Source organism: Stenotrophomonas sp. 112478_Sma, from assembly GCF_056479905.1.
In genome coordinates this window covers 3,143,599-3,200,441 of the sequence record NZ_CM151072.1, presented here as the reverse complement: position 1 = coordinate 3,200,441, position 56,843 = coordinate 3,143,599, and the positions used below count along the sequence as shown (strand labels likewise).

The following is a 56,843-nucleotide window of genomic DNA, read 5'->3' as shown; positions in this document are numbered from 1 at the left end:
GCCGGCTGGATGTGGCTGAGCACGCAGGAGCAGGTCGCCATCGCCCGCCTCGGCAAGGCGCTGGCGGCCAACCAGAAGGCACTGGTGGCCGGCGAGCTGGTGATCGGTGGCAACAGTGAATCGATCAGCGAGCGCAAGCTGTTCGGCCGCACCTTCAGCGCCAGCGAACTGGCCAGCGGAGTGCGCTTCACTCCGCAGGGCCAGCCGCCGATGTTCGCCAGCATCGATGTGGCGGGCATCCCGCGCAGTGCGCCCGCGCCGGACAACAGTGTGATCGGTGTCGAGCGCAGCTACTTCGGTATCGACGGCAAGCCGTGGTCGCCGCGCCCGCTGAAGGAAGGCGAAGCGCTGATCGTGCGGGTCACCGTCAGTGCCGACACCACCATGCCGGATGCGCTGCTGACCGACCTGCTGCCGGCCGGCCTGGAGATCGAGAACTTCAACCTGGGCGATGCCAAGCAGTGGGCGGACGTGGTCGTCGATGGCATCACCATCAGCGACCGCGGTGACGCGGCCGATACCAAGCATGAGGAGTTCCGCGACGACCGCTACGTGGCAGCGCTCAAGCTCTCGCGCGGCGGAAAGGCCAATGTGTTCTACCTGGTGCGTGCGGTGACCCCGGGCACCTACTCGGTGCCGCCGCCGCTGGTGGAAGACATGTACCGGCCGCAGCTGCGTGGCGTCGGCCGCAGCAACCCGACCACGATCACGGTGGTGCAGCCGTGACCGCGCGGACGGGCCGCGACGGCGCGGCCCGTCCTGCTGGCAACCTGCAATGAAGAACGCGATGACGACCCGGCGGGCGGACCTGCGCCGCCGGCTGCGGCCGCTGTGGCCGTGGCTGCGCTGGGGAACAGCGGGTCTGCTGACGCTGCTGCTGGTACTGGACGTCGTTTTCCCGCCGCCACTGCCGAAGCAGCGCGACACCAGCACCCTGGTGGTGGCTGCCGACGGCACGCCACTGCGTGCGTTCGCCGATGCCGAGGGCGTGTGGCGCTATCCGGCCTCGATCGACAGCGTCTCGCCGTTGTACCTGCAGGCGTTGTTGACCTACGAGGACCGCTGGTTCTGGCGCCATCCGGGCATCAACCCGCTGGCGATCCTGCGTGCCAGCGGCCAGCTGCTGCGCGGCGGCCGCATCGTTTCCGGTGGCTCGACCCTGACCATGCAGGTGGCACGCATCCTCGACCCGCATTCGCGTACCCCGTGGGGCAAGCTCAAGCAGGTGCTGCGGGCCCTGCAGCTGGAAGTGCATCTTTCCAAGCGGGAGATCCTGGCCCTGTATCTGGAGCGTGCGCCCTACGGCGGCACCATCGAGGGCGTGGAGGCTGCCAGCTGGGCCTACCTGGGCAAGCCGGCCGCGCAGCTGTCACATGCCGAGGCCGCGTTGCTGGCGGTGCTGCCACAGGCACCCAGCCGCCTGCGCCCGGACCGCCATCCGGACGCGGCGCAGAAGGCACGTGACAAGGTGCTGGCACGCATGGCCGAACGGGGGGCGTGGACACCGGATGAGGTGGAGGATGCACGCATCGAGAACGTGGTGGCGCGGTCGCTGCGACCGCCACTGCATGCGGCATTGCTGGCGCAGCGGCTGCATGCGGCACACCCCGGCCAGGCGCGCATCCGGAGCAGCATCGACATCGGCCTGCAGCGCACACTGGAAGAGCGCGTGGCCAGCTATTTCTCGAGCCTGCCGGAGCGGACGTCGGCGGCATTGCTGGTGGTCGACAACCAGACCCTGCAGGCGCGCGCCTACGTGGGAACGCTGTCCTTCGGCGACCGCCAGCGCCTGGGCCACGTCGACATGGTTCAGGCCTGGCGCTCGCCGGGTTCGACCCTCAAGCCGTTCCTCTACGCGATGGCGCTGGATGACGGCCTGATCCACTCGGAGAGCCTGCTGGTGGACGCGCCGCAGAGCTTCGGCAGCTACCGTCCGGGCAACTTCGACATGGCGTTCAATGGCCCGATCGGCGCCTCCAGTGCGTTGCGTCTGTCGCTCAACGTACCCTCGGTGGACCTGCTGCAGCGGGTCGGCGCCGCGCGCTTTGCCGCGCGCCTGTCACACGCCGGCATCCAGCTGCGTTTTCCCGCGGGCAGCCCCCCCAATCTCTCGCTGATACTCGGTGGCACCGGCGCGAGGCTGGAAGATCTGGTCGGGGCATTCGCCGCACTGAACCGCAACGGTATCGCCGGCCGCGTGCGCTACACCGATGACGAGCCGATGATCGAGCGGCGGTTGGCGTCGCCGGGGGCGAGCTGGATCGTACGCGAGATGCTGGAGTCGAACCCGCGTCCGGGGTATGGCGTGGGCACCTTCGATGTGGGAGGGCGCCCCCGCGTTGCCTGGAAGACCGGGACCAGTTACGGCTACCGCGATGCCTGGGCCATCGGCAGCACGCGGCATTACACCGTGGGCGTATGGGTGGGGCGGCCCGACGGCACGCCCCTGCCGGGCCAGTACGGCGCGGTCACCGCGCTGCCGCTGATGTTCGAGGTGGTCGACAGTCTGCCGCGCCAGCGTGGCGATTCGGCGGCGGCACCTATGCCGGCCAGCGTCAGCCAGGGCGACATCTGCTGGCCGACCGGTGAACGCGCCGAAGGATTGCCGCCGGCCGTGTGCCAGCGGCGGATGCCGGCGTACCTGCTCGACGGCGCCGTACCGCTCACGTTCCCCGAGCGCGAAGCCCGGCGTTGGCAACCGGGCCGTCAGCGCTACCTGGCAGATGCACGCACCGGTCTACGCGTCTCGGCCAATTGTCGTCTGCCTCATGAGGAGGTGGCGCGCGAAATCGCCCGTTGGCCGGCGCTGCTGTCGCCGTGGCTGCCGAAGGCGACCCGGGAGCTGTCGCAGCTGCCGGCGCTGTCACCGGACTGCCGCGACGATGGCCGTGAGGCCAGCGTGGCGCTGCACGTGGACGGTCTGAATGACGGGGCCACGCTGGCGCGCGCGCCCAATGCCGAACACGGCGTGCGCCTGCAGCTGCGCGCGCTGGGCAGCGAGCAGGCAGTGGACTGGCTGCTGGATGGCCGCTGGATCGCACAGACCCGGGGATCTCAGCTGATGCAGCGCGAGTTCGCCGAGCCGGGCGCCCATACGCTGACCGCGCTGGCCGCCGATGGCGCGTGGACGCAGGTGCGTTTCAACGTCCTCCGGTAGGTGCCGGCCCACGGCCGGCACGCGGTATCCGATACGCGCAGCGCTATTCCCCGATCCACCCGTCCAGCAGGTCGGCGAACTCATCGGCGTGCTCTTCTTCCTGCGCCAGGATCTCCTCGAGGATGCGCTTGGTGGTCGTGTCGCGATCACCGATGAAGTCGATCATCTCGCGGTAGCTGTCGATGGCGATGCGTTCGGCGACCAGATTCTCGCGGACCATGTCACGCAGGTCGCTGCCCTCCTTGTACTCGGCATGCGAACGCGCGCTCAGCGTGTCCGGATTGAGGTCCGGCTCGCCGCCGAGCTGGACGATGCGTTCGGCCAGCTTGCCAGCATGCGCCTGTTCCTGCTGCGCATGCTCAAGGAACTCGGCCTTGACCGCATCGGCCAGCATCCCCTTGGCGGTGAAGTAATGCCGGTAGTAGCGCAGCACACAGACATACTCGGTGGCGAGGGCGTCGTTGAGCAGCTTGATCACGGCCTTGCGGTCGGCACTGTAGCTTTCGGTGATCGCGCCATCTTCAAGATTGCGCCGCGCGCGTTCGCGCAGGACCTTGCGGTCGCTGATGCCGGGAAGCGGGTGGGCAGACGTGTTGGCGTTGGCTGGCGTATTGGACATGGCTGGCCGTTTCCTCTTGCGGTGGAAGATCAGGTGGGCAGGTGCTCCAGCACGTACTCGGCCGAGGACACTTCGAACTGCCCGGGCTGCTCGATCCAGGCCGCGCGGACGACGCCGTCGTCCACGTACAGGGCAAACCGGCGCGAGCGGATGCCCATGCCCGAAGCACTGGCATCCAGTTCCAGGCCCAGCGCGCGGGTCAGTTCGGCATTGCCGTCGGACAGCATCAGCAGGCCCTCGGGTACGTGCTGGTCAGCGGCCCAGGCCTTCATCACGAACGGATCGTTGACCGCCATGCAGTAGACCTCGATGCCGCGCTGGCGGAACGCCTCGAACTTCTCGACGAAGCCGGGCAGGTGGCGGGCCGAGCAAGTGGGGGTGAAGGCGCCGGGCACGGCGAACAGCACCACTTTGCGGGCGTCGAACAGCGAGTGCGTATCGAGCGTCTCGATGCCCTCGCGGATGCGCTTGAGGGTCACTTCCGGAATGCGGTCGCCGACATGGATGGTCATGATGGACTCCTTGCTGGGGCAGGCTAGTGGGCGGGATGGGACAGGGGCGTCAAGACATTGGAAACCCCGCGTGCAGGCCCCATCTTCAGGGGGCACGCGCCAGGGTTCCAGCCACAGCGTGGCGCAGGCCGATGGCAGGCGCATTGCGCAGGATCAGTCGGCCTCACCGGGGCCGCACGAGGGGCGGCGTAGCATCGCCGGCGCGTAGAATGAACCCGGGGCGGCGCCACCGGCGCGGCCGAAGCGAATCGAGGTAGCTGGATGGAATTCAAGGATTACTACGCCACCCTGGGGGTGGAACCGAGTGCGGGTGATGCGGAGATCAAGACCGCATACCGCCGGCTGGCACGCAAGTACCACCCGGACGTCAGCAAGGAGGCCGGGGCCGAAGACAGGTTCAAGGCGGTCAATGAAGCCTATGAGGCGCTGCGCGATCCGGAAAAGCGCGCGGCCTATGACCAGCTGCGCGCGCAGGGCTACCGGCCGGGCGAGGAATTCAATGTGCCGCCGAACTACGGTGGTGGTGGCTTCAATTTCGAGGAAGTGTTCGGCGGTGGTGGCCCCAATGGCGGCTTCAGCGACTTCTTCGAGAGCCTGTTCGCCCGCCAGCGCGGTGGCCAGGGACCGGGCCCGGGATTCAGCAGCCAGGGGCATGCACCCAACCGCGATACCCGCGCCAAGCTGTCGGTGCCGCTGGAGGCTGCCTACAACGGCGACAGCCTGCGCATCACCGTCAACGGCAGGCAACTGGATGTGCGCGTGCCCAAGGGCATCCGTCCCGGCCAGGTGATCCGTCTGGCGGGGCAGGGCAACCACGGTGGCAACCTGCTGCTGGAGGTGGAGTACGCAGCACACCCGCAGTTCGAGGTCGATGGCCGCAACATCCTGTATTCGCTGCAGGTCACGCCCTGGCAGGCAGCGCTGGGCACCAGCATCAGCGTGCCCACGCTGGGCGGCGCGGTGGAGCTGAAGATTCCGGCCGATTCCGAAGCCGGTCGCAAGCTTCGCCTGCGCGGCCGCGGCCTGCCGGGCAATCCCGATGGCGATCAGATCGTCGAGCTGGAGATCATTGCCCCGGCCGCCACCGACGAAGCGCAGAAGAAGGCATACCGCAACCTGGCCAAGGCCTTCGGCGAATCAATCTGACGTCCTGTGCAGCGCCCTCGGTGAATCAACCCAGGGGTAGCGCCGGGCCATGCCCGGCGGCTCCTGACCCGCTGCGCTCGCCGGGCATGGCCCGGGGCTACCCGCGCATGCTGCGGCTTCAGCCCTGCCCGGCGAACACCCGCTCCAGCACCTCGGACAGCTCATCTTCCGAGAACGGTTTGGTGATGTAGGCCTTGGCGCCCTGGCGCATGCCCCACATACGGTCGGTGTCCTGGTCCTTGGTGGTCACCAGGATCACAGGGATGTGCCGGGTCGCCTCGTCGCGGGCGAGGGTGCGGGTCGCCTGGAAACCGTTGAGGTTGGGCATGACCACGTCCATCAGCACCAGATCGGGCAGCTCGGCACGGGCGGCTTCCACCCCGGCGGCGCCATCGGTGGCGGTCAGGATCTGGTGCCCGAGCTTCTCGACGATGCGCTGTATCCCCAACAGCTGCGACGGTGAGTCGTCGACGATCAGAATGCGTGCCATGTTGTTCCCCAGGTAATGCCCGCAGTGTAGTGCGGGCGGATTACCGGCGGGAGGGCGGCGCCTGCCGTCCGTCGCCTGCCTGCAACGTTCAGTCGATCCGTACCACCGTGCGTCCCAGCGAGCCGCCGGCCAGCATGCGCTCGAACACCTCCGGCAGCGCCTCCAGGCCGACTTCCGCCGTACAGATCTGCTGCAGATGCTGCGGCTTCCAGTCGTCGCCCAACCGCGCCCAGACGGTTTCGCGCAGGGCGCGTGGCGCGTTGGCCGAAGAAACGCCCAACAGCGATACGCCACGCAGGATGAAGGGCATCACCGTCATGTCCAGCTTCGGGCTGGCGGCGAGGCCCGCGCTGACCACGCTGCCGTAGGGCACGGTCTGCGCCAGCAGGCTGGCCAGCATGTCGCCGCCGGCATTGTCCAGGCCCCCGCCGAAGCGCCCGGTCTGCAACGGGCCGGTATCGGCCAACGCCTCGCGTGGCAGAACCTCGCTGGCGCCGATGTCGCGCAGGAAGCGGGCCTGCTCCGGCTTGCCGCTGATGGCGTGCACGGTATAGCCGGCGCGGCTGAAGATCGACAGCGCCAGGGCACCCACGCCACCGCTGGCGCCGGTCACCGCCAGCGGGCCCAGATCCGGGGTCTGCCGATTGTCCTGCAGGCGCAGCAGCGCCAACGCGGCGGTGAAACCGGCCGTGCCCAGCACCATCGCCTCGCGCGGGCTGAGCCCGGGCGGCTGCGCGATCACCGCACTCGACTCCAGCCGCACGTACTGGCTGTAGCCGCCGTCGCGGGTTTCGCTCAGGCCGCAGCCGGTGGCCAGCACGGCGTCGCCCTCGCGCCAGGCGGGGTCGGTGGAGGCCACGACCGTGCCGGCCACATCGATGCCGCCCACCAGCGGGAAGCGGCGCAGGATCCGGCCCTTGCCGGTGCCGGCCAGGGCGTCCTTGTAATTGACCGAGGACCACCGGGCGCGGATCAGCACCTGCCCGGGGTTGAGGTCGTCGACCCCCAGCCGGGTCAGTCCGCTGCGGTAGCCGGCGTCGTCGCTTTCGATGCGGAAGGCGGTGAACGGGGTGGTGGGGACCATCGGCGTGCCTGACTTCGAGGAAAACGCCACCTTACCCCGTTCGCCCCCTTTCGATCCTGCCGATCCGCCCCATCTTGTATGATCGGTGATGGTTCACGGCTGGCGCCGCGGGAAGGGCCCGCGCCGCAGCCCATATCTTGATGGAGCGTGCATGGCCTGGAATACACCCGGCGGCAACAAGGGCGGACAAGGCCCCGAGGACAATCGACGCGGGCCGTTCGGGTCGCGCGGCGGTGGCAATGGTGGTGGCTGGGGCGGGCTGCCCGGGCCGTTGAAGGATCTGTTCGATGGCGGCATCGTCCGCTGGGTGGTGGCAGCCCTGGTGCTGCTGGTGCTGTTCTCCAGCTTCCAGCTGATCGGCGAGCAGCAGCGTGGCGTGGTGCTGCGCTTCGGCCAGTTCTCGCGCATCCTGCAGCCCGGACCGAACTTCAAGCTGCCGTGGCCGATCGAGTCGGTCACCAAGGTCAACGCGACCGAGATCAAGACCTTCTCGATCCAGGTTCCGGTGCTGACCCGCGATGAGAACATCGTCAACGTGTCGTTGAACGTCCAGTACCGCATCGATGATCCGCAGCAGTACCTGTTCGGCACGGTCGATGCCAACCAGGTGCTGGAACAGTCGGCCCAGAGTGCCGTGCGCGAGGAAGTCGGCCGTGCCGATCTCAACGCCGTGCTGAACAACCGTGGCCCGCTGGCCGCGGCTGCCGAGGAGCGCCTGCAGGCGCTGCTGCGCGCGTTCAAGACCGGCCTGACCGTCACTGGCCTGACCCTGCAGGACGCCCGTCCGCCGGAGGAAGTGAAGCCGGCCTTCGACGAGGTCAACGGTGCGCAGCAGGTCAAGGAACGCCTTATCAACGAAGCCCAGGCCTACGCCGCCAAGGTCGTGCCGGAAGCACGAGGCCAGGCCTCGCGCGCCCGTACCACCGCCGAAGGCTACAAGCAGGCCGTCGTGTCCAAGGCCGAGGGTGATGCGCAGCGCTTCAGCCTGCTGCAGGCCCAGTACAAGGATGCGCCGGACGTGACCCGCAAGCGCCTGTGGCTGGAAACGGTGCAGCAGGTGCTGAGCGAGAACCGCAAGGTGATCGGTGGCGATGGCCGCCAGCTGATCTACGTGCCGATGACCGGCGATACCCGTCCTGCGACGTCGGCCGCCGGCGTGCCGAATCCGGACGTGGTGATGCCTTCGTTGCCGGGTACCACGGCAGCGGAACCTTCCCGTGACCCGGGCCGGCCCACGGGCCGCCCGACCGGGCGACCGAGCGGCCGTGAGGAGGGCAGCCGATGAAGAGTCCAATCTGGATCGCCGTGATCGTGGCGGTGGTGCTGGGCCTGCTGGGCTCGGTGTACGTGGTCCGCGAGGACCAGACCGCCATGGTCCTGAACCTGGGCAAGGTAGTGCGCTCGGACATCAAGCCGGGCCTGCACTTCAAGCTGCCGATCGTGGAAACGGTGAAGGTCTTCGACCGCCGCTTCCAGGTGCTTGATACCGCCCCTGCGCGTTACTTCACCGCCGAGCAGAAGGACGTCAGCGTCGACTTCTTCGCGATCGGCCGCATCTCCAACGTGGGTGACTACTTCCGCGCCACCGGCGGCGATCCGCGCATCGCCAATGCCCGCCTGGCACCGATCATCACCGACTCGCTGCGCAACCAGATCAACTCGCGCACCCTGCAGCAGCTGGTGTCCGGCGACCGCACCGAGCTGATCAACGAGCAACGCAAGAACATCAACGAGGCGGTGGCGGGGCTGGGCATGCAGATCATCGATCTGCGCATCAAGCAGGTCGATCTGCCGACCGACAGCCAGGTCATCAACGACGTGTATGAGCGCATGCGCGCCCAGCGCAAGCAGGAGGCCGCCAAGCTGCGCGCCGAAGGCGAGGAACAGTCGCTGACGATCCGCGCCCAGGCCGACCGCGACAGCACCGTGCTGATCGCCGAAGCCGAGCGTGATGCCCAGCGCCTGCGCGGTGAAGGTGATGCCGATGCCGCGCGCATCTATGGCAAGGCCGGTTCTGCCGATCCGGCGTTCTACGCCTTCTACCGCAGCCTGGAGGCCTACCGTGGCTCCATGACCGACGGCAACGGCGTGATCGTGCTCGACAAGAACGACCCGTTCCTGCAGTACCTCAAGAGCGATCGCTGAGGTCGCACGCACTACCCACGGGGCCCGGCCAGATGCCGGGCCCCGTGCCATTTCTGGAGTTCCCGATGAAAGACCTGTTCGCGGCCGTGTGCCTGGTCGCGGTGCTGGAAGGCCTGTTCCTGTTCGCGGCCCCGCTGGCCTGGAAGCGCATGGCCGAGCGCCTGCTGGACCTGCCTGGACCGGCCCTGCGCAGCTTTGGCGGCCTGATCCTGCTGGCCGGCCTGAGCCTGCTGTGGTGGGCACGGCATTAGCAGCGGGTCATATTCCTTTCCGCAGGAAAGGGATCTGACCCCGTTTCGGGCCCCTGACCGCTGGGTGAAGCCGTCCGTCGGAAAGGTGGCACCCGACCCCGGAAACCCGGATAATGCACAAAAGCCGGACGGGCCTCCCCCGTTCGGCTTTTTCCGTGTCTGGGCCATCCATCGCCGGCCGCTCCCCGTTTGGAGCCGCCATGACCGCGCTGGCCACCCCCGCCACGGTTTACCCGTCCGCGGCCCCGATGGCCGCAACAAATCGAGGAGCCCGTCATGGGTCAGTCTGTCGTAGTGTTGGGTGCCCAGTGGGGCGATGAAGGCAAGGGCAAGATCGTCGATCTGCTCACTGAGGAAATCGGCGCGGTCGTGCGCTTCCAGGGCGGCCACAATGCCGGCCACACGCTGGTCATCAACGGCAAGAAGACCGTCCTGCACCTGATCCCGTCCGGCATCCTGCGCGACGACGCACTGTGCCTGATCGGCAACGGCGTGGTGATCTCGCCGGCCGCGCTGCAGAAGGAAATCGCCGAGCTGGAAACCTCCGGCGTGGAAGTGCGTTCGCGCCTGAAGATCTCCCCGGCCGCGCCGCTGATCATGCCGTACCACATCGCCCTGGACCAGGCGCGCGAACGCGCTGCCGGCGGCAAGGCGATCGGCACCACCGGGCGTGGCATCGGCCCGGCCTACGAAGACAAGGTGGCACGTCGCGGCATCCGCATTGCCGACCTGCATTACCCCAAGCAGCTGGAAGAACTCCTGCGCACCGCGCTGGATTACCACAACTTCGTGCTGACCAAGTACCTCAACACCGACGCGATCGACTTCCAGAAGACCTACGACGAGGCACTTGCCTTCGGCGAGTACGTCGAGCCGATGAAGTCCGACGTCGCCGGCATCCTGCACGACCTGCGCAAGCAGGGTAAGCGCGTGCTGTTCGAAGGCGCGCAGGGCGCGCTGCTGGACATCGACCACGGCACCTATCCGTACGTCACCAGCTCCAACACCACCGTCGGCGGCGCACTGGCCGGTGCCGGCGTGGGTGCCGATGCGATCGACTACGTGCTGGGCATCGCCAAGGCCTATGCCACCCGCGTCGGCGGCGGTCCGTTCCCGACCGAACTGGACGATGAGATCGGCCAGGGCATCCGCGACCGCGGCGCCGAGTACGGCGCCTCGACCGGCCGCCCGCGTCGCTGCGGCTGGATGGACATCGTCGCGCTCAAGCGCGCCGTGGCCATCAACGGCATCAGCGGCCTGTGCATCACCAAGCTGGACGTGCTGGACGGCATGGAGAAGCTGAAGGTCTGCATCGCCTACGAATACCGCGGCAAGCGTACCGAGTACGCGCCGCTGGACGCGCAGGGCTGGGAAGAGTGCACCCCGGTGTACCTGGAGTTCCCGGGCTGGAGCGAGAACACCCACGGCATCACCCAGTGGGATGACCTGCCGCCGGCCGCGCGCGCCTACCTGCGTTCGCTGGAGGAGCTGGCGGGCTGCCCGATCAGCATCGTCTCGACCGGCCCCGATCGCGACCACACCATGGTCCTGCAGGATCCGTTCGCCTGAGGTAGCGCCGGGCCATGTCCGGCGTGGTGGTGACGCTGTTCAATTGAAAAAAGAGCGCCGCGACTCCCGGTGGGGTCGCGGCGCTTCAGTTTGGGCCGGTTTCATCTGTCGGCGGTGGCGCTGTCAAGTGCAGCCACGGAAGCCGACACCATGACCGCTCGCAAGACCCCGCCGTTCCATGTTGTTGAGCCCATCAACGACGACGCCAATCCCGCCGACGATCTCAGCACGTTCCAGGGCTGCCTCACCCGCATCCGTGATGGCGAGGGCTCCGATGGCATGTTGTGGCCGGAGGAGAACCTGTCCGACGGACGACGTCAGTCCTTGGCGCGGATCGACCGTGCGGCCGTGGGCATCCTCACCGCGGTGGAGATGCTGCATGCGGCCAACCGTTGCGCCACCATGGCGACGCCGCGCAGGCACCTGGACGAAGGTGGGGTGGAAGGGCTGTTCTTCGCCTGCCGCGAACTTGCCGAGCCGGTCTGCAGAGAAGTCAGGCCGGCCTGACCCCCTTCCGCATGTGCGATGCCTGGCCTCGCCATCTGGCGAGGTATCGGGTGGGTTCACGCGCTTCAGACTGACTTCCGCGCTGGCGCGCGTTCGGGCGTGCCGGGCTCCGGCATCACCCGCGCGCTGGAATCGGTTGAGTCCGCTGGAATTGCCGCCTCGTACTTCGGCTATGGGCGTGGCGACGCACGTCCGCGCGGGCGTTCCTGGCTGTGGCTGACCGTGCTGGAGGTCTGTGGCCGTTCTTCTTCTGGCAGCCCCTGGCACTGCTGTTACTGATTGCCGGTGGCGGGCTGGCGACCGCCAGCATCGCGCTGCGGCGGTGGCGACGCCGGTAGCGCCGGGCCATGCCCGGCGGGGTACTTGTCAGATACCCAATACGGGTAGGATCGTGCCCAAATCGGGCATCACTGCGACTGGCTCTGCCACGCGGCAGACGCGCTACCCTCCCGCCTGCAACAGCGGGTACGGATTGATCGATTCCCCCTTCCACCACTGCTTCTCCGGCCCCAGCACGTGCACTTCGAAATGCAGGTGCGGGGCCTCGGCGCTGGCGTTGCCGGTGCTGCCTACGTAGCCAATCACCTCGCCACGCTTGATCACCTGCTTTTCGGCCAGGCCATCGGCATAGCGTTGCAGGTGGGCGTAGTAGTAGCACCAGTGCCCGCTCGGCTCGAACTGGTAGATCGTCAGCCCCCCACGCTTGCTGTCGAACAGCTTTTCCACCGTCCCATCGGCCACTGCCAGCACCGGAGTTCCTGCGTCGGCCATGATGTCGATTGCATCATGCACGCGCCCTTCGCTGCGGGCATCGGTGAAGGTATCGCGCAGCTGCGAAGGCAGTACGCCCTGCACCGGCAGCAGCAGGCCGCTTGCCGCATCGGTGGCGCTGGACGGCGGCACCGCCGTGGGAGCCGCAGCGCCCACACGCGGCGTCGCAGCCGCAACCTCCGGCGCCGCAGCCACCGCAGGTGGTGCTGCAGGCCGGGCAACCGCTACTGGCTCACCCGCATCGCGGCGCAGCCACCAGCCCATTCCCACACCCACCAGCACGCCCAGCACGATCAACTGCGAAAGTCGCATCGGCTCACTCCTGCATCACCACGGGAACGGAGGTATCGACCGCATCGGCCACGCGCAGTGCATCCCAGTTGGTCATGCGCACGCAGCCATGCGATTCGGTCTTGCCGACATGCCCGGGTACCGGCGTTCCGTGCAGGCCATAGTGGGGTTTGGACAGATCGATCCAGACCCGGCCGACCGGATTGTTCGGACCGGGCGGCAGCGTGGCCTTCTTCTCGCCTTTGCGCGCATCCCAGAACAGCTTGGGGTTGTAGTGGAACGGCGGGTCGCGATGGACGCCGAGAATCTTCCATTCACCGATCGGCAGCGGATCGTGCTGGCTGCCGGACGAAACCGGCACCTGTGCGATCACCTTGCCCTGCGCATCCAGCAACTGAAGAGTGGAATCGGACTTGTCGACCACGATCTTCGCCGCCTTCGGCAATGCCGCGGGGGCGATGTTGGGCACCTGGATACGGCTGCCGGCCTTGGCCAGATCGACGCCGGGGTTGAGCAACTTCAGAAGGGCAGGGGACGCGTGGAAGCGTTCACCGAGCGCTTCCTCGACGCTGCTGTAACCCAGCGACTTCAGCTTTGCCTGTGCGGCGGGTTTCTTGGGAATGGACTGGAACGGACCGGCAACATCCTCGGCCGTCAGCGTGTAGTTGGCCAGCGGCGCGATCGTCTCGGCCTGGAGAGCCTCCCAGGTGCTGTCGTCCAGCTCTCCGCTCACCGTCAGGCCGTGTGCCGCCTGGAAGCCGGCCACGGCCCGATGCTGGTTGCTGCCGACTTCACCGTCGATCTCGCCCGGGGAGAAATTGGCGCGATCCAGCAACACTTGGGCGTGCAGCGGCGAGCGGGCTGCTGTATGGGGTCCGGCCTGCTCGGCAATGGGCTCCGGCAGCTGGGCCGGCGGCGGTACCTGCGCGAAGGCGGGCGACACCAGCAAGGACAGGGCGAGCAGGGCGGGGCGGTACACGGGCATGAAGATCTCCGGCAGATGGCAGCTCCACCCTGCCCGCAGAGGCTGCGCAGCCTCCGTGAAAGCAACCTGATGCCGGCATGAGCAGGGCAGCCCCGGCGTGGCTCAGGCCCTTGTCGCAGAAGTACGGGGCGGGGCCTCACCAAGGTGAACGGCTGCCGACGCCCGTGCTTGTTGCCGATCAAGATTGCCGGTGGCGCGGCCGATACGGGCGCATCCCCCCGTTTTGGATGTACCCATGGATTACTTGAGGAATGTCAGGGTTGCCTGGCGTCTTGGGCTGGGCTTTGGCCTGTTGCTGCTGCTGGTCGCGGCCGTGGTGGCCACCGGCGCCACCGCCAGTGTCGTGCAGAAGCGCGCGATGCAGCAGGTAGTCGACGTCAGTGTGGCCAAGGTACGCCTGCTGTCGCAGATGCTCGATGCCAACAACCAGATGATGGTAGTGCGCCGCGAAATGCTGATCCGCCAGGGCGAAGACCGCGGCAGCGACGAGAAGCGCATTGCCGACCTGGTCAAGCGCTACGAGGCGGATTGGTCCGCCTATCAGGCACTGCCGAGCGATGCCGAGGGCAAGGCCATCGCTGAAACCATCGCGGCCAAGCGCGCCCTTGCGCGCCCGCTCAACAAGCAGACCAGCGAACTGATGGAGCAGGGCGACTACCCCGCTGCCGTGGCACTGACCCTGGGGCCGGTGCAGTACGCGGCCAACGGCTGGAACAAGGCATTGTCCGAGGGAGTCGACTTCGAAGAGAAGGAAAGCCGCGAGGCCGCCGCCGAGGCGATCCGCCTGGGTGAACGCAGTCTGCTGCAGTTGCTGGTGCTGGGAGGCGTGGCCCTGCTGGTCGGCATTGCCGCCTCGGTGATGATCGGTCGCAGCCTGACCGGTCCGCTGGCACGCGCGGTGAACCTGGCCGAGCGCCTGTCCAAGGGCCAGCTGGACCAGGAATTCCGCCTCGGCGGCGGTGACGAGCTGACCCGGCTGGGCGAGGCGATGGCCAGCGTGCGGCAGAGCGTGCAGGCCGCCATCGGGGCGCAGATGCACATGGCCGAGCAGCACGAGGCGGGTGCGATCCGCTACCGCATGGACGCCAGCGCGTTTCCGGGCGATTTCGGGCGCATGGTGCAGGCCACCAACAGCCTGGTGGAATCACACGTGCAGGTGGAACTGCTGATGGCCGAGGTCATGCAGCGCTATGCCATCGGCGACCTCAGCCGCGACCTTCCGGACTATCCCGGCGAGAAGGGTACGCTGACCCGCACCCTGGCCGCAGTGAAACAGAGCCTGCTGGCAGTCAACACCCAGATTGACGACCTGGTCCGCGCGGCGCGCGCCGGAGATTTCAGCGTGCGTGGGGATGCCAGTGCGTTCCAGTATCAGTTCAGGGCGATGGTCGAGCAGCTCAACGGCATGATGGCCAGTTCGCAGGCCAGCATCGCCGACGTCTCCGATGTGCTGCGCGCGATCTCCGGGGGCGACCTCACTGCGCGCATGTACGGTCACTACGACGGCGTGTTCGCCCGCATGCGCGACGATGCCAACACCACCACGGCCCAGCTGACCGGCATCGTGCGCGGCATCCAGGACGCTGCCGACAGCATCAACACTGCCGCGCAGGAGCTCGCCGCCGGCAACAGCGACCTGTCGCGCCGTACCGAACAGCAGGCCGCCAACCTGGAAGAAGCGGCGGCATCGATGGAAGAACTGACCTCGACCGTCCGCCAGAATGCCGAGCTGGCCCGCCAGGCCGACAGCGAGGCACACGCTGCCGGCGCGGCGGTGCGGGCCACCGAACAGGCAATGGCACAGATGGCATCTGTGATGGGAGAGATCGATCAGTCCTCGGCGCGCATCTCGGAAATCTCCACGGTCATCGATGGCATCGCCTTCCAGACCAACATCCTGGCCTTGAACGCTGCGGTGGAAGCTGCCCGCGCGGGTGAGCAGGGCCGCGGCTTTGCCGTGGTCGCCAGTGAAGTGCGCACGCTGGCGCAGCGTGCGGGCATCGCCGCCAAGGAGATCAAGGAACTCATCGAAGAGGCGGCAGGCAAGGTGCAGAGCGGTCTGGCGGTCACGGTCGAGTCGGAAGCGGCCATTGCACGCTTGGCACAGGCCAGCGCACGCACCAACCAGCTGATGAGTGACATCGCTGCGGCGAGCAAGGAACAGGCGGCCGGCATCGAACAGGTCAATCAGGTGGTGGTGCAGATGGATCAGGTGACCCAGCAGAATGCCGCACTGGTGGAAGAAGCCACTGCCGCCAGCCGCGCGCTGGAAGAGCAGGCCAATGCGCTGACCGCGTCGGTCGCGGTGTTCCATATCGAGCAGAGCGGTGCAGTCCGCACGGTGGCAGCACGCGCGGCCTGACCGTCGGCAGCCGCCTGCAGGCCCGGGCCGCCACGTGTTCGCGCGTGGTGGCCGGTCAGTCCTGCATGCGGCGGATGCGGCCGTCCTCGATCTTCCAGATCACGTCCTTACCCGTGGAGACGTACAGCGGCGAGCGGGCCCACAGGCTCCAGAACACATGGATCTCGGTCGGTGTCGGGTCCTGCAGATGGGTGATGAACATCGCCGCACCGGGTGGCGCACGCTTCAGCTGGATGCAGCTGTGGGTGAAGGCGCGGCGGGAGACGATCCGACCGTGGGCGATGTCGAGACGATGCGTGCCGCCCAGCGGAACTACGGCAGGATCGGTGGTGGCGGGCAGCAGGTAGACCGTCCACGCATCGGCGGCCGTACCGGGCGCCGGAAGAACCACGCTGTTGTAGGTCTGCGCGCAGGCGTCGAAGGCGCTGTTCAACGCCAGCGCCCGTGCGGCGGCAGCGCCGGCCTGGTAGGTCGTTGGCGCCGCTGGAACATCCAGAGTCTCGGTTGCGCCGGTCATCCTTCCCTGCGCGTCGGTGGCGGCCCGATACAGGACCATTGCGCCGTCGCCGATCATGCTGACTTCGTAGTGGCTGCCGCGCTGTTCGGTTATCCAGCCCCTTACCCGGGTGTCACCGCGCATGCCCTGTTCGAGCAGGGCGTCGGTTGCGCGCTCGGCCGCCAGGTCGTGCTCGAACATCTGCCGGCCACGCGCTTCAGCCTGTGCGACGGCCTGCGCGGTACCCACATCGTCCGCTGGCGCGGCGGGAGCCCGCGCATTGCCGGAAACGGCCGGTGACGCGGCGCAGAGCCACGCCAGCAGCCCCAACATGCCAGTCCATCGTTTCATGGCCCTTTCCTCCGCTCTGCGCCCTGCGGCACCGTGGAGTATGCCGCAGGCCGGTGGTCTACCGCGCGCCACCTTTTTCGGCGATGCTCGCTGAAAAGGGGAGCGGGCATGGACAACAGGGAACCGGAAGGGACCTATGGCGATGTGCCGCGGGTGCAGGGCATCGAGGTGGCTGCGGCGCCACCGGAGCCGGAAGCAGCGACCGACTGGTCGATGCTGCCGCTGACCCGTGGTGATGATGACTCGGCGGTGATGCAGGCGCTGTCCCGCATGCGCCGTGAGCCGGCGTTGCTGTTCACCACTGCCTATCTGCTGGTGTCGCTGCTGGGGCTGTGGTGCAGCTTCTGGTTCTACCGGGGATTCGAGCTGTCGATTCTGGATTACCTGCAGCCCAGCGATTTCCTGGTGGCCGGCATCCGTGACCCGGCCTATGCACTGCTGCTGGCTGCGGGCGTGCTGCTGGTGCTGCTGGTGAGCTGGCCGGACACGCTACGGATGCGCAATGCGGCCAAGCTCGAGCAACTGCGCGCACGCAACTGGGCATGGCGGGCGGTGCTCATGCGCTCGGTACTGACCAGCTGGGAGGGCGTAGGTCTGCGGCCGCTGACGGCGATGACCCTGGCCGTGGCCGCTTTCATGGCCATCGGCGCGGCCAACTACGTGCAGGTGCGGGGGCAGCAGATCCGCAACGAGGGACGTGGGGAAGTGATCCGCCTGCAGTTGAACGGCGACGCGGCGCCCTTGCCTGGCACCGCGCGCCTGCTGGGCTCCAGCAGCGCATTCCTGTTCGTCTGGTGGCCGCAGCAGCGACGGGCCGAAGCGATTCCGATAGCTGCGGTGCGCAAGCTGCAGGCGGTGGCCGTGGCGGCACCCGCGCCCAAGGGCCGGGCCGGCGATTGACTGAGCCGTGGCGCCGCCGGGTGCTCATGCTGCCCGGCGTGCGCCACGTCACCGTGCAGGGCCGCAGGCATCGTGTGCCCGCTGCGCTGCCGGGTGCATCTCAACCGCCTGCGCGGGTCCGCGCGGCCTTCTTCGCGGCGGTCGAGCGTGCCGCCTTCTTTGCCGCCCGGGTTGCCGCTGCCTTCTTCGCGGCCGCACTGCGCGTGCTGGCGGTGGACTTCTTCGCGGGCGCTTTCTTCGCGGCAGTCTTCTTTGCGGCCTTCTTCGCCGGTGCTTTTCCCGCAGTGCTCTTCGTTGCGGCCTTCTTTGCCGGTGCTTTCTTCGCCGCCTTCTTCACAGTCTTCTTCGCCGCCTTCTTCGCAGTCTTCTTGGCGCCCTTGCGGGCACTGCCACTGCGCTTGCCTCCGCCATCCTGCTTGTTCACGGTGGCCCACGCGATGCGCTCGGCGGTGCTCTCACTGGCACCACGCTCGCGCTCGCTTTCCTCGATGTGTTCGGCCTGGCGCTTTTGCTTGTCGGTATAGGCGGATTTGTCTCCACGGGGCATGACACGTCTCCTTGCAGGCGATGGGGGTGAGGCGGTCAGGCCAGTTGCCGCAGCTTCGGTTCGCGGGCCCACTGGCGGGTGGCGGCGACGGCGAGGAAAGCGCCGGCATCGCCCGCGTCGACGATGCCTGCATCCTTGCCCACGCGCGCCGCCTTGAGCAGCACCCGGCCTCCTTCATCGCTGCCGATGGCCTTCAGGTGTGCCCACGCGGTGCTGGCAAATTCCAGCCCCGCGCTGTCGCTGGACAGCCGCTTGCCGGCCTCCTCGCTGAGCACGATCGCGACCGCATCGAACACCGCCGATGGAGTCCCCGCCAGTTGCCCGTCGGCCGCTTGCAGCTTGCCGTTGCTCAGGGTGGCGCCGCCCACCTTGGGAGCCACCAGCTTCACCGCGGCACCGGCCTTCTCTGCGGCCTTGCGCAGGCTGCTGATGACACCGGCATCGGAGCCTTCATCAAACAGGATGCCGATGCAGCGCCCTTGCAGGGTGGGTTTGTTGCGGCCAATCACGCGGACTTCCGGTGCGGGGGGCATGTCCTGTGCAGGCGTAGCAGTGGGCGCCGGGTCGGGCAGGGCGGGCAGCGCCAGTCCTTCCGCCACCCGCTGCGCGAGGGTTTCGTCGATGTTGCGCAGGTGGCTGACGGTACGCACCCGCACTTTCAGCGTTTCCACCTTGGACAGCTCGAACACCAGCGCCGAGGCCAGATGGGCCTGCTCGGGTGCTTCCAGGCTGCGGAAGAACATCCGTGCCTGGCTGTAATGGTCGGCGAAGCTCTCGGCACGCGTGCGCCCCTTGCGGCCGTCATCCGCGCTGGCATGGCTGCGGAATCCGGCCGGTGTCTCGCGCGGGCTGTCGTCCTCCAGCGAACTGGGGTCGTAGGCCACGCGGCCCTTGGGCACCTGCATCTGCATATGCCCATCGCGCTGGTGGTTGGCAAACGGGCACTTTGGCGCATTCACCGGGATCTGGTGGAAGTTGGGTCCGCCCAGGCGGATCAGCTGGGTATCCAGGTAGGAGAACAGCCGGCCCTGCAGCAGCGGGTCGTTGCTGAAGTCGATGCCGGGCGGCACGTTGGCCGGGCAGAAGGCCACCTGCTCGGTTTCGGCGAAGAAGTTGTCCGGCCAGCGATCCAGCACCATGCGCCCGATCACCTTCAGCGGCACCAGCGATTCGGGAATGATCTTGGTCGGGTCCAGGTGATCGAACGGAAATGCGTCGGCCTCCTCTTCCGTGAACAGCTGCACGGCCAGTTCCCATTCGGGGAAGTCGCCACGCTCGATCGCCTCGAACAGGTCGCGCCGATGGAAATCGTTGTCCGCGGCCTGCAGCTTCAACGCCTCGTCCCACACCGTGGACTGGATGCCCAGCTTCGGCCGCCAGTGGAATTTGACGAAGGTGGAGTCGCCGGCCTCGTTCAACAGGCGGAAGCTGTGCACGCCGAAGCCTTCGATCATGCGCAGCGAGCGTGGAATGGCGCGGTCGCTCATCGCCCACATGATCATGTGCATCGATTCGGGCATCAACGAAATGAAGTCCCAGAACGTGTCGTGCGCGCTCGCTGCCTGCGGGAACGCGCGGTCCGGTTCCATCTTCACCGCATGCACCAGGTCGGGAAACTTCATTGCGTCCTGGATGAAGAACACCGGGATGTTGTTGCCCACCAGGTCCCAGTTGCCTTCAGGTGTGTAGAACTTCACCGCGAAACCCCGCACGTCGCGGGGGGTGTCGACCGACCCGGCACCGCCGGCCACGGTGGAAAAGCGGGTGAACACCGGAGTCTTCTTTCCGACTTCGCCAAGGATGCGCGCACGGGTGTACTTGGCCAGCGAGTGAGTGAGTTCGAAATAGCCGTGGGCGGCGCTGCCGCGGGCATGCACGATGCGCTCCGGGATGCGCTCATGGTCGAAGTGGGTGATCTTCTCGCGGAGGATGAAGTCCTCCAGCAGGGTGGGGCCTCGTGGGCCCTGGCGCAGCGAGTTCTGGTTGTCGGCGACGGGGATGCCCTGGGCCGTGGTCATCGGGGGGTGCGTGCCGCCGGCGTGCAGGTGCAGTTCGTCGCCGTCGCCACGGCGATGGTCGGGGGAGGGGGCGGGTGCGCGCTTGCCGGAGGGCTTGCTGGCGGCCATGGGTTCAGGTCCTGTAGCGGGGAAGTCAACCTCTACCCTCGCGCGCCAGACGTTAAGCCCCGGTCCCGCGCAGGTGATCGCGCGGACAAGGGCGCCTCGGCTATGCTTGGCGCATGCGAGTCGAGCCCGCCGACATCGAAGCCCTGTTCGACGCCATCCCGGACGTGCTGTTCTTCATAAAGGACCGCCAGGGCCGTTACACCCACGTCAACCAGACCATGCTGCGGCGGCTGGGCCTGCGCGCGCGCAAGGACGTGATCGGGCGTACCGCGGCCGAGATCTACCCGACCGGCCTCAGTGCGGACTATGTCGACCAGGACGCACGCGTGCTGTCCGGCGAGGTGATCGAGAACCTGATGGAGCTGCACCTGTTCGCCAACCGCGAGCCGGGCTGGTGCCTGACCTGCAAGCGGCCGCTGGTGGTCGACGGCAGCATCGAGGGCCTGATCGGCATCTCGCGCGACCTGGGCCAGAAAGACAGCCTGGGAACCCAGTACGAGCAGCTGCGGCTGGCCCTGGCCCATCTCAACGCGCATTACGCCGAGAACGTGCGCATGCAGACATTGCTGGACATCACCGGGTTCTCGCTGTCCAAGCTGGAGCGCAGCTTCCGCAAGGTGTTCCAGATGACCCCGCAGCAGGTGCTGACGCGGCTGCGGATCCAGATGGCCATGCATCTGCTGCATGGCGACGACAGCATCGCCTGCATCGGCCAGGCCTGCGGGTTCAGTGACCAGAGCGCGTTCACCCGCAAGTTCAAGGCCGAAACCGGTTTCTCGCCGCGCGCCTACCGCGCCCGCATCGGCGAGCCGGCGCTGGCCTGAGCGGCCTGCTGCACTGTGCCTATCCCCACAGGCGCGGGACAGGGTAAGGTGACGCCCCTGTAGCCGCCGCCCACTCCTGCCGATGCCCGCCAGCCCCGTTACGCCTGCCTCGCCCTCCCGCCTGGGCCATTCGCTCAAGCCACGCCAGCTGATCATGATGGGGTTGGGCAGCGCCATCGGCGCGGGCCTGTTCCTGGGGTCCGGTGTGGGCGTACAGGCGGCCGGCCCGGCGGTGCTGGTGTCGTACCTGGTGGCCGGCGCACTGGTGATCATCGTGATGAACGCACTGGGCGAAATGGCGGCGGCCAAGCCGACCAGCGGCGCGTTCTCGGTCTATGCCGCCGACGCCATGGGCGCCACGGCAGGGGCGACTGTCGGCTGGCTCTGGTGGGTACAGCTGGTGATCGTGATCGCCGCCGAGGCCGTGGGAGCGGCGGGCCTGCTGGCCACGGTCTGGCCGGCCATTCCGGTGCCGATGGCCGCCCTGGCGTTCATGCTGTTCTTCACCGCGATCAACCTGCTGGGGGTCAGGAATTTCGGTGAGTTCGAGTTCTGGTTCGCCATTCTCAAGGTGGTGGCGATCCTGGCGTTCATCGCCATCGGTTTCGCGCTGCTGATGGGCTGGCTACCGCAGGTGACCTCTCCGGGACTGAGCAACTTCACCGCACACGGCGGTTTTGCACCGCAGGGCCTGGCCGGTATCGGCGCAGCCCTGCTGGTGGTGGTGTTCGCCTTCGGCGGCACCGAGATCGTGGCCGTTGCCGCGGCCGAGACCGAGGATCCCGAGCGCAGCATCGCCCGCGCCATCCGCACCGTGGCCTGGCGCATCCTGGTGTTCTACATCGGCTCGCTGAGCGTGATCATCGCCGTGGTGCCGTGGACCAGCGAAGCGCTGAAGTCGCCGTTCGCCGCGGTGCTGGATGCGGCCCGCATTCCGGGGGCGGGCACGGCCATCACGCTGATCGCAGTGATCGCCCTGCTGTCGGCCCTCAACGCCAACCTCTACGGCGCGTCGCGGATGATGTATTCGCTGGCGCAGCGCCGCGAGGCACCGGCCGTGCTGGGCTGGACCGACCCGCGGCAGGTGCCGGTGATCGCCGTTCTGGCCAGCGTGCTGTTCGGGTTTGCCGCGACGGTGATGGAACTGCTGTTCCCGGACAAGGTGCTGCCGGTGCTGCTGAACATCGTCGGCTCGACCTGCCTGCTGGTGTGGACGCTGTCGCTGCTTTCTCAACTGGTGCTGCGCCGCCGTGCGGACCGCCTCGGCTCGCGCCTGCCGTTCCGCATGGCCGGTTTCCCGTGGCTGACCTGCTGCGCCCTGGCGATCCTGGCACTGATCTTCGGCCTGCTGCTGAGCGAGGCGCATACGCGCCTGCAGTTCCTGTCGATGGTGGCCCTGACCGCCACGATCGCGGCCGGCAGTGCCATCGCGCGCCGCATGCGCGAGGCCTGATCCGTACAGCCGAGCGTGGGCTCGGCTCTACAGCGGGCATACATCCCGCGTGCCATCCTGTTCGCGGGGCCGTCATCGGCCCGCTGAACTGGAGCACCCCATGCTGCGCAGTCGTCCGTTCCTGATGTTCACCGGCCAGGCCGAGGCGGCCCTGGCCCTGTACGCCGAGGCGTTCGCCGATTTCCGGCTGCTTGCCCTGCAACGCCATCCCGACGGCGCAGGGGCGGGAGTGCCCGGCCAGGTGCGGCAGGCGACCTTCATGCTCGGCGGCACCAACTATCTGTGCTTCGACAGCCTGGATGTGCACGACTTCACCTTCAGTCCGTCGATCTCGCTGTTCGTCGAGTGCGGTGGCGCCGAACAGTTCGAGCGCGCGGCGCGCGTGCTGGGCGAGGGCGGGCACTGGCTGATGCCGGTGGGCGACTACGATTTCAGCAACCGCTACGGCTGGGTGCAGGACCGGTTCGGTGTGTCCTGGCAGTTGAGCCTGGGGCAGATGCCGGATCCGTGATCGGTTCAGCCGCTGCGCTCGCCGGGCATGGCCCGGCGCTACCGTAAACGAAAACGGCCCGCTTGCGCGGGCCGTTCCGTCAATCACGCTTCGACTTCATCGTCCTTGTAGGCGTCGACCGGGATGCAGGCGCACATCACGTTCTTGTCGCCGTAGACGTTGTCGACGCGGGCCACCGGCGGCCAGTACTTCTGCAGCTTCAGGCTGGGCAGCGGGAAGGCGGCCAGCTCGCGCGGGTAGGCGTGGGTCCACTCGCTGGCCGTCACCGCGGTGGCGGTGTGCGGCGCGTTCTTCAGCGGATTGTCCTCGCGGTCCAGGCGGCCATCCTCGATCGCACGGATTTCCTCGCGGATCTGGATCATGGCGTCGATGAAGCGGTCCAGCTCATGCAGCGACTCGCTTTCGGTGGGCTCGACCATCAGCGTGCCGGCCACCGGGAAGCTCAGCGTCGGCGCGTGGAAGCCGAAGTCGATCAGGCGCTTGGCCACGTCCTCGGCGCCGATGCCGCTGCTCTTCTCCAGCGGGCGCACATCGAGGATGCACTCATGCGCCACCAGGCCATTGCGGCCGGTGTACAGCGTCCTGAAGTGCGGCGCCAGGCGCTTGGCGATGTAGTTGGCATTGAGCTGCGCGACCTGGGTCGCCTTGCGCAGGCCCTCGCGGCCCATCATCGCGATGTACATCCAGCTGATCGGCAGGATCGAGGCGCTGCCGAAGCTGGCGGCGCTGACCATGCCGACCGGGCCGTTGTCACCCAGCTTGCCCGGCAGGAACGGGGCCAGGTGCGCCTTGACCGCGCACGGGCCGACGCCCGGGCCGCCGCCGCCGTGCGGGATGCAGAAGGTCTTGTGCAGGTTCAGGTGGGAAACGTCCGAACCCCACTTGCCCGGCTTGGCCACGCCGACCAGGGCGTTCATGTTGGCACCGTCGGTGTACACCTGGCCGCCGTGCTTGTGGATGATCTCGCAGATCTCGACCACCTCCTCCTCGAACACGCCGTGCGTGGACGGGTAGGTCATCATGATCGCGGCCAGGCGGTCGCTGTACTTCTCGGCGTTGAGGCGGATGTCCTCGACATCGACGTTGCCGTTGGCATCGGTCTTGGTGACCACCACCTTCATGCCGCACATCTGTGCCGAGGCCGGGTTGGTACCGTGGGCCGAATCCGGAATCAGGCAGATGTCGCGATGCTCCTCACCACGCGAGCGGTGGTAGGCGCGGATCGCCAGCAGGCCGGCGTACTCGCCCTGTGCACCCGAGTTCGGCTGCAGGCTGACCGCATCGTAGCCGGTGCATTCGACCAGCATCGCTTCCAGCGACTCGATCAGTTCCTTGTAGCCCAGCGCCTGGTCGGCCGGCACCAGCGGATGGATCTGCGAGAACTCCGGCCAGGTCACCGGGATCATCTCGGCGGTGGCGTTGAGCTTCATGGTGCACGAGCCCAGCGGGATCATCGTGCGGTCCATCGCCAGGTCCTTGTCGGCCAGTGAACGCAGGTAGCGCAGCAGTTCGTGCTCGCTGTGGTGCGTGTTGAACACCGGATGGGTCAGGAACGCGGACTGGCGCAGCAGCCCGGCCGGCAGCGCGTCGGCGGTGCTGGCATCCAGCGCATCCACATCGGCTTGGGCACCGAAGACGGCGGCCAGCGCAACCACATCGGCGCGGGTGGCGGTCTCGTCCAGGCTGATGCCGACCGAGTCGCTGTCGATCGCGCGCAGGTTGTAGCCGGCGGCGCGCGCCTTGGCGTGGATCTCATCGGCGTGCACGCCGGTGACGTGCAGGGTGTCGAAGAAGTCGCCAGCAACCTGCACGCCGGCCTTGCGCAGTGCGGCGGCCAGGATCGCGGCCAGGCGGTGGGTGCGGCGGGCGATGCGGGTCAGGCCTTCCGGACCGTGGTAGACGGCGTACATCGAGGCCATCACCGCCAGCAGGACCTGTGCGGTACAGATGTTGGAGGTGGCCTTCTCGCGGCGGATATGCTGCTCGCGGGTCTGCAGGGTCAGGCGGTAGGCCGGGTTGCCCTGCGCATCGATCGAGACGCCGATCAGGCGGCCGGGCATCGAGCGCTTGTAGGCGTCACGGCAGGCCATGAACGCCGCGTGCGGGCCACCAAAGCCGAACGGCACGCCGAAACGCTGGCTGTTGCCGACCACGATGTCCGCGCCCCATTCGCCCGGTGCGGCGAGCAGGGTCAGCGCCAGCAGATCGGTGGCCACGGCGACCAGGCCGCCGCGTGCATGCACGGCCTCGACCAGTGCCCGGTAGTCGGCCACCTGGCCGAACGTATCCGGGTACTGCAGCAGCACGCCGAAGCTGTCCGCTTCCAGCGCTTCGGCCGGGGTGCCGACGCGCAGCACGATGCCCATGGGCTCGGCGCGGGTGCGCAGCAGCTCCAGGGTCTGCGGGTGCACGGCATCGTGCACGAAGAAGGTGTCCGACTTCGACTTGGCCGAACGCTTGGCCAGGGTCATCGCTTCGGCCGCTGCGGTGGCTTCGTCCAGCAGCGAGGCGTTGGCGATCTCCATGCCGGTCAGGTCGGCGCACAGGGTCTGGAAGTTGATCAGCGCTTCCATGCGGCCCTGCGAGATCTCTGCCTGGTACGGGGTGTAGGCGGTGTACCAGGCCGGGTTTTCCAGGATGTTGCGCAGGATCACGTTCGGCGTGTGGGTGCCGTAATACCCCTGGCCGATGAAGCTGCGCAGCACGGTGTTCTTGTCGGCGATCGCGCGGATCTTCGCCAGCGCCTCCACTTCGGTGATCGACTCCGGCAGCGCCAGCGCTGCCGGCGACTTGATCTTGGCCGGCACGATGGCATCGGTCATCGCATCCAGCGACGCGTGGCCGACGACGTCGAGCATCTGCGCGATCTCGGCGTCGTTGGGGCCGATATGACGCTCGACGAACGCACTGTGGTGCTCGAGCTCACGCAGGGAAGGGGTGTTCTGGGACATGGCGAAGGATCCGTCAGGAAAGGGCACACGCACGGGCACAGGCCGCCGGATGGCGGGCTGCGGGGCGCCCCTCTGTCCTTTTGCCTGAGAGTTTGGAAGCGCGGCTGGCCGCAGCTTCGTGCCCCTTCGGCGCCGGATCGAACCGGTCTCTCCAGAGTTGTGTTGCGGGTGGTATCGGGCCTGAGCGATTACGGGCGTTGCGCCTTCGGCAGCGGTGTTCCGCTTCTCCCACCGTGTTGCCCGCCGATTATAGCCGGTTATGGCCTGCTGCCGGGGCCGCCCGGGCAGGGTCGGCGCCTGAATGGCCGATGGCCCGGGGCGTGCGTTTTGTGCGGTGCTGCATGGCATCGGGCGCATTCCCCGCCTATGATGGGCGGATACCCGAATTCATCTGGCGCCGTCCCTGCTGCAGCGGGACCGGCGCCCGCCGTGCGTGCCGCGCATGGCCTTGCCGGACACCGTTCACATGACCGCCGCTGTTGCTCCGTCCACCCGTCGCATGGCCCTGCTGCTCGCGGGCCTGGCCATGTTCGGCCCGTTCTCCATCGACACCATTTTCCCGGCCTTCCCGCAGCTGGCCCAGCGCTTGGCGGTGGATGAGGTGGCCGTCCAGCAGACCATCAGCGTCTACCTGCTGTTCTATGGCCTGATGAGCCTGGCGCACGGGCCGCTGTCGGATGCCTGGGGCCGCAAGCGGGTGATTCTCGGCGGCCTGGTGGTATTTGCCGGGGCCTCGGTCGGCTGCGCGCTGTCCACCGATCTGCCGACCCTGCTGGCGTTCCGCGCGCTGCAGGGCCTGTCGGCGGGCGTGGGCATGATCGTCGGCCGCGCGGTGATCCGTGACCTGTACCACGGCCATGACGCCCAGCGGTTGATGAGCCAGGTCTCGATGCTGTTCGGCATCGCGCCGGCCATCGCCCCGATCATCGGTGGCTGGATTCTGCTCAGCGGTGCCGGCTGGCCGCTGATCTTCTGGTTCCTCGTGGTGTTCTCGCTGCTGCTGCTGGTGGCCACCGCGCGCTTCCTGCCGGAAACGCATCCGCCGGAGGCGCGGGTACCGCTGTCGCCGCGCGCACTGCTGCGTGACTATGTGCGCATCGGCTTCAACCCGCGTTTCCTGCGCCTGGCACTGGCCGGCAGCATCGGCTTCGGCGGCATTTTCCTGTACATCGCGTCCGCGCCGGTGTTCGTGATGCAGCACCTGCATCTGGGCGAAGGCGACTTCGCCTGGCTGTTCATTCCCACCATCGGTGGCATGACGGCCGGCGCGTTCCTGTCCGGGCGCATGGCCGGGCACACCACGCCGACCCGGCAGGTGACCATCGGCTTCTCCCTGTGCGCGCTGTCGACACTGCTCAACGTCGGCTACGTGGTGCTGGCGCCGCAGTTCGCGCTGCCGTGGGCGGTACTGCCCATTTTCCTGGGCGGCATGGGCATGGCGCTGATCTTCCCGATCCTGGCGCTGGCCGTGCTCGACATGTATCCGCACCAGCGCGGCCTGGCCTCGTCGCTGCAGGCCTTCGCGCAGCTGATGGTCAGCACCGTGGTGGCCGGCGTCGTGTCGCCCCTGCTCAGTGCCAGCCCGCTGCATCTGGCGCTGGGCCAGGCCGGCTTCTTCGCCGCCGGGTTTGTGTTCTGGTACTGGGAACACCGCCGTGAGCGCGCAGTGCAGGCCGTGGTCACGGACCTCTGACCGGCCGCAGGGGCGGTGGCGGGCGACCCGTGAAGCGGCGCCACGGCCGGGGTGCGCTATCCTTGCGCCCCCCCGTAGCGATGCCGCCCCCATGTCCACCACCTCCAAGACCCGTCGCGACCAGCGCCGCCGCCAGGAAGAGAAGGCTGCCAACAAGGCCGCTGCCCAGACTTCGCCGGTGGAGCCGCATGCCGAACTGCGCGATGCGCAGCGCACGCTGCTGGCAGGTGTCGTGCGCCGCGATGGCGAGTGGGTGCTGGGCATGGATGGCCGTATCGCCGGGCATAGCGAGAGCGCCGCGCAGGTGCTGGCGTTGATCATGCAGGCCGGTGAACTGCACGAGCGCAACGGTACGCCGGTGCGTCTGATGTATTCCGACGCGCTGCGTGATGCCGCGCAGGCCGAGGCCAGGGAGAAGGGCCAGACCTTCGAGGAATACAAGGCCGAGCTGGCCGCCGCGATGGCGGCGAAGAAGAACAGCTGACCCGTGTGGGTAGCGCCGGGCCATGCCCGGCGAGCGCAGCGGTGCGATCAAGGACGCCGGGCATGGCCCGGCGCTACCGGAACGAAAGGGGCGGATCCTCGCGGATCCGCCCCTTTTCTCATTTCGCCACCGGGGCCGCAGCGCTGGCCTGCCAGCCGCACATCTGGCCTTCGTTCTGCTGCTTGAGCCACTCATTGACCGGGCTGAAGTACTCGATCATCGGGCCGGCATCCAGCTTGTCGGTGCCGGTCAGCTCCTTCAGCGTGGCCTGCCACGGCTGGCTGGCGCCCTTGCTGAGCATCGCCCAGTACTTCTGGCCGGCTTCCTTGTTGCCGTAGAACGTGCACTCGTGCAGCGGGCCCTTGTAACCCGATGCATCGCACAGGCCCTTGTAGAACTGGAACTGCAGGATGCGGGCGAGGAAGTAGCGGGTGTACGGCGTATTGCCCGGCACGTGGTACTTCGCGCCCGGATCGAAGAACTCCTCGCTGCGGGTGCTGGCCGGGGCAACGCCCTGGTATTTGGCCTTCAGGTCCCACCATGCCTTGTTGTAGTTGTCGGCGGTGATCGACCCATCGAACACGCCCCAGCGCCAGCGGTCGATCATCAGGCCGAAGGGCAGGAATGAAACGCCCGACAGTGCCATGCGCATCTGCGCGTTGATCACGGCCTCGCGGCTTTCCTGCGGTGCGTCAACCAGGCCGATCGAGTTCAGGTACTTGGGCGTCATCGCCAGCACGATCGTGTCGCCGATTGCTTCGTGGAAGCCATCGTTGGCGCCGCCCTGGAACAGGGGCGGCAACGGGTTGTAGGCCAGGTCGTAGTAGATGTGGCCCAGCTCGTGATAGATGGTGGTGAAGTTCTCTTCGTTCGGCTTGATGCACATCTTGGTGCGCACATCGCCTTCCATGTTCATGTCCCAGGCGCTGGCGTGGCAGACCACGTCACGGTCGTCAGGCTTGATGAACTGGGTCTTGTCCCAGTACGACTGCGGCAGCGAGGGCATGCCCAGCGACACGTAGAAATCCTGTGCGCGCTCGGTCATCTGTTTCGCGGTACGCAGTTCGGCCTCGCGCTGGGCCCTGTACTGGCCCGCGACGCTGGCATCCCTGCCAGCCTTGGCCAGCGCAGCACTCAGGTTGGTCTGGTACTGCTTTTCCAGTGCGGCGGTGATGTCCAGGCTTCCGGCACCGGGATAGGGCTCCAGCTGGTCCCACAGGTTGGACCAGTCCTGCTGCCACATGTTGCCCAGCAGGTGCGCGGCGATCAGGCCATTACCCACCTCGGCCTTGTCCTTGCCGTAGGTCTTGTCCAGCTTGCCGCGCGCGTAGCAGTGCAGCTGCTCGTACATCGGCTTGACCTGCTCCCACAGGCGGTCGGTTTCCGGCCCGATCTGCTCCGGCGGCATGTCATAGCCGCTGCGCCACATCTGCCCGGCATCGGTGAAGCCCATGCCCTTGGCACCTTCGTTCACCAGGCTGACGAACTTCTGGTAGTCGCCACGCATGTTCCGCGTGGTGCTGTGCCAGCCCTGCCAGGCATCAAGCTGCGCGTCGTAGTCGCGGCTGCGTGCCAGCACCTGTTCCAGTTCCCCCAGCTGGCGGCAGGAGGCCGGGTCGTTGGCATCGGTGCAGTACTTGCCAGCACCGTAGCTGCCCTCCATGCGGGTGGCGATCTGGGTCAGCTCGGCCAGCTTGGCCGGGTCGCGCGGTGCCGGCATCGAGGACATCAGCTTCAGCAGGTGGATGGCACGCTTGCTGTCTGCGCTCATCGGCTGGCCCTCGAACTTCGCGGCCTGCTCGATCCAGCTGTTGAGCTGGGTCAGTGAACGCTCGTTGGCCTTGGCCGCGATGCGCTCCGAATCGCTGTTGATGTAGGTGGAAGACAGCCACTGCGCCGAGGTCATCTCCGGATAGGCAGCCTTGTATTCGGCATTGATGCGGGCAACGAACTGGTCGGCGGTCTCGCCGGCCGGTGCGCTGCTGCCGGCGGTCTCGGCGCCGGGGGACGCTTCCTTCTTGCAGGCAGCCAGGGCCAGCGTGGCGGCGGCGACAGCAGCGGCCAGCAGGAGATGACGGTGTTTCACGGGCGGTCCTTGGGTGGTGAACGACGGCCGAAGGCTAGTGGGCGCGCGTGCCCACCGCAAGTGTGGAAGGTTGGTGGGGTTCGGCAGGGCTTGCAGCCCTGCACCCGCAGAAGCCAAGGCACGTCAACGGCAGAAGCAACAGCAACAGCGGGCTATCCGTGGGATGGCGGGGCGGTGTGGGCTTGCAGGACACGCCGTAAACCCATCCATGGGGGCTCGATGGCGCCATCCATGGCGCCAACGGTCCTGCAAGCCCACACCGCCCCACCTCTGACAGATCGCGGCGGCCGTTGGTGGGTGTCGACCTTGGTCGACACATCTGTCAGGTATCGACAATCAAATTGGGGTCGGATCCGTTTTCCTCCGGAAAACGGATCCGACCCCATCGGCATGTCCAACAGATTGCGGAAAACTGTCGAAGGCGGGCTGGGTCCGGTTGCGGGGGCGTGAGCGCCATGGATGGCGCGACCGAGCCTACAAGGACGTATTTACGGCGTCCCCCGCCACCGGACCCACCCCGCCTACCCACGGATTGCACGCTGTTGCTGCTGCTGTTGCCTCTGCAGGTGCAGGGCTGCAAGCCCTGCCGAACACCCCTCAGCTCTCGCAGCCGGCGAACACGTCGCGATCGCGCTCGTACAGCGCCGTCCTCACCTGCATCAGGCCCAGCACCGACGGGAACAGGTTGTCGTGGTCGGTATACGCTGCCGAACGCTTGCGCACGCATTGCAGGTCCAGCCCGCGACTGCTGGCGAAGCCCGGCGAGAACCACATCGTCATCGGTACGCGGGTCTGCTCGGCCGGGGCGATCGCATAGGGCACGCCGTGCAGGTACAGGCCCTTCTCACCCAGCGATTCGCCATGGTCGGACAGGTAGATCATCGCCGTGTCGTAGTCCTGCATGCCCTGCAGCGTGCCGATGGTCTTGCTCAGGAAATGATCGGTGTACAGCACGGCATTGTCATAGCTGTTGGTGATCTCTTCGCGTGAGCACCGGCCGATGTCACGGGTGTCGCAGGTTGGCTTGAAGCGGGCAAAGGCGGCCGGATAGCGCTCGAAATACGCCGGGCCATGGTTGCCCAGCTGGTGCAGCACGACCACGCGGTCGCCGGGCCTGGCACGCACCTGGGTGGCCAGGTCCTGCAGCAGGATCTCGTCCATGCAGCGGCCGTCGGCGCACAGGCCCGGGGTGGTCGCATCGGACAGCGACTGGAAGTCCAGTCCTTCGCACACGCCTTTGCAGCCGGACTGGTTGTCACGCCACAGCGGTGCGATGCCGGCACGGTTCAGTACGTGCAGCAGCGACTGGTGCGCGCGGATCTTCTTCTCGTCGTAGTCGTGGCGTCCCCATGGCGAGAACAGGCAGGGCAGCGAAACTTCGGTGCTGGTGCCGCAGGAGTGCATGTCGGGGAAGTTGATCACCGGTGCCTGGGCCAGTTCCGGCGTGGTATTGCGGCCGCCGTTGAGGCCCCAGTTCTGTGCACGCACGGTCTCGCCCATCACGATTACCAGCAGCCGCGGTTTGCTCGCCGGAGCGCGTGGGGTGGCCTTGGCGTCGGTGCCGATCGGCAGTTTCGGCGCGCGCTGCACCGGGTTGTCGCCGCGCAGTGCACGTGGAAGACCCAGCAGCACGTTGGCCGGGGTGGCGAGGTAACGCACTTCACGCTGGTTGCGCATCAGTGCGGAGACGTCCTGGAACGAGATCAGTGCACCGCCAACAGCGGTCACCGCAGCCACCGCCAGGAAGCCCAGGCGCCACAGCAGGCTGCGCCCCCAGCTGCGCCGCTGCAGCTGCACCCGCCACACCAGCACCATCGGCAGTGCCGCCAGCAGCAGTACCGGCCACAGCAGCGAGACCGTCATCAGTTCGCGGCTTTCCTTCGGATCGGTCGCCAGCACGTTGCGCAGCATGTCCGCATCCAGATAGATGTGGTAACGGCTCATGTAGTGGGCGGCGAAGGCCGTTACCAGCAGCAGCGCGCTGATCACCACCTTGGCGTTCCAGCGCCAGACCAGCAGGCCCAGCAGCAGGCCATGCGTGCCGAGCAGCAACAGCAGCAGCGACACCGCGTAGCGCAGGCTCTCCGGGTGGCTGGCCATCGCGCTGCGCCAGAACAGGCCGTTGCCGGCCAGGGCGAAGAACAGGCTGGTCAGCGCGATCAACGCCTCGGTGGACAGCTGTGGCCGCCAGCTGCGCAGTCCGGCCAGCGATGGCACACGGAGCGAGCGTTGAACCGAAGCATTCATGCGTTCGCCTCCAGGCGGTTGGTGCGGTCCAGGTGATGGCGGACCAGAACGTACAGCCCCAGTGACAGCAGCCAGCACAGCAGGGCTGTGGCAAGGTCATGCGACAGAAAATGTGCACCCCGCAGCTGCTGGCTGATGCCGAACAGCAGCCCGCTGCCCAGGCCCAGTGCCAGGCCGGTCCAGCGCCAGGCAGGACGCCACAGCAGGGCGAAAAAGTACAGGCTCAGCCAGGCATAGCCGGCACTGGCATGGCCGGCGGGAAAGCACGCGGTCACCGGCATGTCGGCCGGACGATGGCTGAAAAGCCCGATATAAGGCTGGTGGCCGCCGTAGCGCAGCAGATCCCACGGGCAGTCCATCGGCACCAGCGACTTCAGCAGAGACACGCCGCCGGTTCCCAGCGCCAGGGCAATTACGACATAAAGCAGCGCCCATCGCAGGGTGCGATCACGTCCGCGGCGCCAGTGGTGAAAGCTCAGCAGTATCACCACCAGCGCCGCGGCGGTGCTGAACCACTTGCCGCCCCGGTGCACCAGCGAGCGGGTGAACCACGCGTCCTGCAGTGCCCAGCGGCCGCCCTCCAACCGGAACAGGTGGTCAGCCAGCCATTGATCGGCTCCCCCCTCCATGAACACGGCGAACAGGGGCAGCACGATGAGCAGTGGAAGCCACAGGTGGGTCACGGCGAACCGCGATGCCAGCGTGGAGTAGGCCGAAGCAACCCCGGAGACGGGAGGACGGACGGACATGCAGGAAAACACCGTGACGATGAACCGGCGCCATGCTCGTCAGGTTGATGTCGGAGAAGGGTCGGACCTGCGTTCGGGCCGGGTTAACCGCCGGCCCGCGTGGGGGATGATTCAGTCTTCTTCTTCGTTGGCGCCGGCCCGCTCGGCGTGGCAGCCGGCATCCCAGGCAGTGCCGGGCACCAGTTGCCAGCGGTTGCGGTTGGCGACGCCGATGTCGATCACTTGGGCGGCATCCACGCAGGGACTCATGGCCTTGTCGAGCACCAGCAGCCAGCGCCGGTCGGGTGCTTCGGCCAGCCAGGGGCCGGCGTCGTGCCACTGTTCAGGCCAGGGCCGCTTGAAGCCGAACTCGCGCACGGCGCGGTCGGCCTGCAGCAGGTTCTGCTCGCGCCAGGCCACCAGTGCCAGTTCGGCATCGGGGCCGATCCTCGCGCCGACCCGGCGCATCAGCGCCGACGACGAGGCGTAGGGGTCGAGCGCCGGAATCAGCACCAGGCCGTACAGCATCCACAGCAGGCCGTGGGTGAGCAGTACCAGGGTGGCGGCGCGCCGCACGCGCAACCACACGGCCAGGGTAGCCACGGCGATCGCGAACGTCAGCAGGCCGTCGCCCAGCACCGGCAGCAGGGTGTCGGGCATCGCACGCCGCTGCAGCTGCGCCTGCGCCCAGTGACTTTCGGTGAGCAGCATCACGCCCAGCACGGCGGTTGCCAGCATCAGCACCAGGCTGTAACCGAACAGATACCGGCGCACGCACAGCCTGCGCAGCAGGCCGGGCAGCAGGGGCGCGGCGGCAAGGGCCACGGCAGGCAGCATCGGCAGCAGGTAGACCTCGCGCTTGCCGGGGCTGGCGCTGAAGAACACCAGCACCAGCAGCGCCCACCCCAGCAGCAGCCACTGCCGGCGGTCGCCACGGCGCAGGCGCCGCCACCACGGGCGGGCCAGCACCGGCAGCAACAGGGCACCCGGCAGCCACAGTGTCAGGATCACCTGCAGGTAGTACCAGACCGGCTGCCGGTGGTGCCAGGCGTTGGCATAGCGGGTGCCGGTCTGCTTGAACAGCAGTTCATGCGCATAGGACTGCAGCGAGGCACTGGGTTCGTGCAGCAGGGCCCAGCCCAGCGGGGCCAGCCAGACGGCCACGCCGAGCAGGAATGCAGGGATCAGCCACAGCAGGGTCGCCGGGTGCGGACCCTCGATCCGACGGCCGCGGCGATGCTGGTACAGCCACCAGCCGAACCAGGGCAGCACCATCAGCAGCGGCAGGAAACCTACGCCTTTGGTCACCGTGCCCAGGCCGGCGGCAAAGCCGGCCAGCCACAGCGCCGGCACATTGCGTCGCTCGCACAGATGCCGCAGCAGGCCCCACAGGGCCAGCGTGGTCATCCCGACCAGCACCATATCGATCTGCGCACGCTTGGCCATCAGGCCGAACTGCAGGGTGCAGAACAGGGCGCCGATGGCATAGAGGGAGTGGCGCGGCGACCACAGTCGGCGTGCCAGATCCGACACCAACCACAGACTGAGCAGGGCCCCCAGCAGCGAAGGCAGCAGGAACGACCACTGCCAGCTGCCCACCACTTCGTAGGCCGCCGCCTGCAGCCACATGAACACCGGCGGCTTCTCCGCATACAGCTCGCTGCCACGGTGCGGCAGCAGCCACTCCCCGCTTTCCACCATGGTCCTGGCGGCCAGTACGAAGCGGGGTTCGTCCGGTGGCTGCGGTTGGCGCATGCCGATGCCGGCAGCCAGTGCCGCGATGATCAACAGCCAGAGCAGGGGCAGGCGCCAACGGCGGGGCAGGGCTACGGGCACGGCAGGCTCCGGGAGCAAAACGGCCATTTTGAGGCGGCGGGGGTGGGAAAAGCGTCGGAGTATCGCCGGGGCGACCTCATTCCGACATGCGTGGCGCTACCATGGTACGAACTTCCGTGGAACTTTCATGCATGCGCCTGTTGGTGATCGAGGACAACCGGCAGCTGGTGGCCAATCTGTTCGACTACTTCGAGTCGCGCGGTCATGTGCTGGATGTGGCTCCCGATGGCATCACCGGCCTGCATCTGGCGGGCAGCCATCCCTATGACGCGGTGATCCTGGACTGGATGCTGCCCCGGATGGAGGGGCCGGAAGTGTTGCGCCGCCTGCGTGCCGAGCATGGCTCGGAGGTGCCGGTGATCATGCTGACCGCACGCGACGAACTGCCGGACAAGATTGCCGGCTTCCGTGCCGGCGCTGATGACTACCTGACCAAGCCGTTCGCGTTGCCGGAGCTGGAAGTGCGGCTGGAGGCCCTGCTGCTGCGGGCACAGGGACGCAACCCCCGCAAGCGGCTGCAGGTGGGTGATCTGGTGCTGGACCTGGCGACCCTGGAGGCGCAGCGCGCCGGACAGGTCCTGCATCTGTATCCGGCCTGCCGCAAGCTGCTGGAAGTGCTGATGCGCGCCAGCCCCGGCGCGGTCACCCGCCAGCAGCTCGAATTCGCCCTGTGGGGCGACGAGCCACCGGACGGCGACCTGCTGCGCTCGCATGTCTACGAACTGCGCCGCAGCGTGGATGGACCGTTCGTGGACAAGCTGATCCACACGCTGCCGCGGGTCGGCTACCGGTTGGCCCTGCCCACCGCCGCCGAGGCCGGCAGGAATGACGATGAAGGTGCGTAGACCCGGCCCGCTGTACCGCCGCGTGCTGTGGTGGCTGCTGGGCTACCTGGCACTGCTTTCGCTGGCGGTGTTCAGCGTGGGCAACTATGTGCACGAGCACGCCGAACACGCCGCCTGGCGCGCGCTGCTCAACTCCGAACTGGACAGCATCGTCGAGCATGTCGAGCACGAGCCACACTATCGATGGCAGGACTCGGACACGCTCAGCCTGTACCGTTTCGACGCGGTGAACCTGCCTGACAGCCTGCGCACCCTGCATCCCGGCCTGCATGACGGGGTGATGGTGAAGGACCGCGAAACGGCGGTCATGGTGCGTGATACGGACTCGATGGGGCGCGTTGCGCTGGTGCTGGACATCTCCGACTTCCACGACCTTGAGCAGTTCGCCACGCGGTGGGTGATGCTGGCCGGGGTGATCATGATCTTCGTCACCGTGCTGATGGCGTCCTTCGGCATGGAGCGCATGGTGCGTCCGCTCAGCCTGCTGGCGCAGCGCATCGGCGCGTTGCGGCCGGGCGCGCAGGGCCAGCGCATCGATGTCGACCCGCGTGGCAGTTCCGAGCTGCACACCATCGCCGATGCGTTGAATGACTACCTCGAACGCAACGAGCAGTTCGTTGAACGCGAGCGGGTGTTCATCAGCACTGCCAGCCATGAGCTGCGCACCCCGATTGCGGTGATGACCGGCGCCGCCGAGCTGGCCCTGGAGCAGCCGGGCCTGCCGGACCGTGCCCGGCAGCAGATCCAGCGCGTGCTGCGCACCGCGCAGGGCGTGGAGCAGCTGATCGAACTGCTGCTGGTGCTTGCGCGCGATCCGGCGCGGCTGGCGGCGCGTGCCGAGCGCATCGCACTGGACCAGCTGCTGCCGGACATCGTCGAGCATCATCGCCATCTGCTGGGCGACAAGGACCTGAGCATCGGTATCCAGGCCGCGCCGGTGGACATCGTTGCCCCGCTGGCGGTGGTGCAGGCGGCGATCGGCAACCTGTTGCGCAACGCGATCGAGAACAGCGGCCGCGGGCACATCGAACTGCGCCTGAGCGCTTCGGCGGTGCTGACCCTGCAGGACCCGGGGCATGGCATGAGCCCGGAGGAGATCGCTGCGATCCACGCACGCATGGCCCGGGGAGAGCGTGTCGATCGTGGCGGGATCGGCCTGGACCTGATCGCGCGCCTGTGCGAGCACCTTGGCTGGACCCTGCAGCTGCAGCCCTGCGAGCCGCGCGGGACGCAGGCCACGCTGGATTTCGGTGCTTCGCGCCCAGGCGGATGATCGCAGTCGCGGGGTCAGACCTTCGGCCGCGGCACATGCTGGTCGACCAGGATCACGTTGCCGTCCGGATCCATCAGTTGCAGGAAGGCGGGGCCTTCACTGTCGGGATCGGCCCGGACCTGCAGCGCGATACCCTGCGCATCCAGCGCTGCCTGCAGTTCGCGGACGTCCTGGAAACGCGGCAGTTCCTGCTTGTGCTGGTCCCAGCCCGGGTTGAAGGTCAGCAGGTTGCCTTCAAACATGCCCTGGAACAGGCCGATGACGACACCGTTGTTGCGCAGTACCAGCCAGTTCTGCGTCGCATCGCCGCCGGTGACCGAGAAGCCCAGCGCCTCATAGAACGCGCGGGAGGCGGCCAGGTCCTTGACCGAAAGGCTGACCGAGAAGGCACCCAGTTGCATGGACACGCTCCGTTTCGGGAAAGGCGAGGCCGGCACTGCAGCATGACCCGCCGTGAAGAGGGTGTTAATCTCGACCCGCGCCGCCTTATGCGGCGCTTTTTTTTCCGCTCTTTCGATCGACAGAGGATCCCATGCCGACCGAACCCGCTACTGCCCTGATCAGCAACGACATCGTTGGCCTGGGCCTGATTGCCTCCACCCTGGCCCTGATCTTCTGGGCCGCCAGTGGTCCCACCCCGCTGCTGAAGAAGATCTTCGCCTGGGTGCCGGCCCTGCTGCTGTGTTACTTCGTTCCTGCCATCTACAACACCACCGGCCTGATCGATGGCCACAACACCTCGCTGTACAACCCGGTGGCGCGCGATGTGCTGCTGCCGGCGGCGCTGGTGCTGCTGACCCTGTCGATCGACCTCAAGGGCATCACCAAGCTGGGCCCCAAGCTGCTGCTGGTGTTCTGTGCCGGTACCGCCGGCATCATGCTGGGAGCCATCGTCTCGTTCCAGGTGATGAAGCTGATCCACCCGGAAACCGTGGCCGGTGACACCTGGGCTGGCATGGCGGCGCTGGCCGGCAGCTGGATCGGCGGTGGCGCCAACATGGTCGCCATGCGCGAGATCTTCGGTACCGATGCCACGACCTTCGGGCAGTTCGCCGTGGTCGATGTGGCCTGCGCCAGCCTGTGGATGGCGATCCTGCTGTTCCTGGCCAACCGCGCGCAGCAGATCGACACGCGCAACGGTGCCGACACCCGTGCCATCGACGAGATGAAGGCGCGCATCAGCGCCTATGAAGCGCAGAACGCACGTATTCCCAGCATGACCGACCTGATGGTGATCGTCGGCGTTGCCCTGGGCGGTGTCGGCCTGGCGCACGCGATCGCCGCGCCGCTGTCGGGCTGGTTCAAGGCCAACGTCAGCTGGGCCAGCCAGTTCAGCCTGGACAGCCAGTTCGTCTGGGTGATCCTGCTGTCCACCGCGATGGGCCTGGGCCTGAGCTTCACCCGTGCACGTCGTCTGGAAGCGGCGGGTGCCTCGCGCCTGGGCACGGTGTTCCTGTACTTCCTGATCGCCTGCATCGGCATGCAGATGAACCTGCTGTCGCTGCTGGATCGGCCGTGGCTGTTCCTGCTCGGCGCGATCTGGATGGCGACCCACGTGCTGGTGCTGTGGGCCGTGGCCAAGCTGGTCCGTGCACCGCTGTTCTTCTTCGCCATCGGTTCGCAGGGCAACATCGGTGCGGCGGCATCGGCGCCGGTGGTGGCTGCGGCCTTCCATCCGACACTGGCACCGGTCGGCGTGCTGCTCGGCACGGTGGGCTATGCCACCGGCACCGGGCTGGCCTATGTCACCGGCCTGATCCTGAAGTGGATGGCCAACGGCTGAGCGCGGGTCGCGCTCTGCGTCTCCCTGCAACGGGCGCCGGGTTTCATGCCCGGCGCCCGCGTCATGCCTTTCAGCAGCAGCGTCCGCCGTTGCGTCCGCCGTACCGCGCTTCCTGACGTTCACGGAAGAACGTCTTGTAGTCCATCGGCTCCTGGTCCGGATGCTTCTCCAGCATGTGCCGGACGTAGTTGTCGTAATCAGGAATGCCACAGCACAGGCGTGCCGTCTGCACCAGGCGTCGCCACACGCGGCGGTGCGCCTGGTACTGGCCTACGGGAACCAGTTGCGTGCTCATTACAGATCCACCATTTCATGTGGCTTCAGCGCCACGTACGGGGTCTCGCGGTCGCTGCGCTGCGGATTGCGGCGTGCGGCCAGGATCGTGCGGATCGAATAGGTCAGCACCGCCCCCACCACCAGCAGGAACAGCGCGGTCAGGCCGGTGTTGACGTAGGCATTGACCACGATCTGCTGCATCTGCGCCACCGACTTGGCCGGTGCGGTGATCGTATCGCTGGCGATGGCGGCCTGGAACTTGTGCGCCTGCGCCAGGAAGCCCTGCGCCGGGTTGCTGTCGAAGATCTTGATGAAGCCGGCGTAGGTGGTGCAGATCAGCAGCCAGGTGGCCGGTACCGCGGTCACCCACGCGTAGCGGTCACGCTTCATCTTGAACAGCACCACCGTCCCCAGCATCAGCGCGATACCGGCCAGCATCTGGTTGGAGATGCCGAACAGCGGCCACAGGGTCTGGATGCCGCCGAACGGATCGACCACGCCGGTGTAGAGCAAGTAGCCCCACAGCGCCACGCAGCCGGCCGTGCCGATGATGTTGGCCGTCCACGACTCGGTCTTCTTCAGCGCCGGAATGAAGTTGCCCAGCAGATCCTGCAGCATGAAGCGGCCTGCGCGGGTGCCCGCATCCACGGCGGTCAGGATGAACAACGCTTCGAACAGGATGGCGAAGTGGTACCAGAACGCCATCATCGCGTCGCTGCCGCTGGGAATGGCTTCATGCAGGATCATTGCGATGCCCACCGCCAGCGTCGGCGCACCACCGGCGCGGTGCAGGATCGTCGGCTCGCCGATCGCGGCGGCCGTGGCGGTCAGCTGTTCCGGCGTGATGGTGAAGCCCCAGGTGTTGGTGATGTAGTGCGCGGCAGACGCCGCATCGGCACCGATCACCGCCGCCGGGCTGTTCATCGCGAAGTAGATGCCCGGATCGATGATCGACGCAGCCACCAGCGCCATCACCGCCACGAACGATTCCATCAGCATGCCGCCATAGCCGATGTAGCGCATGTGCGATTCATTGGCCAGCAGCTTCGGCGTGGTGCCCGAGGAAATCAGCGCGTGGAAACCGGATACCGCGCCGCAGGCAATGGTGATGAACAGGAATGGGAACATGCCGCCCTTCCACACCGGGCCATCGCCACTGGCGGCGAACTGGGTCAGTGCGGGCATTTTCAGCTCGGGCATCACGATCAGGATGCCGATGGCCAGAGCGACGATGGTGCCGATCTTGAGGAAGGTCGACAGGTAGTCGCGCGGTGCCAGCAACAGCCACACGGGCAGCACCGAAGCGACGAAGCCGTAGCCGATCAGCATCCAGGTGATCTGCGTGCCGGTGAAGGTGAAGGCCGGGCCCCACACCGGATCTGCAGCAACCTTGCCGCCGTACCAGATCGCGGCCAGCAGCAGCACCAGGCCCACCACCGAGATCTCGCCGATCTTGCCCGGTCGGATGTAGCGCATGTAGATGCCCATCAGGATCGCGATGGGCATCGTGGCTATCACCGTGAACATGCCCCACGGGCTTTCCGCCAGCGCCTTGACCACCACCATCGCCAGCACCGCCAGGATGATGATCATGATCAGGAACGCGCCGAACAGCGCGATGGTGCCGGGCACCTGTCCCATTTCCTCGCGGACCAGATCGCCCAGTGAGCGGCCGTTGCGCCGGCTGGACAGGAACAGGACCATGAAGTCCTGTACCGCACCGGCCAGCACCACGCCCACCACCAGCCACAGCAGTCCGGGCAGGTAGCCCATCTGCGCCGCGAGCACCGGGCCCACCAGTGGACCGGCGCCGGCGATGGCCGCGAAGTGGTGGCCGAACAGCACGTGCTTGTTGGTCGGCACGTAGTCCAGGCCATCGTTGTTGATCACCGCCGGCGTAGCCCGGGTCGGATCCACCTGCATCACCTTGTTGGCGATGAACAGGCTGTAGAAGCGATAGGCGATCAGGTAGATCGAAACAGCGGCGACGACGATCCACAGCGCGTTGATATGTTCGCCGCGGCGCAAGGCCACGGTGCCCAGACAGAACGCGCCGAGCAGGGCGAGTGCCGCCCAACCCAGTTTGGCAAACCCTTTCATGAGGTGCTCTCTCCCGGAAAGACATTCAAAGAGTCCCGCGTGCCCTTTTCAGGGTCAATGCGTGCGGGGCCCATCGGCGGTAGTACTTTGGTCGTACGAAGGTGGTGACCGCGTGTGCGGCATGGGCTGCGGGCAGACATCCGTGTCGCGGAACCGCCGGCATGACGCCCGGCGAACACCAGGGATGGAACAATCGGTTGCGGCGTCATCCATTGGCGGACGGCGCCGCGGCGTCCATCTTCAGTGGCATCCATCCAACAGGAGTCGCCATGAGCCTTCCCGAACCGGTCCGCGTCCTGCGCACCATCCGTGGCATGCCCACGTCCGACGGCGCCGGCGTGCGCCTGACCCGTGTCATCGGCGGCCCGACGCTGCCGGATCTGGATCCGTTCCTGCTGCTGGATGAATTCGGTACGGACCGCGCCGAAGACTACATCGCCGGTTTCCCGGAGCATCCGCACCGCGGTTTCGAGACGGTCACCTACATGCTGGACGGACGCATGCGCCACCGCGACAACCACGGCAACGAGGGCCTGCTGACCCCGGGCAGCGTGCAGTGGATGACTGCAGGCCGGGGCCTGGTGCATTCGGAGATGCCGGAACAGGAAAGCGGGCAGATGCGCGGTTTCCAGCTGTGGGTGAACCTGCCCGCGCGCGAGAAGATGACGGACCCGAAGTACCAGGAGTTCGCGCCGGAACGCATCCCGGTGGTGCAGCCGGAGCCGGGTGTGGAGGTGAAGGTGATCGCCGGTACTGTCGATGGCACCACCGGCCCGATCGTGCAGCCGGCCACCGATCCGTTGTATCTGGACGTCCGCCTCGAGGCCGATCGTGCCTGGACCTACACGCTTCCGGAAGGCCACAACGCGTTTGCCTATGTCTTCGAGGGCGCGATCACGGTCGGCGAGCAGGATGCCGCACGTGATGTGGCGCGCCAGGAACTGGCGGTGCTCGGTGGCGGTGAACAGCTGCACGTTTCGGCTGGCAGCGAAGGGGCGCGGCTGATTCTGGTGGCCGGCCGGCCACTGCGGGAGCCGGTGATGCGGCATGGCCCGTTCGTGATGAACACGCGCCAGGAACTGATGCAGGCCTTCGTCGATTTCCAGGAAGGCAGGTTCTGAGGGCCGACGCCGCCCCCCAGGAGGAAGCCGGTAGCGCCGGGCCATGCCCGGCGGAAGATGTCGGTAGCGCCGGGCCATGCCCGGCGGCTCTCCGGCACAGCACGCGTAAAGGACATCCATCAGGCCATGCCCGGTGTTGCCGCCAACGCGTCGGATCCGGCGGGGATGCTGCCAGGCAGTCATCCCCGTCACCTTCAACGTCCGGCGGCCACGGCTGAAGGCGTCAGGCTCATGCCCTGCGCCAGCTGCTGCAGCGACCCCAGTTCCTGCGTGCTGCCCGGGTACAGGGCAATCTGCGCATAGCGGCCCTTGTCCAGCTTGATCACGCTGATGCGTCGTTCGGCGTATCCCGGCGGCTGCTGTCCACCCAGATCGGGCTGGTACCAGTACAGTGACTCGCCGGCGAAACTGCCTTTTTCCTGGCGCAGCGAGCGGCTGAGCGGAATCGCCGGATCGCGTGCGCTCAGCATCAGGCTCAGTACTTCCCGTCCATCCTCGGTGCTGGCGCGGCAGAGCAGGAAGTCCGACTGCACCTGCTGCTGCCATTTCAGGCCGCTGCTCGCCGGCAGCGAAGGACATTCGGCGGGTGCCTGCGCGGCGGCCTGGGCCGCAGCAAACAACAGGCTCGACAGGACAACAGGCGCGAACTTCATGCATCCCCCAAGGTGGCGTGTCGTGTGACGCCGCCATGGTGCTGGCGGCCGTGGCATCCCATCCCCGGATGCCATCCCCGCCCGGCATGTGCACGGGCGGTCAAACAGACCTTAACGGAACGTGAGTGCCCGCACAAATTGCGGTTGCAACCGTAACCATTGCGGCCGACTGTCGGCCGCAATGGTCCGGGCAGCACTCAACGGTCGTTACCGACCCACTTGTAGATGATGCCGCCGATCATGCCGCCCAGCAGGGGGGCGACCCAGAACAGCCAGAGCTGGCCGACCGCGCCGCTGCCGGCGAAGAACGCCACCGCGGTGGACCGAGCCGGGTTCACCGACGTGTTGGTGACCGGGATGCTGATCAGATGGATCAGGGTCAATGCCAGACCGATCGCCAGCGGAGCGAACCCTGCCGGTGCCTTGCCATGGGTGGCGCCCATGATCACGACCAGAAATACCGCAGTCAGCACCACTTCGCACAGGAAGGCGGCCGCCACGCTGTACCCGCCGGGCGACAGCGCACCGTAGCCGTTGCTGGCGAAGGCCCCGGCCTGGCTGCCGTCGATGGCGAAGCCGCTGGCGCCGGAAGCGATCTGCAGCAGGATGAAGCCGGCCAGCAGGCCGCCCGCGACCTGGGCGATGATGTACGGCACCAGGTCGCGGGCCGGGAAGCGGCCGCCGGCCCACAGGCCCACGCTGACTGCCGGATTGAAGTGCGCGCCGGACACGTGACCGAACGCGTAGGCGCCGGTGACCACGGTCAAGCCGAACGCGAGTGCCACGCCCAGGAAGCCGATGCCCAGCGGATTGCCGTCGCCGCCGAACTTGGCAGCCAGTACCGCACTGCCACAGCCACCCAGAACCAGCCAGAAAGTGCCGAGGAACTCGGCGGCCAAGCGTTTACCCATGCTCATGAACTGCACTCCTTTGATGAACTAAAATGTGAAACAGGTCACATTTCAGTGACCGGCGAGTGACGATAGCGTCAAAGGCCGGTGCAGGGATACACCTCAGGGTGTGTGCAGCGCGCGATGCTCAGTACTGCGGCAGCGGGATGAACTCCTTGTCGTCGCCGGGAATGCTGCCGAACCGGCCGGCTTCCCAGTCCTGTTTCGCCTGTTCGATGCGCTCCTTGGAGCTGGAAACGAAGTTCCACCACAGGTGACGCGGGCCATCCAGCGGTTCGCCGCCGAACAGCATGGCCTTGAGCGGGGTCTTCGCGCGCAGCCGGCCGCGCGCGCCGGCCTCGGGAATCACCAGGTGCTGCGCCGGGATGTCCACGCCATCCAGCTGCGCCTGGCCTTCGAGGATGTACAGCGCCCGCTCGCGGTGGCCGTCATCGATGTCGATCTCCGCGTCGGGATCGAGGTCGATGGCTACATTGAGCGTGTCGGCGAAGACCTTCACCGGCGACTCCTCGCCATAGGCGCGGCCTGCGATCACGCGCAGCCAGGCACCGTTGCGGCGCTGCTCCGGGAGGGTCGCGGCGGCGTGGTGATAGAACGCCGGCTCCACTTCCTCGTGCGACTTCGGCAATGCCACCCAGGTCTGCATCCCGTGGATCGGATGGTCGTGACCGCGCTCCGGCGGGGGCGTGCGTTCGGAGTGCGCGATGCCGCGGCCGGCGGTCATCCAGTTGACGTCGCCGGGACGGATCACCTGGTCCGAGCCGAGCGTGTCGCGGTGGCCGATGGCGCCGGACCAGAGGAAGGTGACGGTGGCCAGGCCGATATGCGGATGGGGACGCACGTCGATGCCGGTACCTGCGGTAAGGACGGCCGGGCCCATCTGGTCGACGAATACGAACGAACCGATGCTGCGGGCCTGCAGGGTGGGGACGGCGCGGCGGACTTCCAGGCCGCCGATGTCGTGTACGCGCGGGGCGATGATGGTGGTCATGCGGGCGTCTCGCTGGCAGGGATCAAGAGTGCCAGCATGGCATGCGGCCGTGACGGGCACATGCCCCATGCGGGTAACAGGGTGTTCCAGCCAACGGCGCAGCCCCTCGTGGCTGGCTGCTTGGCCGAGTAAAGCAACAGCCGCGCTTGGCCGGGCGGGGTGGGTTCGCGGGGGGCGCCGTGAACCCGTCCTTGGGGGCTTGGCCGCGGCATCCATGCCGCGGACACCCCCGCGAACCCACCCCGCCCGGCCCCTGACAGTTTCCGTGTGCGTCCAGCCACGGAGAAGAAAAAAGAAAATCAACATCAAACGCCGGTCGCTTCGCTCCTGGTGGCGACCAAGGTCGACACCCACCAGTTCGTAGTGATCCACACCGGAATCGAGATTCACCACCGTCACCGGGAAACTGTCGGGGGTGGGGCGGTGTCGGGTTGCGGGGTGTCCGCGGCATGGATGCCGCGGCCAAGCCCCCAGGGACGGGTTTACGGCGTCCCCGCAACCCGACACCGCCCCGCCCGACAAACAGAAAAGCCAGAGCCGCTTTGGCTCTGGCTTCTGCTGTGGAACTTGACGTTGCCTCTGCGGGTGCCGGGCCGCAGGCCCGGCCGATCACATCACACCACCGGTTCGCGCAGGGCAGGGTTGTCCCAGCCCGGGCGCGGGGCAAAGCGGTCACCGTGACGCTGCTGCAGCGCCTTCAGGCGCTCGACGATCACATCGGCACCCACCGCGCGGATGTGCTGGATCGGACCCCCGCGGAACGGCGCGAATCCGGTGCCGAAAATCACACCCGCATCCAGCAGGTCCGCATCGGCCACCACGCCTTCGTGCAGGCAGGCCACGGCCTCGTTGAGCAGCGGCAGGATCAGGCGATCTTCCAGGTCCGCAGGGGCCTGGTAGTCGCTGGCGACATCCGGCTTCTTCGGCTTGCCGTTCTCCCAGGTGTAGATGCCCTGGCCATCCTTCTTGCCGCGCTTGTCGGCTTCCACCGTCTGCAGTGCCGCCGGAATCTGCAGGCCGAGGAACGGCGCCAGCTCGCGGCCCACGCCGGCGGCGACATCCAGGCCGACCGTGTCGATCAACTCGATGGGGCCCATCGGCATGCCGAACTTCACCGCTGCCTTGTCGATCACCGGGCCCGGGATACCTTCGGCATAGGCGGTGGCCGCCTCCAGCATGTACGGGAACAGCACGCGGTTGACCAGGAAGCCCGGGCTGCCCGCCACCGGTACCGGGAACTTGCCCAGCGCCTTGCAGAACGCTGCCAGACGGCGCTCGGTCTCCGGCGCCATGCCGTCGTGATGGATGATTTCCACCAGCGGCATCTGTGCCACCGGATTGAAGTAGTGCAGGCCGGCGAACTGCGCCGGGCGCTGGATGTGGTCGCGCAGTTCCACCAGCGGAATCGACGAGGTATTGGTGGTCAGCAGCGCATCGGCCTTCATGCCCGGCTCCAGCGTCTGGTACAGCGCGCGCTTGGCCTCCGGGTTCTCGATGATCGCCTCGATCACCAGATCGGCGTCGGCCACGCCTTTGCCCTCCAGGTCCGCCCGCAGCCGCGCCGCCACCGCTGGACGCTTGCTCTCGTCCTTCACCTTCCTGGCGAACAGTGCCTGCGCGCGTTCCATCGCCGGATCGATGAAGCGCTGCTCGCGATCCTGCAGGGTGACCTCGAAGCCCTTGTAGGCCGCCCACGCGGCGATGTCACCGCCCATCACGCCGGCGCCGACCACGTGCACGTGGCGAATGCCGGAATCGCCGCCGCCCAGACCCTTCAGGCGCTCGGTCAGGAAGAAGATGCGGATCAGATTGCGCGCGGTCGGCGTGCTGGCCAGTTTGACCACCGCGCGGCGTTCGGCATCCAGGCGGGCCTGCACCGGCTTGCCGGCGCTGCGCTGCCAGGTGCTGATCAGTGCATAGGGCGCCGGGTACTGGTCCTTCTTCGCCTTGCGCGCGACCTGCTTGATCATCTGCGGTGCCAGTACCTTGCGCGCCAGCCAGGTGTTGCTGGCCCATGCCAGCGCACGCTGCTTGAACGGCCGCGTGGTGCCGGCCAGCGCCAGTGCCACGGCGGTGTCGAGCACCACCGCCGGTGCCACCACCTTGTCGACCAGACCGATGCCACGCGCGGCCGAGGCCGAGAGGGTGCGGCCGGTCAGCATCATGTCCATCGCCGCCGGGGCGCCGACCAGCTGCGGCAGGCGCGCGCTGCCACCCCAGCCGGGGAAGATGCCCAACTGGGTTTCCGGCAGCCCGATGCGGGTGCTGCTGTCGTTGGAGGCCACGCGGTAACGGCAGGCCAGGGCCAGCTCGGTGCCGCCACCCAGGCAGTGGCCATGGATGGCTGCAACGGTCGGGCAGGGCAGCTCTGCCAGCTTCTGGTAGGTGGATTGGCCGCGACGGATGGCATCGTTGACGGTGCCGCGCCGGTCGAACTCCTGGAATTCCTTCAGATCGGCGCCGGCGATGAAGCCGGCCTTCTTCAGGGACTGGATCACCACGCCCTTCGGCGGATCCAGCGCGATGCGTTCGAGCAGATCGCCCAGCTCCAGCAGCACGTCCTGCGACATCGCGTTGACACTGCTGTCCTGACGATCCAGGGACAGGACCACCACGCCGTCGTCGCGGATCTCGGGGTGCCAGTGGCTGAAGCGGAGACCATCGAAGCCTGAGAGCATGGACGTTCCATCCGGTTGTGTATGGAGAAGCGGCTATGATCCAGAGGTTGTTTCCCCCGCGTCAAATCCCTATAGCAGGGGAGTGGCGGTTCCGGATCCATGGCCGTGGAACAGAACGCTAACGGAACAGTGGTTAAAAGCTGGTGCGGCGCCGGGTGATCGGCGACTGAACTTTTCCCGGGATTGGCAGTCTCATTGCCCGACGTCGGTTGGGCTGACAGGAGTGCGGCCCCCCATGGCCGAGGTTGAAACACCACAGGAGCTGGATCTGGAACTGGTCCGGCGCGTGCAGCGCGGCGAGAGCGCGGCTTTCGATGTACTGGTGCGCAAGTATCAGCATCGGGTCGTGGCCCTGGTCGGTCGCTACATCGCCGACTGGAGTGAATGTCAGGACGTCGCCCAGGACACTTTCATACGCGCCTACCGCGCGATCGGAAGCTTCCGTGGCGATGCCCAGTTCTCAACCTGGTTGCATCGGATCGCCGTGAACACCGCCAAAAACTACCTGGCTTCACACAATCGACGTCCGCCGACCGATGACATCGACATCGGCGATGCCGAACAGTTCGACAGCGGCACGCGCCTGCGCGACACCGACACGCCCGAACGCGAGTTGATGCGCCAGGAGCTGGAACAGACAGTGATGAAGGCCGTCAACGCGCTGCCGGAAGAACTCCGGTCGGCGATCACCCTGCGCGAGGTGGAAGGCCTGAGCTACGAGGAAATCGCGCAGAAGATGGGGTGCCCGATCGGCACCGTGCGCTCTCGGATCTTCCGGGCGCGCGAGGCGATCGACACCGAACTCCGGCCGCTGCTGGACATCGGCAGCGCCACCCGCGAGAAGAGCCGCGTATGACCAGTCATCCATTCAACGAATCGCAGAATCATCAATCGCCGGCCGGGCTGCGGCTTGACCAGCGCCATCGGGAACAGCTGTCGGCCCTGGTCGATGGCGAGCTGGGGGCCGACGAGGCCCGCTTCCTGCTGCGCCGCATCGAGCATGACCCGGAACTGGCCGGCTGCCAGGAGCGCTGGCAGCTGCTGGGCGACGTGATGCGCGGGCAGGCGTCGGTGCTTGCGCCCGCCGGCTTCAGCGCCGCGGTTGCCTCTGCCATCGCCGCCGAACCCACGCCCCGGTCCGGGCCTCAGGACCGGCAGGTGCGCCGCAGTGGCTGGCGTACCTGGGGGGGCGGTGCCGCATTGGCTGCCTCGGTCGCTGCGGTGGCCCTGTTGATCGGCGGCGAGAAGCTGAAGGAGACCCCTCCCGGAGAGCCGCTGGCACCCCAGGTGGTCGCCAGCCAGGCCGAGCTGCCGCCGGCACCGGTATCGCCCGCGACGGTGACCGAAGCCTCGGTCGATCCGGCGGTGGTGGCGGTGGCCAGTGTTCCGGCGGCCGCATTGGCCGCCAGCCGTCGCCAGGACGCACGCCGCGTCAGCGCCAGTGCCACCCGCGGCCAGCAGGCTGCGCGGGTGGCACAGCGTGACGACGGGGCGCAGCGGGCTGTGGCCGCCGCCCAGACGCCCTTGGTGCCGACCGTGCCGGCCGGTGCCAGCCGCAACCTGCCGTTCGGCGAGGTGGCCGGCCTGCAGGCCCGGCCGTGGCCGCGCTCCAGCCTGGCTCCGGCCGCGGGGGGCGCGCTCAACGCCAGCTTCCCGGCGCATGCCGACAGCGCCACGTTCTACCCCTTCGAGCCGCGCCTGCAGGACGACGACCTGCCGCCGCCGCCCCGCCCGCGCGACTGAGCCGGGTGCCGCCACGCCCCGCCGATCGCGGGGCCCTTCTTCTCCCTTCCATCCGATCCGGAGGTTGCCGTCCGATGACTCCCCGATTCCGCACGCAGGCCATCGGCCTGCTGGCCCTGACCCTGCCGCTGGTGGCCTGTGCCCAGGCGCCGTCCCCGGCTGCCCAGACCGCGCCGGCCGCGGCCGCTGCCGCGCCGCGCGCTCCGGCGCAGCCGCTGGTCACCGGCCTGCCCGATTTCACCAACCTCGTCGAGCAGGTCGGCCCGGGCGTGGTCAACGTCGACACCACCATCGTCCGCAGCAACCGCCAGGCGCGTGGGCCGATGGGGGACGACGACATGCCGGAGTTCTTCCGTCGCTTCTTCGGCCCGGACTTCCCGATGCCGGGGCAGGGGCCGGGCGGCCCCGACGGCGGTCCCAGCATCAAGGGCCGCGGCATGGGGTCGGGCTTCATCATTTCGCCCGACGGCTACGTGCTGACCAACTACCACGTGGTTGCCGACGCCAGCGAGGTGAAGGTCAAGCTGGGCGATCGCCGTGAGTTCACCGCCAAGGTGGTGGGCAGCGACCAGCAGTACGACGTCGCCCTGCTGAAGATCGAAGGCAGGAACCTGCCGACCGTCCGTGTCGGCGATTCCAACAGCCTGAAGCCGGGCCAGTGGGTTGTCGCGATCGGCTCGCCGTTCGGCCTCGACCACTCGGTCACCGCCGGCGTGGTCAGCGCCCTCGGCCGCAGCACCGGCGGCCCGGACCAGCGCTACGTGCCGTTCATCCAGACCGACGTGGCGATCAACCAGGGCAACTCCGGCGGCCCGCTGCTGAACACCCGGGGCGAAGTGGTCGGCATCAATTCGCAGATCTTCTCTGCGTCCGGTGGCTACATGGGCATCAGCTTCGCGATTCCGATCGACCTGGCGATGAGCGCGGTCGAACAGATCAAGAAGACCGGCCGGGTCACCCGCGGCCAGCTGGGCGCGGTGGTGCAGGAGATCGACGGCCTGAAGGCGCAGGCCATGGGCCTGCCGGACAGCCGGGGTGCACTGGTCAACCAGATCGTGCCGGATTCGGCGGCCGCCCGCGCCGGTGTGAAGGTGGGGGATGTGATCCGCACCGTGAACGGCGCACCGGTCAACAGCTGGTCCGATCTGCCGCCGCTGATCGGCGCCATGGCCCCGGGCAGCCGGGTCACCCTGGGCGTGATCCGTGACGGCAAGCCGCGCGACCTGAGCGCCACCCTGACCGCGCTGGCCGAGGATGACCAGGCCAGCGCCCGCAGCCCCGCCACCGCCAGGGCCGATGCCGCTCCGCAGAGTGGTGCCAATGCCCTGCTGGGCCTGGACGTCAGCGATCTGACCGCGCCGCAGCGCAAGCAGCTGGGCCTGGAATCGGGCGAGGGCGTGCGCATCACCGGCGTCAAGGGGCAGGGCGCCCGGGATGCCGGCCTGTCCCCGGGCATGGTGATCCTGCAGGTGGCCAGCACCCAGGTGAGCGGCGTGGAGTCGCTGAACCGCGCGCTGTCCAGCTACAAGAAGGGCGATGTGGTGATGCTGCTGGTCCGCACCGGCAACGGCAACAGCGCCTTCGTGGCGGTCAAGGCCGGCGAGTAAGGACCGGGGCTGCTCCGGCAGCCGCTGCCCCCCGAAGCCCCGCTCAGGCGGGGCTTCGGTCGTTCCGGCCCTGGCCCGGCGAGGCGCCTTTCGCGGGCGGGCCCCGGGCGTGCGATAATCCACCGTTACCCTGACGACGCCGCGCGCCGCCGCCACCTATGTCATCTGATTCGATGCGGAACATCCGCAACTTCTCCATCATCGCCCACGTCGACCACGGCAAGTCCACGCTGGCCGACCGCATCATCCAGCTTTGTGGTGGCCTGCAGGCCCGCGAGATGGAAGCGCAGGTACTCGACTCCAACCCGATCGAGCGCGAGCGTGGCATCACCATCAAGGCGCAGTCGGTATCGCTGCCGTACCTGGCCAAGGACGGGCAGACCTATCATCTGAACTTCATCGACACCCCGGGCCACGTCGATTTCTCGTATGAAGTCAGCCGCTCGCTGGCCGCCTGTGAAGGTGCGCTGCTGGTGGTCGATGCTGCCCAGGGCGTGGAAGCGCAGTCGGTGGCGAACTGCTACACCGCGGTGGAGCAGGGTCTGGAAGTGGTGCCGGTGATCAACAAGATCGACCTGCCTACGGCCGACATCGAGCGCGCCAAGGCCGAGATCGAGGCCGTGATCGGCATCGACGCCAGCGACGCCGTGCCGGTCAGCGCCAAGACCGGCCTGAACGTGCAGGACGTGCTGGAGGCCATCGTCCACCGCATTCCGCCGCCGCAGCCGCGCGATACCGACAAGCTGCAGGCGCTGATCATCGACTCCTGGTTCGACAACTACCTCGGCGTGGTCTCGCTGGTGCGCGTCATGCAGGGCGAGATCAAGGCCGGCGACAAGCTGCAGGTGATGTCCACCGGCCGCAACCACCAGGTCGACAACGTCGGCGTGTTCACCCCCAAGCGCAAGGTGTTGCCGGCGCTGCGCGCGGGTGAGGTGGGTTGGGTCACGGCCAGCATCAAGGACGTGCATGGTGCGCCGGTGGGCGACACCCTGACCCTGGCCGGTGATCCGGCACCGAAGCCGCTGCCGGGCTTCCAGGAAATGCAGCCGCGCGTGTTCGCCGGCCTGTTCCCGGTCGACGCCGAGGACTATCCGGACCTGCGCGAGGCGCTGGACAAGCTGCGCCTGAACGATGCCGCGCTGCGCTTCGAGCCGGAAAGCTCGGAGGCGATGGGCTTCGGTTTCCGCTGCGGCTTCCTCGGCATGCTGCACATGGAGATCGTGCAGGAACGGCTGGAGCGCGAATACAACCTGGACCTGATCAGCACCGCGCCGACGGTGGTGTACGAGGTCCTGAAGACCGATGGCTCGATCATCAACATGGACAACCCGGCCAAGCTGCCGGCGGTGAACCAGGTCCAGGAGATCCGCGAGCCGATCATCCGTGCCAACGTACTCACCCCCGAGGAGTACATCGGCAACATCATCAAGCTGTGCGAGGAAAAGCGCGGCAGCCAGATCGGCATCAACTACCTGGGCAGCCAGGTGCAGATCAGCTACGAGCTGCCGATGGCCGAAGTGGTGCTGGACTTCTTCGACAAGCTGAAGTCGGTCAGCCGCGGCTACGCGTCGCTGGACTATCACTTCGTGCGCTTCGATGCCGGCCCGTTCGTGCGCGTGGACGTGCTGATCAATGGCGACAAGGTCGATGCGCTGTCGCTGATCGTCCACCGCAGCCATGCCGACCGCCGCGGCCGCGAGCTGTGCGAGAAGATGAAGGACCTGATCCCGCGGCAGATGTTCGACGTGGCGATCCAGGCGGCTGTCGGCTCGCAGATCATCGCCCGTACCACGGTCAAGGCCATGCGCAAGAACGTGCTGGCCAAGTGCTATGGTGGCGACGTTTCGCGCAAGAAGAAGCTTCTGGAAAAGCAGAAGGAAGGCAAGAAGCGCATGAAGCAGGTCGGCCGCGTGGAAATCCCGCAGGAAGCGTTCCTGGCCGTGCTGCAGATGGACAACAAGTAAGCGCGCACCGGCCCTCCGGGGCCGGTCGTCCGGTGACGTTGCAAAGGACCCTGAATGAAACTGTTTGAGATCCTCCTGGTCGTGCTGACCCTGGCCTCGGGCCTGATCCTGCTTGCGGACAAGCTGTACTTCGCCAGGCGCCGCGCCCAGCGTGCAGGCCTGCTCGACACCGAGCCGGTGCTGGTGGATTACTCGCGTGCATTCTTCCCGGTGCTGGCGATCGTGCTGGTCGTGCGCAGCTTCATCGCCGAGCCGTACAAGATCCCGTCCAGCTCGATGATGCCGAACCTGCTGATCGGTGATTTCATCCTGGTCAACAAGTTTGCCTATGGCCTGCGCCTGCCGATCACCAATACCCGCTTCGTGCCGGTGGGTGATCCCGCGCGCGGCGATGTGGTGGTGTTCCACTTCCCGGGCCACGGCGACAACGACCCGGCCAAGGGCGAGAACTTCATCAAGCGCGTGATCGGCGTGCCGGGTGACACCGTGGTGTTCGAGGGCGACAGCCTGGTGCTGAACGGCGAGCCGGTGAAGTACGACAACAAGGGCATCTACGCCGGCCACAAGGGCCAGGGCGAGGGCGCCAACCTGCTGGTCGAGCATCTCCCGGGCCGCACCCATACCGTGCTGGAGACCGACTATCCGCGTGGCCAGGGCCAGTGGACGGTGCCGGCCGGCAAGTACCTGGTGATGGGCGACAACCGTGACAACAGCGATGATGGACGCTTCTGGGGGCTGCTGCCGGAAGAGAACCTGCGGGGCAAGGCATTCCTGATCTGGCTGAACTGCCAGGGCTGGTTCTGCAAGGACGGTTTCGAGCCGTCGCGGATCGGCTCGGGCATCAACTGAGTATTTTCACATCCAACGCGTATCTGGGGAGAACGCAATGAAGACGATGAACACGCAGCGCGGCATCACCCTGACCTCGTTTCTGGTGGTCCTGGTCGTGGTTGGCTTCTTCATCTACATCGGCATGAAGCTGTTCCCGATGTACCAGGAGTATTACGCGGTACGCTCGGCGATGAAGAGCCTGGCCAGCCAGCCGGGCGTGGCCAGCATGGAGCCGGCACGGATCCAGGATCTGTTCTTCAAGCGGCTGTACATCAACTACTCGGACAACGTGAAGCCGGGCAACGTCAAGTTCGATCGCCGCGACAATGGCTGGACCCTCAAGGTCAACTACGAAGTGCGTCGCCCGTTGATCGGCAACCTCGATGTGGTTGGCAAATTCGATTCTTCCCAGGACCTGACCCGAAGCGGTGCCCAGTAAATTCATCCAACGTGGCGACCTGATCGGCCATGCCTTCCGCGACCCGGCGCTGCTCAAGCAGGCGCTGACCCATCGCAGTGCCGGCGTGCCGCATAACGAGCGCCTGGAATTCCTCGGCGACAGCATCGTCAACATGATGGTCGCCGAGGCGCTGTACCAGCGCTGGCCCAAGGCCGACGAGGGCGCACTGACCCGCGCCCGCGCCGAGCTGGTGCGTGAAGGGGCGCTGGCAGTGATCGCCCGTACCCTGCAGCTGGGCGAACGGCTGATCCTGGGCGCGGGCGAGATGAAGTCGGGCGGGCACCGCCGCGACTCGATCCTGGCCGATGCACTGGAGGCGGTGGTGGCCGCGATCTACCTGGACGCCGGTTTTGACGCGTGCCGGGAGACCGTGCTGCCCTGGTTCACGGCCTCGATGGAGGCGCTGCCGGCCACCGGCCGCCCCGAGAAGGATCCCAAGACCCGCCTGCAGGAATGGCTGCAGGCCCGGCAGAAGGCGTTGCCCCAGTACGAACTGGTGTCAGAATCCGGTGACGACCACGCCAAACATTTCCGGGTACGCTGCAACGTGGCCGACCCGGCCGCCAGCACCGAGGGCGAAGGCGCCTCGCGGCGGCTTGCCGAACAACAGGCGGCTGCAGCCGTCCTAGAACAACTGGATTCCAAGTGAGCGAACAAACTTCCCATCATTGCGGCAGCGTGGCCGTCATCGGCCGCCCGAACGTCGGCAAGTCGACCCTGACCAATGCCCTGGTCGGGGCCAAGGTCAGCATCGTCTCCAACCGGCCGCAGACCACCCGCCACCGCCTGCTCGGCATCGCCACCTATCCGGAAGGCCAGCTGGTGCTGGTCGATACCCCGGGCCTGCACAAGGTGCAGAAGCGGGCGATGAACCGGGTGATGAACCGCGCCGCGCGCGGCTCGCTGGAAGGCGTGGATGCAGGCCTGCTGGTGATCGAGGCCGGGCGCTGGGATGACGAAGACAGCCTGGCCTTCAACGTGCTGCGCGATGCCGGCATCCCGGTGGTGCTGGTGGTCAACAAGATCGATCGCCTGAAGGACAAGGGCGCGCTGCTGCCGTTCCTGCAGGAGGTGACCGCCGGCCGTGATTTCGCCGCCGTGCATCCGATCTCGGCGCAGAAGCGCAACGGCCTGGACGCCCTGGTGCGTGACGTGCTGGAGCTGCTGCCGGAAGCCCCGCCGATGTTCGGCGAGGACGAGATCACCGACCGCAGCCAACGTTTCCTTGCCGGTGAACTGGTACGTGAGCAGCTGATGCGCCAGCTTGGCGAGGAGCTGCCCTATGCCACCACCGTGGAGATCGAGCGCTTCACCGAGGATGGCAATCTTCTGCGCATCGGCGCGGTGATCTGGGTCGAGCGGGAAGGCCAGAAGGCCATCGTGATCGGCAAGGGGGGCGCGCGCCTGAAGGAGATCGGGGCCAAGTCGCGCCTGCAGATGGAGCGTCTGTTCGGTGCCAAGGTGTTCCTGGAAACCTGGGTGCGCGTACGTGAAGGCTGGTCCGATGACGAGGCCGCGCTGAAGGCCTTCGGTTACGAGTAAGCCACGGCGATCGCTTCGGTGATCATCGAGGACGACACGGGGTTCGTGCTGCATGCACGGGCCTATCGCGAAACCAGCCTGCTGGTGGAGGTGCTGAGCGCGGAGCATGGCCGGATCGGCCTGCTTGCGCGCGGCGTGTCCACGGCCAAGGGCCAGGTGTTGCGCGCGGCCCTGCAGCCGCTGCAGTGGATCCGCTTCAGCGCACAGCAGCGCGGCGAACTGGCGCAGCTGCGTGCCGCCGAAGCGCTGGACGCGGCGCCGCGGCTGGTCGGCCAGGCCATGCTGGCCGGCTTCTACCTGAGTGAACTGACGCTGCGGCTGGCGCCACGCCAGGATCCGTTGCCGGAGGTGTATCTGGCGTACGGCGAGGCACGCGCGCGGCTGGCAGTGGGCGCCGGACTGGCCTGGACGCTGCGCCGCTTCGAGCGCGAGCTGCTTGCCGCACTGGGGCTCGGTTTCGATCTGGAAAGCGCCAGCGATGGTCAGCCGATCGATCCGGCAGCGCGTTATGCGCTGGATCCGCAGGAAGGGCCGCAACGGCTGCTCAGCGAGCGCGGTGGAGAGCGCAGTGCGGCGGCCACCGGTTCGGCGCTGTTGGCGCTGGCGGCCGACGAGGAGCCGGGGCCTGCCGATCTGGCGAGCCTGCGGCTGCCCATGCGGCGGGTGCTGGCGCACCACCTGGGGCCACGGGGGCTGAAGTCCTGGGAGCTGCTGGAGCAGTTGGCCCCCCGGCGGTAGGCGGGCGGGGGGCAGATCCGTCTTCCGCAGGGAAAGGGATCTGACCCCGGATTGATTTCGATATCCGACGGGGCAGGGCGCATCCGTGCCGGGCAACCCTCAGTGCAGCAGTGCCGCTACCGCGGCGCGGAAGCCCGCTTGTGCCAGGTCCGACTCCGGCATGTGGTGCAGCTGGCGCACCGCGCGGCCCAGCCGTGCGGCA

At 67.4% G+C, this 56,843-nt stretch carries 50 protein-coding genes, 1 pseudogene and 1 riboswitch (2 of these 52 only partly in view); of the genes and pseudogenes, 29 read left to right on the top strand and 22 right to left on the bottom strand.

Annotated elements, in window-relative coordinates:
• Together ACZK08_RS14690 and pbpC are read left to right on the top strand one after the other, a co-directional pair.
• On the top strand, positions 1-726 hold the 3' end of the coding sequence (locus ACZK08_RS14690; protein WP_065182637.1) for an alpha-2-macroglobulin family protein. It extends 4,182 nt beyond the left edge of the window; the window shows 726 of its 4,908 coding nt (coding positions 4,183-4,908); the start codon falls outside the window, past its left edge; its stop codon occupies positions 724-726.
• 49 nt (positions 727-775) lie between these two features.
• On the top strand, positions 776-3,157 hold the full coding sequence (gene pbpC, locus ACZK08_RS14685) for a penicillin-binding protein 1C (RefSeq protein WP_065182638.1): 2,382 nt from the start codon (positions 776-778) through the stop codon (positions 3,155-3,157).
• A gap of 43 nt (positions 3,158-3,200) precedes the next feature.
• On the opposite strand, the gene ACZK08_RS14680 is transcribed toward pbpC, so the two are convergent.
• Together ACZK08_RS14680 and ACZK08_RS14675 are read right to left on the bottom strand one after the other, a co-directional pair.
• Positions 3,201-3,776, bottom strand: a complete 576-nt coding sequence (locus ACZK08_RS14680) for a ferritin-like domain-containing protein (protein ID WP_065182639.1) — start codon at positions 3,774-3,776, stop codon at positions 3,201-3,203.
• A 29-nt stretch (positions 3,777-3,805) separates the two neighbouring features.
• Positions 3,806-4,288, bottom strand: coding sequence for a peroxiredoxin (locus tag ACZK08_RS14675; protein ID WP_065182640.1), 483 nt, complete (start codon positions 4,286-4,288; stop codon positions 3,806-3,808).
• A 261-nt stretch (positions 4,289-4,549) separates the two neighbouring features.
• On the opposite strand from ACZK08_RS14675, the gene ACZK08_RS14670 reads away from it, so the two are divergent.
• Complete coding sequence (locus ACZK08_RS14670) at positions 4,550-5,434, top strand: DnaJ C-terminal domain-containing protein (protein WP_053518631.1); 885 nt, start codon at positions 4,550-4,552, stop codon at positions 5,432-5,434.
• A 118-nt stretch (positions 5,435-5,552) separates the two neighbouring features.
• Here ACZK08_RS14670 and pilH read toward each other — a convergent pair whose 3' ends face one another.
• Together pilH and ACZK08_RS14660 are read right to left on the bottom strand one after the other, a co-directional pair.
• Positions 5,553-5,924 (bottom strand): twitching motility response regulator PilH, encoded by a 372-nt coding sequence (gene pilH / locus ACZK08_RS14665; protein ID WP_053518630.1) that lies wholly within the window; start codon positions 5,922-5,924, stop codon positions 5,553-5,555.
• Between the two features lie 88 nt (positions 5,925-6,012).
• Positions 6,013-7,008: a YhdH/YhfP family quinone oxidoreductase gene (locus tag ACZK08_RS14660; protein WP_065182641.1), complete on the bottom strand. Its 996-nt coding sequence runs from the start codon at positions 7,006-7,008 to the stop codon at positions 6,013-6,015.
• 151 nt (positions 7,009-7,159) lie between these two features.
• On the opposite strand from ACZK08_RS14660, the gene hflK reads away from it, so the two are divergent.
• The 6 genes and pseudogenes from hflK to ACZK08_RS14630 form a co-directional block, all read left to right on the top strand.
• Positions 7,160-8,293, top strand: a complete 1,134-nt coding sequence (hflK, locus tag ACZK08_RS14655; RefSeq protein WP_065182642.1) for an FtsH protease activity modulator HflK — start codon at positions 7,160-7,162, stop codon at positions 8,291-8,293.
• Positions 8,290-9,153, top strand: coding sequence for a protease modulator HflC (gene hflC, locus ACZK08_RS14650; protein ID WP_065182643.1), 864 nt, complete (start codon positions 8,290-8,292; stop codon positions 9,151-9,153). Before hflK ends, hflC begins: the two co-directional genes overlap by 4 nt.
• 65 nt (positions 9,154-9,218) lie before the next feature.
• Positions 9,219-9,404: a DUF2065 domain-containing protein gene (locus ACZK08_RS14645; protein WP_053518621.1), complete on the top strand. Its 186-nt coding sequence runs from the start codon at positions 9,219-9,221 to the stop codon at positions 9,402-9,404.
• Between the two features lie 276 nt (positions 9,405-9,680).
• A complete protein-coding gene (locus ACZK08_RS14640; RefSeq protein ID WP_053518619.1) occupies positions 9,681-10,973 on the top strand; it encodes an adenylosuccinate synthase in 1,293 nt (430 codons plus the stop codon).
• 150 nt (positions 10,974-11,123) lie between these two features.
• The gene (locus tag ACZK08_RS14635) at positions 11,124-11,480 is read left to right on the top strand and encodes a hypothetical protein (protein WP_065182644.1); all 357 of its coding nucleotides are present in this window, start codon (positions 11,124-11,126) and stop codon (positions 11,478-11,480) included.
• A 72-nt stretch (positions 11,481-11,552) separates the two neighbouring features.
• Positions 11,553-11,818, top strand: a pseudogene (locus tag ACZK08_RS14630) (hypothetical protein); the annotation flags it as partial.
• Between the two features lie 103 nt (positions 11,819-11,921).
• Here the strand turns inward: ACZK08_RS14630 and ACZK08_RS14625 are convergent.
• Both ACZK08_RS14625 and ACZK08_RS14620 read right to left on the bottom strand, forming a co-directional pair.
• Entirely contained in the window at positions 11,922-12,563 is a 642-nt protein-coding gene (locus ACZK08_RS14625; protein WP_065182645.1) for a M23 family metallopeptidase, read from the bottom strand.
• A gap of 4 nt (positions 12,564-12,567) precedes the next feature.
• Positions 12,568-13,527: a L,D-transpeptidase family protein gene (locus ACZK08_RS14620; RefSeq protein WP_065182646.1), complete on the bottom strand. Its 960-nt coding sequence runs from the start codon at positions 13,525-13,527 to the stop codon at positions 12,568-12,570.
• 235 nt (positions 13,528-13,762) lie between these two features.
• Between ACZK08_RS14620 and ACZK08_RS14615 the strand changes: the two genes are divergently transcribed.
• Complete coding sequence (locus ACZK08_RS14615) at positions 13,763-15,889, top strand: methyl-accepting chemotaxis protein (protein WP_478452247.1); 2,127 nt, start codon at positions 13,763-13,765, stop codon at positions 15,887-15,889.
• A gap of 55 nt (positions 15,890-15,944) precedes the next feature.
• Here the strand turns inward: ACZK08_RS14615 and ACZK08_RS14610 are convergent, their stop codons facing one another.
• On the bottom strand, positions 15,945-16,736 hold the full coding sequence (locus ACZK08_RS14610; protein ID WP_155761059.1) for a hypothetical protein: 792 nt from the start codon (positions 16,734-16,736) through the stop codon (positions 15,945-15,947).
• A gap of 108 nt (positions 16,737-16,844) precedes the next feature.
• On the opposite strand from ACZK08_RS14610, the gene ACZK08_RS14605 reads away from it, so the two are divergent.
• Entirely contained in the window at positions 16,845-17,636 is a 792-nt protein-coding gene (locus ACZK08_RS14605; protein ID WP_065182649.1) for a hypothetical protein, read from the top strand.
• A 100-nt stretch (positions 17,637-17,736) separates the two neighbouring features.
• Here ACZK08_RS14605 and ACZK08_RS14600 read toward each other — a convergent pair whose 3' ends face one another.
• Complete coding sequence (locus tag ACZK08_RS14600; protein ID WP_065182650.1) at positions 17,737-18,183, bottom strand: hypothetical protein; 447 nt, start codon at positions 18,181-18,183, stop codon at positions 17,737-17,739.
• A 35-nt stretch (positions 18,184-18,218) separates the two neighbouring features.
• Positions 18,219-20,309 (bottom strand): catalase, encoded by a 2,091-nt coding sequence (locus tag ACZK08_RS14595; protein ID WP_065182651.1) that lies wholly within the window; start codon positions 20,307-20,309, stop codon positions 18,219-18,221.
• Between the two features lie 113 nt (positions 20,310-20,422).
• Between ACZK08_RS14595 and ACZK08_RS14590 the strand changes: the two genes are divergently transcribed.
• The 3 genes from ACZK08_RS14590 (at position 20,423) to ACZK08_RS14580 (ending at position 23,097) form a co-directional block, all read left to right on the top strand.
• Entirely contained in the window at positions 20,423-21,133 is a 711-nt protein-coding gene (locus ACZK08_RS14590; protein ID WP_053519032.1) for an AraC family transcriptional regulator, read from the top strand.
• An 82-nt stretch (positions 21,134-21,215) separates the two neighbouring features.
• Entirely contained in the window at positions 21,216-22,586 is a 1,371-nt protein-coding gene (locus tag ACZK08_RS14585; protein ID WP_065174823.1) for an amino acid permease, read from the top strand.
• Positions 22,587-22,686: 100 nt separating this feature from the next.
• Positions 22,687-23,097 (top strand): VOC family protein, encoded by a 411-nt coding sequence (locus tag ACZK08_RS14580; RefSeq protein WP_053519027.1) that lies wholly within the window; start codon positions 22,687-22,689, stop codon positions 23,095-23,097.
• Positions 23,098-23,180: 83 nt separating this feature from the next.
• Here the strand turns inward: ACZK08_RS14580 and gcvP are convergent, their stop codons facing one another.
• Positions 23,181-26,048, bottom strand: a complete 2,868-nt coding sequence (gene gcvP / locus ACZK08_RS14575) for an aminomethyl-transferring glycine dehydrogenase (RefSeq protein ID WP_065174824.1) — start codon at positions 26,046-26,048, stop codon at positions 23,181-23,183.
• Between the two features lie 62 nt (positions 26,049-26,110).
• Positions 26,111-26,213: riboswitch (glycine riboswitch) on the bottom strand.
• 301 nt (positions 26,214-26,514) lie between these two features.
• Between gcvP and ACZK08_RS14570 the strand changes: the two genes are divergently transcribed.
• Together ACZK08_RS14570 and ACZK08_RS14565 are read left to right on the top strand one after the other, a co-directional pair.
• A complete protein-coding gene (locus ACZK08_RS14570) occupies positions 26,515-27,741 on the top strand; it encodes a multidrug effflux MFS transporter (RefSeq protein WP_065182652.1) in 1,227 nt (408 codons plus the stop codon).
• A gap of 91 nt (positions 27,742-27,832) precedes the next feature.
• On the top strand, positions 27,833-28,225 hold the full coding sequence (locus ACZK08_RS14565) for a hypothetical protein (protein ID WP_053519021.1): 393 nt from the start codon (positions 27,833-27,835) through the stop codon (positions 28,223-28,225).
• Between the two features lie 118 nt (positions 28,226-28,343).
• Here ACZK08_RS14565 and ACZK08_RS14560 read toward each other — a convergent pair whose 3' ends face one another.
• The 4 genes from ACZK08_RS14560 to ACZK08_RS14545 all read right to left on the bottom strand — a co-directional run bounded on the left by ACZK08_RS14560 (position 28,344) and on the right by ACZK08_RS14545 (position 35,122).
• Positions 28,344-30,311 (bottom strand): M2 family metallopeptidase, encoded by a 1,968-nt coding sequence (locus ACZK08_RS14560; RefSeq protein WP_065182653.1) that lies wholly within the window; start codon positions 30,309-30,311, stop codon positions 28,344-28,346.
• Between the two features lie 597 nt (positions 30,312-30,908).
• On the bottom strand, positions 30,909-32,558 hold the full coding sequence (locus ACZK08_RS14555; protein WP_065182654.1) for a phosphoethanolamine transferase: 1,650 nt from the start codon (positions 32,556-32,558) through the stop codon (positions 30,909-30,911).
• Positions 32,555-33,307, bottom strand: a complete 753-nt coding sequence (locus ACZK08_RS14550; protein WP_065182655.1) for a phosphatase PAP2 family protein — start codon at positions 33,305-33,307, stop codon at positions 32,555-32,557. Before ACZK08_RS14550 ends, ACZK08_RS14555 begins: the two co-directional genes overlap by 4 nt.
• 111 nt (positions 33,308-33,418) lie before the next feature.
• On the bottom strand, positions 33,419-35,122 hold the full coding sequence (locus tag ACZK08_RS14545; protein ID WP_065182656.1) for an ArnT family glycosyltransferase: 1,704 nt from the start codon (positions 35,120-35,122) through the stop codon (positions 33,419-33,421).
• Positions 35,123-35,253: 131 nt separating this feature from the next.
• On the opposite strand from ACZK08_RS14545, the gene ACZK08_RS14540 reads away from it, so the two are divergent.
• Together ACZK08_RS14540 and ACZK08_RS14535 are read left to right on the top strand one after the other, a co-directional pair.
• A complete protein-coding gene (locus tag ACZK08_RS14540; protein WP_065174831.1) occupies positions 35,254-35,967 on the top strand; it encodes a response regulator transcription factor in 714 nt (237 codons plus the stop codon).
• On the top strand, positions 35,954-37,240 hold the full coding sequence (locus tag ACZK08_RS14535) for a sensor histidine kinase (RefSeq protein ID WP_065174832.1): 1,287 nt from the start codon (positions 35,954-35,956) through the stop codon (positions 37,238-37,240). Before ACZK08_RS14540 ends, ACZK08_RS14535 begins: the two co-directional genes overlap by 14 nt.
• A gap of 14 nt (positions 37,241-37,254) precedes the next feature.
• On the opposite strand, the gene ACZK08_RS14530 is transcribed toward ACZK08_RS14535, so the two are convergent.
• A complete protein-coding gene (locus tag ACZK08_RS14530; protein WP_065182657.1) occupies positions 37,255-37,641 on the bottom strand; it encodes a VOC family protein in 387 nt (128 codons plus the stop codon).
• 131 nt (positions 37,642-37,772) lie between these two features.
• Here ACZK08_RS14530 and ACZK08_RS14525 point away from each other — a divergent pair, with 131 nt between their 5' ends.
• Positions 37,773-39,023: a DUF819 family protein gene (locus ACZK08_RS14525; protein WP_065182658.1), complete on the top strand. Its 1,251-nt coding sequence runs from the start codon at positions 37,773-37,775 to the stop codon at positions 39,021-39,023.
• Between the two features lie 70 nt (positions 39,024-39,093).
• Here ACZK08_RS14525 and ACZK08_RS14520 read toward each other — a convergent pair whose 3' ends face one another.
• Both ACZK08_RS14520 and ACZK08_RS14515 read right to left on the bottom strand, forming a co-directional pair.
• A complete protein-coding gene (locus ACZK08_RS14520) occupies positions 39,094-39,318 on the bottom strand; it encodes a YbdD/YjiX family protein (RefSeq protein WP_053519004.1) in 225 nt (74 codons plus the stop codon).
• Positions 39,318-41,399 (bottom strand): carbon starvation CstA family protein, encoded by a 2,082-nt coding sequence (locus ACZK08_RS14515; RefSeq protein ID WP_053519002.1) that lies wholly within the window; start codon positions 41,397-41,399, stop codon positions 39,318-39,320. Before ACZK08_RS14515 ends, ACZK08_RS14520 begins: the two co-directional genes overlap by 1 nt.
• A 269-nt stretch (positions 41,400-41,668) precedes the next feature.
• Here ACZK08_RS14515 and ACZK08_RS14510 point away from each other — a divergent pair, with 269 nt between their 5' ends.
• Positions 41,669-42,520 carry a pirin family protein gene (locus ACZK08_RS14510; protein ID WP_065182659.1) on the top strand — a complete coding sequence of 284 codons (852 nt, stop codon included), beginning with the start codon at positions 41,669-41,671 and terminating at the stop codon, positions 42,518-42,520.
• 194 nt (positions 42,521-42,714) lie between these two features.
• Here the strand turns inward: ACZK08_RS14510 and ACZK08_RS14505 are convergent, their stop codons facing one another.
• The 4 genes from ACZK08_RS14505 to ACZK08_RS14490 form a co-directional block, all read right to left on the bottom strand.
• On the bottom strand, positions 42,715-43,173 hold the full coding sequence (locus tag ACZK08_RS14505) for a hypothetical protein (RefSeq protein ID WP_053518999.1): 459 nt from the start codon (positions 43,171-43,173) through the stop codon (positions 42,715-42,717).
• A 197-nt stretch (positions 43,174-43,370) separates the two neighbouring features.
• Positions 43,371-44,090 (bottom strand): aquaporin Z, encoded by a 720-nt coding sequence (gene aqpZ / locus ACZK08_RS14500; RefSeq protein ID WP_080375317.1) that lies wholly within the window; start codon positions 44,088-44,090, stop codon positions 43,371-43,373.
• 121 nt (positions 44,091-44,211) lie between these two features.
• On the bottom strand, positions 44,212-45,075 hold the full coding sequence (locus tag ACZK08_RS14495; protein ID WP_053518997.1) for a pirin family protein: 864 nt from the start codon (positions 45,073-45,075) through the stop codon (positions 44,212-44,214).
• Between the two features lie 614 nt (positions 45,076-45,689).
• A complete protein-coding gene (locus ACZK08_RS14490) occupies positions 45,690-47,753 on the bottom strand; it encodes a 3-hydroxyacyl-CoA dehydrogenase NAD-binding domain-containing protein (protein ID WP_065181805.1) in 2,064 nt (687 codons plus the stop codon).
• Between the two features lie 235 nt (positions 47,754-47,988).
• Between ACZK08_RS14490 and rpoE the strand changes: the two genes are divergently transcribed.
• The 9 genes from rpoE to recO all read left to right on the top strand — a co-directional run bounded on the left by rpoE (position 47,989) and on the right by recO (position 56,641).
• Positions 47,989-48,609, top strand: coding sequence for an RNA polymerase sigma factor RpoE (gene rpoE, locus ACZK08_RS14485; protein ID WP_065174837.1), 621 nt, complete (start codon positions 47,989-47,991; stop codon positions 48,607-48,609).
• Positions 48,606-49,496 (top strand): sigma-E factor negative regulatory protein, encoded by an 891-nt coding sequence (locus tag ACZK08_RS14480; RefSeq protein WP_065181806.1) that lies wholly within the window; start codon positions 48,606-48,608, stop codon positions 49,494-49,496. The genes rpoE and ACZK08_RS14480 overlap by 4 nt, the downstream gene beginning before the upstream one ends.
• 74 nt (positions 49,497-49,570) lie before the next feature.
• A complete protein-coding gene (locus ACZK08_RS14475) occupies positions 49,571-51,103 on the top strand; it encodes a DegQ family serine endoprotease (RefSeq protein ID WP_065181807.1) in 1,533 nt (510 codons plus the stop codon).
• A 173-nt stretch (positions 51,104-51,276) separates the two neighbouring features.
• On the top strand, positions 51,277-53,070 hold the full coding sequence (gene lepA, locus ACZK08_RS14470) for a translation elongation factor 4 (RefSeq protein WP_065174904.1): 1,794 nt from the start codon (positions 51,277-51,279) through the stop codon (positions 53,068-53,070).
• 54 nt (positions 53,071-53,124) lie between these two features.
• Complete coding sequence (lepB, locus tag ACZK08_RS14465; protein ID WP_053520237.1) at positions 53,125-53,919, top strand: signal peptidase I; 795 nt, start codon at positions 53,125-53,127, stop codon at positions 53,917-53,919.
• A 37-nt stretch (positions 53,920-53,956) separates the two neighbouring features.
• Positions 53,957-54,340, top strand: coding sequence for a DUF4845 domain-containing protein (locus tag ACZK08_RS14460; RefSeq protein WP_053520236.1), 384 nt, complete (start codon positions 53,957-53,959; stop codon positions 54,338-54,340).
• Positions 54,330-55,010: a ribonuclease III gene (gene rnc / locus ACZK08_RS14455; protein WP_053520235.1), complete on the top strand. Its 681-nt coding sequence runs from the start codon at positions 54,330-54,332 to the stop codon at positions 55,008-55,010. Before ACZK08_RS14460 ends, rnc begins: the two co-directional genes overlap by 11 nt.
• Positions 55,007-55,903, top strand: coding sequence for a GTPase Era (era, locus tag ACZK08_RS14450; RefSeq protein WP_053520234.1), 897 nt, complete (start codon positions 55,007-55,009; stop codon positions 55,901-55,903). The genes rnc and era overlap by 4 nt, the downstream gene beginning before the upstream one ends.
• 18 nt (positions 55,904-55,921) lie before the next feature.
• Positions 55,922-56,641 carry a DNA repair protein RecO gene (gene recO, locus ACZK08_RS14445; RefSeq protein ID WP_053520233.1) on the top strand — a complete coding sequence of 240 codons (720 nt, stop codon included), beginning with the start codon at positions 55,922-55,924 and terminating at the stop codon, positions 56,639-56,641.
• A gap of 99 nt (positions 56,642-56,740) precedes the next feature.
• On the opposite strand, the gene ACZK08_RS14440 is transcribed toward recO, so the two are convergent.
• A protein-coding gene (locus tag ACZK08_RS14440) for a response regulator (protein ID WP_053520232.1) crosses the window boundary here: on the bottom strand, positions 56,741-56,843 show its final stretch. Its footprint extends 626 nt past the window's final position; 103 of the gene's 729 nt are visible here — the last part of the coding sequence; its start codon lies off the right edge, out of view; its stop codon occupies positions 56,741-56,743.

Coding starts and splice junctions, on each gene's coding strand:
- pbpC (WP_065182638.1), top strand. CDS start 776: ATGAAGAACGCGATGACGACCCGGCGGGCGGACCTGCGCCGCCGGCTG.
- ACZK08_RS14680 (WP_065182639.1), bottom strand. CDS start 3,776: ATGTCCAATACGCCAGCCAACGCCAACACGTCTGCCCACCCGCTTCCC.
- ACZK08_RS14675 (WP_065182640.1), bottom strand. CDS start 4,288: ATGACCATCCATGTCGGCGACCGCATTCCGGAAGTGACCCTCAAGCGC.
- ACZK08_RS14670 (WP_053518631.1), top strand. CDS start 4,550: ATGGAATTCAAGGATTACTACGCCACCCTGGGGGTGGAACCGAGTGCG.
- pilH (WP_053518630.1), bottom strand. CDS start 5,924: ATGGCACGCATTCTGATCGTCGACGACTCACCGTCGCAGCTGTTGGGG.
- ACZK08_RS14660 (WP_065182641.1), bottom strand. CDS start 7,008: ATGGTCCCCACCACCCCGTTCACCGCCTTCCGCATCGAAAGCGACGAC.
- hflK (WP_065182642.1), top strand. CDS start 7,160: ATGGCCTGGAATACACCCGGCGGCAACAAGGGCGGACAAGGCCCCGAG.
- hflC (WP_065182643.1), top strand. CDS start 8,290: ATGAAGAGTCCAATCTGGATCGCCGTGATCGTGGCGGTGGTGCTGGGC.
- ACZK08_RS14645 (WP_053518621.1), top strand. CDS start 9,219: ATGAAAGACCTGTTCGCGGCCGTGTGCCTGGTCGCGGTGCTGGAAGGC.
- ACZK08_RS14640 (WP_053518619.1), top strand. CDS start 9,681: ATGGGTCAGTCTGTCGTAGTGTTGGGTGCCCAGTGGGGCGATGAAGGC.
- ACZK08_RS14635 (WP_065182644.1), top strand. CDS start 11,124: ATGACCGCTCGCAAGACCCCGCCGTTCCATGTTGTTGAGCCCATCAAC.
- ACZK08_RS14625 (WP_065182645.1), bottom strand. CDS start 12,563: ATGCGACTTTCGCAGTTGATCGTGCTGGGCGTGCTGGTGGGTGTGGGA.
- ACZK08_RS14620 (WP_065182646.1), bottom strand. CDS start 13,527: ATGCCCGTGTACCGCCCCGCCCTGCTCGCCCTGTCCTTGCTGGTGTCG.
- ACZK08_RS14615 (WP_478452247.1), top strand. CDS start 13,763: ATGGATTACTTGAGGAATGTCAGGGTTGCCTGGCGTCTTGGGCTGGGC.
- ACZK08_RS14610 (WP_155761059.1), bottom strand. CDS start 16,736: ATGAAACGATGGACTGGCATGTTGGGGCTGCTGGCGTGGCTCTGCGCC.
- ACZK08_RS14605 (WP_065182649.1), top strand. CDS start 16,845: ATGGACAACAGGGAACCGGAAGGGACCTATGGCGATGTGCCGCGGGTG.
- ACZK08_RS14600 (WP_065182650.1), bottom strand. CDS start 18,183: ATGCCCCGTGGAGACAAATCCGCCTATACCGACAAGCAAAAGCGCCAG.
- ACZK08_RS14595 (WP_065182651.1), bottom strand. CDS start 20,309: ATGGCCGCCAGCAAGCCCTCCGGCAAGCGCGCACCCGCCCCCTCCCCC.
- ACZK08_RS14590 (WP_053519032.1), top strand. CDS start 20,423: ATGCGAGTCGAGCCCGCCGACATCGAAGCCCTGTTCGACGCCATCCCG.
- ACZK08_RS14585 (WP_065174823.1), top strand. CDS start 21,216: ATGCCCGCCAGCCCCGTTACGCCTGCCTCGCCCTCCCGCCTGGGCCAT.
- ACZK08_RS14580 (WP_053519027.1), top strand. CDS start 22,687: ATGCTGCGCAGTCGTCCGTTCCTGATGTTCACCGGCCAGGCCGAGGCG.
- gcvP (WP_065174824.1), bottom strand. CDS start 26,048: ATGTCCCAGAACACCCCTTCCCTGCGTGAGCTCGAGCACCACAGTGCG.
- ACZK08_RS14570 (WP_065182652.1), top strand. CDS start 26,515: ATGACCGCCGCTGTTGCTCCGTCCACCCGTCGCATGGCCCTGCTGCTC.
- ACZK08_RS14565 (WP_053519021.1), top strand. CDS start 27,833: ATGTCCACCACCTCCAAGACCCGTCGCGACCAGCGCCGCCGCCAGGAA.
- ACZK08_RS14555 (WP_065182654.1), bottom strand. CDS start 32,558: ATGAATGCTTCGGTTCAACGCTCGCTCCGTGTGCCATCGCTGGCCGGA.
- ACZK08_RS14550 (WP_065182655.1), bottom strand. CDS start 33,307: ATGTCCGTCCGTCCTCCCGTCTCCGGGGTTGCTTCGGCCTACTCCACG.
- ACZK08_RS14540 (WP_065174831.1), top strand. CDS start 35,254: ATGCGCCTGTTGGTGATCGAGGACAACCGGCAGCTGGTGGCCAATCTG.
- ACZK08_RS14535 (WP_065174832.1), top strand. CDS start 35,954: ATGAAGGTGCGTAGACCCGGCCCGCTGTACCGCCGCGTGCTGTGGTGG.
- ACZK08_RS14530 (WP_065182657.1), bottom strand. CDS start 37,641: ATGCAACTGGGTGCCTTCTCGGTCAGCCTTTCGGTCAAGGACCTGGCC.
- ACZK08_RS14525 (WP_065182658.1), top strand. CDS start 37,773: ATGCCGACCGAACCCGCTACTGCCCTGATCAGCAACGACATCGTTGGC.
- ACZK08_RS14520 (WP_053519004.1), bottom strand. CDS start 39,318: ATGAGCACGCAACTGGTTCCCGTAGGCCAGTACCAGGCGCACCGCCGC.
- ACZK08_RS14515 (WP_053519002.1), bottom strand. CDS start 41,399: ATGAAAGGGTTTGCCAAACTGGGTTGGGCGGCACTCGCCCTGCTCGGC.
- ACZK08_RS14510 (WP_065182659.1), top strand. CDS start 41,669: ATGAGCCTTCCCGAACCGGTCCGCGTCCTGCGCACCATCCGTGGCATG.
- ACZK08_RS14505 (WP_053518999.1), bottom strand. CDS start 43,173: ATGAAGTTCGCGCCTGTTGTCCTGTCGAGCCTGTTGTTTGCTGCGGCC.
- aqpZ (WP_080375317.1), bottom strand. CDS start 44,090: ATGAGCATGGGTAAACGCTTGGCCGCCGAGTTCCTCGGCACTTTCTGG.
- ACZK08_RS14495 (WP_053518997.1), bottom strand. CDS start 45,075: ATGACCACCATCATCGCCCCGCGCGTACACGACATCGGCGGCCTGGAA.
- ACZK08_RS14490 (WP_065181805.1), bottom strand. CDS start 47,753: ATGCTCTCAGGCTTCGATGGTCTCCGCTTCAGCCACTGGCACCCCGAG.
- rpoE (WP_065174837.1), top strand. CDS start 47,989: ATGGCCGAGGTTGAAACACCACAGGAGCTGGATCTGGAACTGGTCCGG.
- ACZK08_RS14480 (WP_065181806.1), top strand. CDS start 48,606: ATGACCAGTCATCCATTCAACGAATCGCAGAATCATCAATCGCCGGCC.
- ACZK08_RS14475 (WP_065181807.1), top strand. CDS start 49,571: ATGACTCCCCGATTCCGCACGCAGGCCATCGGCCTGCTGGCCCTGACC.
- lepA (WP_065174904.1), top strand. CDS start 51,277: ATGCGGAACATCCGCAACTTCTCCATCATCGCCCACGTCGACCACGGC.
- lepB (WP_053520237.1), top strand. CDS start 53,125: ATGAAACTGTTTGAGATCCTCCTGGTCGTGCTGACCCTGGCCTCGGGC.
- ACZK08_RS14460 (WP_053520236.1), top strand. CDS start 53,957: ATGAAGACGATGAACACGCAGCGCGGCATCACCCTGACCTCGTTTCTG.